We start from the raw sequence: 56,731 nt of genomic DNA on the forward strand, positions 1-56,731 counted from the left end.
ATCTTCTGGTCGGTACTTATGAAGCTGATCGAGAAGTCCACGACCTTGTCGCGTTCCTCGGTGATCGTGATGCCGCCACCGGCCATGTCGAACTGGCCCTCGCCTGTGGCGATGATCGTGCCGTCCCAGGCAAACTCCTGGAAGCTCGGAACGCAGTTGAGCCGGGCACAGACCTCGTCCATGGCGTCGTAGTCCCAACCCATAGCCACACCGGTGTCAGCCGGGATGTAGGCGAATGGCAGGTAGGCGTTGTCAACTGCGATCGTGACGACGCGGCCACCCAGGTCGGGTAGCACCACTGCACGCTCGCCGGGCTCCGTCGGGACGGCGATCGACTTGTTGACGATCTTGGCCTTGAAGTCCTCGAGTTCGCCGACGATGTCGTCGATGAACCCACCGGTTGTGGCGTAACCGACACCGTCTACTGACAGGTCGAATGTCTGGCCACCGCCCTGGAAAGTGCCCTCGCCCACGGCCCTGATGGTGTTGAACACCGCTACTTCAACATGCTTGAGCATCGAGGTGAGGATGTATTCACGCACAGCCTCGTCGGCGGTCGTGTACTGGTCCTGGTCGACACCGATTGCCCAGACCTTCGAGCCCGAGTCCTCGGAGAACGACTTGGCTGCCTCGAAGAGACCGGCCCCCGAACCACCAGCGGCGTGGTACACGATGTCGGCACCCTTTTCGAACATGGACAGGGCGATCTCACGGCCCCGGTCGGGCGCGTTGAAGCCCGAGAAGTCCGGCGGCGCGCTGATGTATTCCACCATCACCGTCGCATCCGGGTTGACGATATTGACACCAGCGATGAACCCCGCCTCGAACTTGCCGATCAGGCCGATGTCGACGCCACCGATGAAGCCGATGGTGTCCACCGCGGTCTTGAGCCCAGCGGCTACGCCTACGAGGAATGAACCCTCGTGCTCGGCAAAGCCCAGGGAGGCCACATTGGGTGCCTCAACCCATCCGTCGATGATGCCAAAGCTGGTGTCCGGGTACTCGGCGGCCACCTCGGTCATCGTGTCGGCGAACAGGAAGCCAACGCCGATTACGAGGTCGTTGACGTCAGCCGACAGGCGCAGCAACTCTGCCCGGTTGGAGCCATCGCTGTTGGGGGAAGCATCAGAAATGATTGAACCCAACTCGTTCTGGGCTCGTTCGAGACCAACGTACGCGGAGTCGTTGAAGCCCCCGTCGCCACGTCCACCGATATCGAACACCAGGCCGACCGATACCGGCTCAGCCGGAGGCTCGGGGGCCTCCGTGGCTGTCGGGGCCTCTGTGGCTGCAGGTGCCGCTGCGGTCGTAGCCGCTGGCGCCGCCCCGTCATCGTCGTCAGATCCGCACGCCGAGACGACCAGGGCGAACCCCAGTATCACGGCGAGTAGGCGGGTGAATCGCTTGCTCATGAACCCCTCCGGTCCGTAGTCGCATCGTTGCGTCCGCGGAACGACCCCAGGCCGCCCGCGGGACCTCTGACCGTAGCGCGCCCTGTGACAGAAAGCACATGTGAGGCGGGCGGGTGGTCGTCCTGCCGGGCTCCTCGACTGCTCCAAGGGCTGTGTGCTCAGCCCGTGGATAGGCCCGGTGGCCGTTACCGAGGTGATTGTTCCGTCGCGACCCTGGTGGGTGAGGCGCACGGTGACGGGACAGGAGGCGGTCGACTTCGACGAGCGGAAGTGGATCAGGTCAGGAGGCTGTCGACTCCGAAGGTGTAGATCTGCTCGCTCGGGGTTGCATCGGACCGGCCGAGCACGGGATCGGTCTTGGCTGGCCTCCCTCGGGTCGCCGGGGCGCGGGACCGGGGGAGTGGCTCAGCTGTTGCGGCCCAGGTTGGGCTTGCGACCGTGGTTTGCCTTCTTGCGACGGGCCGAGGCCTTCTGCCGACTGGTGTGCTTGGACATGCCGATCAGGGTAACTGCCCCGACCGGGGATCCATCGGACGGTAGGCGGGCGCCGGTCACATCGCCGTGGACGGGTCGGCCTCCGCTCCTAGCCTTGTACATCGGTCCGGACGCCGTGGGCGGCTCTGGAGATCCTCGGTCGACGGGAGCTGTCAGGTGGAGCGATTCGGATTCGTGGGCCTGCCCAACGCGGGCAAGTCCTCGCTCTACAACGCCCTGGCTGGTGGTGGAGCGCTGGCCGCTCCATACGCCTTCGCCACCACCGAGCCGAACATCGGGGTCGCCAGGGTCCCCGACGACCGGCTGGGCCGACTGGCCGAGATGAGCGCCTCCCTCAGGGTCGTGCCGGCCAGCGTGGAGTTCGCCGACATAGGCGGCCTGGTCGAGGGCGCATCCCAGGGCGAGGGCCTGGGCAACAAGTTCCTTGCCGGCATCCGCGAGGTCGACGCCATCGTGTTCGTACTGCGGGCCTTCCGGGACGACGACGTTCCCGGCCCGAGGGATCCGCTGGAGCACCTGCGGGTGGTGGAGGTGGAGTTGGCGCTGGCCGACCTGGACACCGGCGAGAGGCAGCTCGACAAGCTGCGGCGGGCATCCAAGGGCGACAGGTCCCTGGGCGCGACCGTGGAGTCCCTCGACCGGGCTGTGGACCAGCTGGCCGAAGGTGTACCGCTCTACCGGAGCGACCTGTCGGCAGACGACCGTGCCGAGCTGAGGCCGTTCTTCCTGCTCACCGACAAGCCGGTGCTGGCCGTCGTCAACCTCGACGAGGAACAGGTCGTGGACCCCGGGCCGGTACTTGACCCGGTGGTGGCCGAGTTGGACGGTGCCGAGGTGATCGGCATGTGCATACAACTCGAGGCCGAGGCGGCCCTACTGCCCGAGGCCGACCGGGCCGAGATGCTCGAGGGCCTGGGCCTGGGGGAAGGCGCCCTGCCACGGTTCGTGCGCGGTGCCAATCACCTGCTCGGCCTGCGCACCTACTTCACCACCGGTGAGAAGGAGAGCCGGGCCTGGACATTCCGCGCCGGCTCGTCGGCTCCGGAGTGCGCCGGCCGCATCCACACCGACTTCCAGCGGGGTTTCATCCGGGCCGAGACCATCCGTTGGGACGTCCTGCTGGCAGAGGGATCCTGGGCTAGGGCACGCGAATCGGGTCTGGTCCGGAGCGAGGGCAAGGACTACCGGCCGCAGGACGGCGACGTCATGGAGTTCCGGTTCAACGTCTGAGCCCTACGATCACCACCATGCCGTGGTTGGTCCGTGGGGATCGGGTGCTGGCCAGCCTCGAGGTGGCCGATACGCCATCGACGCGGGCACGCGGCCTGCTGAGACGTGACGGCTTCGATGGTGCGCTCCTGTTGCGGCCCGCCCGATCGGTCCACACGCTCGGCATGCGGTTCGCCATCGACGTCGCCCACCTCGACATGGAGCTCCGCGTCCTTCGGATCACCCGCATGGCCGGCCAGAGGGTCGGCCGGCCGGTGCGGGGCGCACAGGCCGTGCTGGAGGCCGACGCCGGTTGCTTCGAACGATGGGGCCTGCGTGTTGGCGACGAGCTGGAGGTGCGGTCGTGAGCCGGACCGACGGGGGGTCTGCCCGGCTCATGCTGGTGGCCACGCCGATCGGCAACCTGGGCGACCTGTCGCCCAGGGCCGTCGAGACGCTCTCGACCGCCGACCTGGTGGCCTGCGAGGACACCCGCCGGACCGGCCGACTACTGCAGCACGCCGGGATCGTCGGATCCGAGTTGCTGCGCCTCGACGCCCACACGGAGGAGCGGGCGGCCGAGACGGTTGTGCGGCGCCTGGACGCCGGCGCGATCGTGGCGCTGGTTTCCGATGCCGGGATGCCGGGGATTTCCGATCCGGGCGAGCGGGTGGTACGGCGGGTGGTGGAGGCCGGCCACCGCGTGGAGGTGGTACCGGGTCCGTCGGCACCGGTGGCCGCGGTGGCTGCGAGCGGCCTGGCAGGCGACCGGTGGTGCATGGAGGGGTTCTTGCCGCGGAAGGGGAGCGCCCGGGCCGGGCGGCTGGCCGAACTGTCCGTAGAGGAGCGCACCATGGTGATCTTCGAGTCGCCACACCGCCTGGCAGCCACGCTGGTGGACCTCTCGACCGCAATGGGGGGCGGTCGCCGATTAGTTGTGGCCAGGGAGATGACGAAGCTCCACGAGGAGTTCTGGCGGGGAACCCTCGACGAGGCGGTCGGCTTCGCCTCCCAGGGCCTGAAGGGAGAGCTGGTGCTGGTGGTGGAGGGGTCGCCTCCGGTGGCCGAGGCAGACGACGACCGGATCCGGGCGGTGCTGGCCGAGGCCCTGGATGCAGGTGCCTCGACGCGCGATGCCGCTGACGAGGTGTCCCGCCGCCTCGGGGTGTCCCGGCGCCGCGCCTACCGCCTGGCACTGGAATGACCGCCCCCACAAGGGCCACGTTCCACGTCCGCGCCCACCGGTAGCCTCGTGTTCATGGCCGATGAGCACCCGACGGACCAGCGCGCCGGGACACCGGTGCTGGTCGCCGTGGCCTGGCCCTATGCGTCCGGGTCCCGCCACCTGGGCCACCTGGCCGGCGCCTACCTGCCGGCCGACATCTATGCCCGCCACCAGCGCCTGGTCGGCAACCGGGTGCTGATGGTGAGCGGTTCTGACATCCACGGCACCCCCATCACCGTCCGGGCCGACGCCGAGGGCGTGACCCCACGGGACATCGTGGACCGGTACCACGCCGAGTTCGTGGCCGACTGGGAGCGGCTGGGAATCAGTTGGGACCTGTACACGTCGACCGGGACCGAGAACCATGCGGCGGTCACCCACGACCTGTTCCTGCGGCTGCTGGAGAACGGGCACATAGACCGGCGCTTCAGCGAGCAGTACTTCGACGCCGAGGCCGGGCGCTTCCTTCCAGACCGCTACATCGAGGGGACTTGTCCCCACTGCGGCTACGTGGAGGCACGGGGCGACCAGTGCGAGGACTGCGGCCGGACTCTGGACCCCGAAGAGTTGCTGGATCCACGATCCAAGATCACCGGGAGCAGGCCGGAGGTCCGCGGGACCGAGCACTTCTACCTCCGGCTCTCCGATTTCTCCGACGAGCTGGGGGCGTGGCTGGATACCCGCGAGGGCTGGCGTCGACACGTCCTGAACTTCTCGAAGGGCTGGGTGGCCGAGGGCCTCCAGGATCGGGCCATCACCCGCGACCTGGACTGGGGAATCGACCTGCCGGTGGACGACCTGGGGCCTGGCAAGCGCATCTACGTCTGGTTCGAGGCCGTGATCGGTTACCTGTCGGCATCCAAGGAGTGGGCGCAGCTCCGGGGCGAGCCCGAGGCGTGGCGCCGGTGGTGGGAGGACGAGGATGCCCGATCCGTCTACTTCATCGGGAAGGACAACATCCCGTTCCACACCATCATCTGGCCGGGGATGCTGCTCGGCTACGGCGGGCTGAACCTGCCCACCGACGTGCCCGCCAACCAGTACGTGACCTTCAAGGGCGGCAAGGCGTCGGCCAGCCGCGGCGTGGGCCTCACCATCGGCGAGGGCCTGGACCTGTTCCAGGCCGACGCGCTCCGCTACGCCCTGGCCGCCTCCCTGCCCGAGCAGAGCGATACGGACCTCTCGGTCGAAGAGATCGGCCGGCGGATCAACGAGGAGCTTGTCGCCACCTGGGGAAACCTGGTCAACCGGGTGCTCTCGATGGTCCACAGAACCTGTGACGGCGCCGTCCCCACGGCCGACGGCCGAACGGTGGACGACCTGGCGCTGCTGGAAGCGGTGGACGAGGCCCTGGCCACGGTTACGACGCAGATCCAACGGGTGGAGCTCCGGGCCGCGCTGCGGACCGGGATGGGGGCGGCGGCGGCGGTCAACGCCTACCTCAACGCCATGGAACCGTGGAAGCTGGCCAAGGCCGATACCGACCGGGCCCGCGTGGTGCTGGGCACTGCGCTGGCCGCCGTGTCCGGCGTCCGCGTCGCCCTGGCGCCGTACCTGCCCTTCAGCACCGTGGCCCTGGACGACGTGCTGGGACCGGTCGAGGGATGGGAGCGTCGGGAGCCGCAGCCGGGTTCGCCCGTCGGGAAGCCGACGCCGCTCTTCGCCAAGGTGGACCTCGACATGCTGCTCTCCGATCGGGACGACGGGTGACCGACGCCTGGTTCGACAACCACTGCCACCTGGGTGTCGACGCGCCCGAGGTGGTGGCCCGGGCCCGCTCTGCCGGCGTGGTCGGCATGGTGACGGTGGGGTGCGACCTGGCTGACAGCCGGGCCGCGCTGGCCACGGCGGAGGCCTTCGACGACGTATGGGCGACCGCCGGTGTCCACCCCCACGAGGCCCGCGACGGTGTCGCCGGCCTGGCCGATCTCCTGGACGAGGCAGTGGCCGTGGGCGAGGCCGGCCTGGACTTCCACTACGACCACTCTCCCCGGGGCGCCCAGCGCGACGCCTTCGCAGCGCAGGTGTCGTTGGCCAACCAGTGGGGCCTTCCGCTGGTCGTGCACACCCGGGAGGCGTGGGAGGAGACCTTCGACCTGCTGGACCGCGAGGGGGTTCCGAAACGCACGGTGTTCCACTGCTTCACCGGAGGTCCGGACGAAGCCCGCGAGGGGCTGGCCAGGGGGGCGTTCCTTTCGTTCAGCGGGATCGTGACCTTCGGATCGGCAGACGACCTGCGGGCCGCCGCCGCCCTGTGCCCCCTGGAGCGGGCGCTGGTGGAGACCGATTCGCCCTATCTGGCGCCGGTTCCGCACCGTGGGAAGCCCAACGAGCCCGCCTTCGTCGGCCTGGTCGGTACCGCGGTTTCCGAGGCCATGGGGCTACCGGTCGGCGACGTGGCCATAGCCACCACGGCCAATGCCCGGGCCTTCTACGGGCTGGACGCGCAGACCTGAGCGACCCCACCCGGTCGTCCTCCGGTAGGGGTGACAGACGACCACCACCCGTCATCGGCGCCGGACCTTGCGCTGGTTGGTGGACCTCTCTAAGTTCGCGGCGGCGATTCGGTCGGAAACGGCCGTGTCTGGAGGGGAAAGGGACGGAGCTCTGGACGCCGAACCCACCGTGGAACGGTGGCGTGTGGTCGTCGTGGCCCTGGCCACGATCGCCGCGCTGCCCCTGTTCGTTCTGGAGAACCCGTCGTCGCCCGGTTCGTTGACCGGGACGGCGGACGCCTCTGGCGCGCCCGTGGTCCAGCCGGAGAAGGCGCAGCGGGCCGAGGTCGTGGATCTGGTCCTGTCTTCGGCGCCCTGGTTCGAACCGGACGTGGCCGGCCTCAGCGACCGGGCGCAGGCATGGCACGTGGCCCGTTCGTCGCGTGCCACGTTGGCCCGCCTCGCCGAGGTGGCCCGCCACCATGAGGCCGACGCCCTGGCGGTCGCCCGCCTGGTGGCCGCAGACGAGTTCGCCGATCAGGCGCGCCTGGAGGCACTGCTGGCCGCCAGGCAGGTCGAGATCGACCGGGAGGCCGAGCGGGTCCGACTCCGGGAGGCGGAGCTGCGTCGCCGCGAGGAGGCCATGACCACCCCGGGGCCGACCACGACCATTCCGTGGGACACGGCTCCCGACGCGGACGGGCCCACCGACATCCAGTGGGAGGCGCTGCGCTTCTGCGAGGCGACCGGGGACTACGGCGCCGTCAACCCGACGGGCAAGTACCGCGGGGCATACCAGTTCAGCCGCACGACCTGGGACTGGATCGCCGGGCTCCACCACGACCACCTGGTCGGCGTGGATCCCGCCGTTGCCGCCCCCCGCGACCAGGACCGCATGGCCAGGGCCCTCTACGACCTGCGGGGCCGGGGTCAGTGGCCGGTGTGCGGTCGCTACCTGCCCTGACGACGGCCGACGGTCACCGGCAGTGACCCTCACACGGACCGAGGTACGCGCGCTGCTGGACCGCTACGGGATCAGCCCCAAGCGTTCGCTGGGCCAGAACTTCGTCGTCGAGCCCAACACCGTCCGTCGGATCGCCGAGTTGGCGGCCGTGGGTGCCGGAGATCGGGTGGTCGAGATCGGCCCGGGGGTCGGATCGCTCACCCTCGCCCTGGCCGAGACCGGGGCGTCGGTCACCGCCGTGGAGATCGACGACGTCCTGGTCGAGGTGCTGGCCGAGACCACGGCCGGTCGGGACGTGGTCGTGCTGCACGCCGATGCGATGTCCGTTGACTGGGACTCGCTGCTGGGTGACGGACCCTGGACACTCGTGGCCAACCTTCCGTACAACATCTCGGTGCCCCTCGTGTGCGACCTGCTGGACGGGGTGCCGGGCATCGTACGCATGCTGGTGATGGTGCAGAAGGAGGTGGCCGAACGCCTCGTCGCCGTGCCCGGCGATGCCGCGTACGGCCTGCCGTCGGTGAAGGTGGCGTACCACTCCCGGGCTCGGATCGTCAGCAGGGTGCCACCCTCGGCCTTCCTGCCCCGTCCCCGGGTGGACTCGGCGCTGGTGGAGCTGGAGCGCCTGGCTGCTCCTGCTGTGGCGGCCGATCCCGAAGCCCTGTTCGGCCTCGTGCGTGCCGGGTTCGGACAGAGGCGCAAGATGCTGCGACGCTCCCTGTCCGGCCTGGCCGGTGCGGCGGCGTTCGAGGTGGCCGGAGTGGCGCCCACGGCGCGGGCCGAGGAGCTGGGGCTGGACGAGTGGGCATCGCTGGCCGATGCCACAGCGGTGGTCGGATGACGGGCGTCCGGTTGTCGGCGCCAGCCAAGCTGACGCTTTCGCTCCGGGTGGTCGGCCTCCGTGGCGACGGTTACCACCTGGTGGACGCCGAGATGGTGGCCATCGACCTGTCCGATCGCCTCGTCATCTCCAACGGCGACGGCCTGCAGGTCGTGGCAGCCGATGGGGGGCTGGAAGTCGTCGGTGGCGGCGACAACCTGGTGGCGGCGGCACTACGGCTGGCCGGTCGATCGGCCCACGTGGTGGTCCACAAGGCCGTTCCGGCCGGAGCGGGCCTGGGCGGCGGCTCCGCCGACGCCGCGGCGATCCTGCGATGGGCCGGCTGGACCGACGTTGTGGGAGCGGCTGCCATCGGTGCCGACGTGTCCTTCTGCCTCGTCGGGGGTCGGGCCCGGGTGACGGGCATAGGAGAGGTGGTCGAGCCCATGGCGTTCCGCGAGATGGCCTTCACCCTGCTGACGCCACCGGTGGGGTGTCCGACTGTGGACGTCTACCGTCGCTGGGATGAGATGGGGGGGCCTACCGGGGACAATGGCAACGACCTCGAACCGGCGGCGTTGGACCTCGTCCCGGACCTGGCGCGTTGTCGTGACGAGTTGGGTGATGCGACGGGTGTGCGTCCGCGGCTGGCCGGGAGCGGAAGTACCTGGTTCGTCGAAGGGGAGTATCCGGGAGGGGGGCGGCGGGTGGTGAGGACCCTGCCCCCGGCCTGAGACCGGCCTACTTGCCCCGCATCCGCTGGGCGCGGGTGCGCTTGAGCATCTTGCGGTGCTTCTTCTTGCGCATGCGCTTGCGGCGCTTCTTGATCAGAGATCCCATGACGGGCGGCAATCTAACGCCACGCCTGCCGCTTGCGGTCCGAGCGGGCAGAGGTTCTCGCCATGCCGGGTGCCGCACCCGACGGCGCTCTCAGGTTTCGGTAGGTGGGATGGAGACGGCTACTACGCTCAGCGGGTCTCGCCCAGTGGCCGGTAGTTCAACTGGCAGAACGCCTGATTTTGGATCAGGAGGATGCAGGTTCGAATCCTGCCCGGCCAGCGAGACGGCCCAGTTCGATCAGCGGATGCCCTCGTAGACGGGTGAGGCACGCCCGGTCCGACTGAACACGATCTGGAAGAGCTGCAGGTTCCGGACCCTGAACGACGCCGCCGACGAGAGCAGGTAGTAGCGCCAGGTCCGGCGAAACCGTTCGTCATAGCCGGGGACCTCCTCCCAGCGCGCCTCGATGTTGGCGTGCCATGCCAGCAGCGTCCGGTCGTAGTCGGGTCCCAGGTTCTGGACGTCCTCGACGGCCCACCGCGGCTGGGCCGCACCGGCGATCTGGTGCAGCGACGGCACCACGCCCCCGGGGAAGATGTAGCGGTCGAACCAGGCGTCGACCGACTGCGTCGACTCGTTGGATCCGATGGTGTGGTGCAGCATCAGGCCGTCGGGTTCCAGCAGGTCGTCGCACCGGTCGAAGAACTCCGCGTAGTTCCTGGGCCCCACGTGCTCCATCATCCCGATGCTCACGATCCGGTCGTAGCTGCCCGTCACCTCCCGGTAGTCCTGCTGCTGGAACTCCACCGGCAGGCCACCGGCGCGTCGGCGGGCCTCGGTCACCTGCTCGCTGGCCGGGCTGATGCCGACCACCGTGGCGCCGTGGTGGGTCGCCGCGTGGCGGGCGAAGCCGCCCCAGCCGCACCCGATGTCGAGCACCCGCATCCCGGGCTCGAGGTGGAGCTTCCGGCAGATCAGCTCCATCTTGGCCATCTGGGCGGCGTCCAGGTCGTTGGCCCCGTCCCACCGTGCGCAGCTGTAGACCATTTCCGGCCCCAGCATCCGGAGGTACAGGTCGTTGCCGATGTCGTAGTGGGCCCGGGCGTTGCGGCCAGCCCGACCTGTGGTCTGGCGGTTCGTGAGTCGGGACCGCGCCATGTGGAAGAGCAGCGTCGGACTGGGCCGGATCGTGGACCGCACGTCGGCGGTCAGGACCCTGACCAGGAACTCGTCGACCCGTAGGGCATCCCACCAGCCCTCCTGGTAGGCCTCGCCGAGGCCCAACTCGCGATCCCGGAGGACACGCGCCCAGAACCGGTCGTCGTGTACCTGGATGTCGTGGGGCCTATCGCCACCGACGGCTATCCCGGCGCCGTCCAGCAGCGCCACGCCCTGCTCCCTGATGCTGGTCACGGGTCCCCAGTCGTGGTCTGCGCGGTGGACCGGATGGTAGCCGGGCCGATTCGTGGGAGAGTCCGTCTACGAAAGCGGGGTTTGCGAGGCCCCGGGGGGAGCACGGTATGACACCGGATGAACTGAAGGCGCGAATCGCCGAGGACGGCGTGGAGTTCGTCTACGCCATGTTCGTAGAGATGCACGGCAAGCCGTGCGCCAAGCTGGTTCCGGTCAGCGCCATCGACGACCTGCTGGAGGTGGGTGCCGGGTTCGCGGGGTTCGCTGCCGGGCCGCTCAGCCAGACGCCGGCCGACCCGGACATCCTGGCCATCCCGGACCCGGCCTCCTACACCCGGCTGCCGTGGCAGCCCAACGTGGCCGCCATGCAGTGCGACGCCACCGTCGAGGGCGAGCCGTGGCCCTACGCCCCCCGGGTGATCCTCCAGCGGGCCATGGAACGGGCCGCCGAGCAGAACCTGGTGCTGAAGGCGGGCGCCGAGGTCGAGTACTCCCTGCTCCACCGCAACGAGGACGGTTCGCTACGGCCGGCCGACGAGCGGGACACGTCGGCCCTGCCCTGCTACGACGCCCGGGGCCTGACCACCGCGCTCGACCACCTCACGACTGTGTCGAGGCACATGGATGCCATGGGGTGGGGCAACTACGCAAACGACCACGAGGACGCAAACGGGCAGTTCGAGCAGAACTTCCAGTACGCGGATGCCCTCACCACGTCGGACCGCCTCATCCTGCTGCGCCTCATGCTGCACACCCTGGCCCGCCGCCAGGGCCTCTACGCCACCGTCATGCCCAAGCCGTTCGCCGACAAGACCGGCAACGGGCTCCACACCCACCTCAGCCTCTGGACGGCCGACACCGACGAACCCCTGTTCCACGACGACGACGACCCCCGGGGGCTCGGCCTCAGCGGGCTGGCATACCGCTTCGTCGCCGGCATCCTGGACCACGCCCAGGGCCTGACGGCCATCGTCTGCCCGACCGTGAACTCGTTCAAGCGGATAGGCGTCGGGCCTCCCGACTCGGGCGCAACCTGGGCTCCGGCCTACGTGGCCTACGGCGGCAACAACCGGACCCAGATGATCCGCGTGCCGGAGGGCGGTCGGATCGAGGTCCGGGTCCCCGACGGGTCGGCCAACCCGTACCTGGCCTTCACGGCCCTGCTCGGCGCCGGCCTGGACGGCGTGGCCCGCGAGGCCGACCCGGGCGAGCCGAACGGCGACAACCTGTTCGCACTGGGCCTTGACGAGATCGCGGCCCGGGGCATCACCGCCCTGCCGCCGACCCTCCTCCACGCCTGCGACGAGCTGGTGGCCGACGACGTGCTGCGAGCCGAGTTCGGCACCGGTCGCGATGGCGACTACGTGGACTACTTCGCCGCCGTCAAGCGGGCCGAGTTCCGGGCCATCACCGACCAGGTGACGGCCGCAGAGGTCGACGCCTACCTGACGTTGGTGTAGACGGGGTGGCCGCTCAGGCCAGCTCGGTCCACTGGCCGTCCACCCACTGGTCGCGCAGCACGAACTTCTGGATCTTGCCGCTCCCCGTCAACGGGAACTCGTCGACCTGGAACCAGTGCCGGGGCGTCTTGTGGGGCGCCAGGTGCTCGCGCAGGTATGCGAAGAGCTCGCCCCTGTCGATCACCTCGCCCGGTGCGGGTCGGAGGAAGGCGGAGATCACCTCGCCCCACCTGTCGTCCGGTAGGCCGACCACGGCCACCTCGGCGACCGTCGAGTGGGCGAACAGCAGTTCCTCCAGCTCCCGCGGGTAGATGTTCTCGCCGCCCCGGATGATCATGTCCTTGAGACGGCCCTCGATGGACAGGTAGCCCCGCTCGTCCATGGAGGCAAGGTCGCCGGTGTGGAGCCATCCGTCGGCGTCGATGGTCTCGGCGGTGGCGTCGGGCATCTCGTAGTAGCCGTGCATCACCAGGTAGCCGCGGGCGCAGTACTCGCCGATGGTGCCCACCGGGACGGTCTCGCCGGTCTCGGGGTCGACGATCTTGACCTCCACGTGCGGCATGGCCGGCCCGATCGTGTTGGCCTTGTCGATGATCGTGTCGAAGGTCTGCGTCATCGACGAGACCGGCGAGAGCTCGGTCTGGCCGAACACGATGGTGAACGGTGCGCCCAGCTCCTTCTCGAACCGCTCGACCAGCGGGGCAGGGACGGTCGAGCCTCCCGAACAGACGGCCTCCACGTTGGACAGGTCGCTGGTGGCGAAGTCGGGGTGCTCCAGCATGGCCACCAGCATCGTGGGGACGCCCAGCATGGTCGCCCCGCCGTAGGTGTCGAACAGCTCCAGGACCAGACCCGGGTCGAAGGCCTCCACCAGGACCAGCGTCACCCGCTTGGAGACGCCGCTGAGCACGCCCAGCACGCAGCCCCCGGTGTGGAACAACGGCATGGTGCAGATCCACACGACCCCGTCGCTGACCCCCATCCGGTCCGCCGTGTGGGCTCCGTTGTTCACGAGCCCCCTGTGGAACAGGAGGGCGCCCTTCGGGAAGCCGGTGGTGCCCGACGTGTACTGAATCATGCACGCATCCATCGGGTCCGGGTCGACGAGTTCGCCGTCCCAGTCGTCGCCGTCGGCCAGGAAGGCCTCCCACTCGTCCAGGCGGATGATCTCCCGCAGGTCCGGGCACCCGGGCTGCACGTCGGTGGCCGTGGCCAGCATCGGGTTGCCCCGGAACTCGGGGAGCACGATGAGTCCGGCGGACCTCGACTGGGTGAGCACGTACTGCAGTTCGCGGGCCTGGAAGGCCGGGTTGACGGTCACCAGGATCACGCCGGCCATGGCGCAGCCGAACTCCAGAATCATCCATTCGGGGACGTTGGGCGCCCAGACGGCCACCCGCTCTCCGACCTGGAAGTGGGCCCGGATGGCCCGCGCCGCCCGTTCGGCGTCGACGAGCAGCTCGGCGTAGGTCCACTCCCGCCGGTTGTCCCGGTCCGGGGTCCCGGCGACCAGGGCCACCCGGTCGGGGACGTCGCTCGCCACCTCCCGCAGCAGCCCGCCGATCGTCAGGTCGCGGAGCGGCGGTTCGGTCGGGCCACTGGTCTGGGACATGGTGAGGGACATGGGCCCGAACCGTACATCCACGGTCCCGGACGGTTGTGCGGTCCGTAGGGCACTACGTTTCGCGGCGTAGCGGCAACGACCGGGTCGACGAGGGGAGGTGGCCGTGGGAACGCTCGACGGGAGGTCGGTAGTGGTCACCGGCGCCAGCAGCGGTATCGGCGAGGCCGTTGCCCGACGGCTGGTAGCCGAGGGGGCGCTCGTGACCATCGGAAGCCGGTCGGAGCCGGTCGTGGCCGGTGCCACCTGGGTACCGACCGACGTGGCCGACCCGTCGGCGGCAGATGCGCTGATCGATGCTGCGGTCGACGCCAATGGCGGGTTGAATGTGCTGGTCAACAACGCCGGCGTGCAGGTCGTGAGGACGCTGGCGGACACCACCGACGGGGAGTTCGACCACGTCATGGACGTGAACGTGCGGGGCGTCTTCAACTGCTGCCGTGCCGCCATCCGCTGGATGAGCGACAACGGGGGTGGTTCGATCATCAACGTCGGTTCGGTGGCCGCCGACGCGGCCGACCACTCGATGGCGGTCTACAACGCCTCGAAGGGGGCCGTTCACTCGCTCACCCGGTCGATCGCCATCGACCACGGACGGGACGGCGTGCGCTGCAACGCCATCTGCCCGGGCTGGATCGCCACCGCTATGGCCGAGGTGGCCTTCGAGCAGTCCGACGATCCGACGGCCGCAAGGGCCGGAGCCGTGGACCGGCATCCGGTGGGTCGTCTGGGCTCGCCCGAGGACGTGGCCAACCTGGCGGCCTGGCTGGCCTCCGACGAGGCGACCTTCGTCTCGGGGAGCCTGTTCACGATCGACGGCGGCCTCACCGCGCAGAGCCCCATAGGGGGCTGAGCCGACCTTGGCCGGATCGCTGACCCCCGAGCAGGTCGAGTCGTACGAACGGGACGGCTACCTGTTTCCCGTGGGCGTGTTCGACGCCACGGAGGCAGCGGAGTTCCGGGTGGACCTCGAGGCGTTCGAAGACCGCTGGCGCGACTCCCCGGGCCTGGCCCACCCGTTCGTCCAGTACCTGCGCGACGGCATGCAGGTCGTCAGCCCGGCGGCCGACCGCATCGCCCGACACCCGGTGGTCCTGGATGTCGTCGAATCGGTGGTCGGCCCCGACCTCATGGTCTGGAACTGCGAGTTGCTCGTCAAGGAGCCCCACAGCCCGAAGATGCTCACCATGCACCAGGACCACAGATACTGGGGCTTCGGATCCTCAGGGGACCAGATCACAGCGTGGATCGCCCTTTCCGAGGTGACCGACGCCAACGGGGCCATGCACTTCGTCCGGGGCAGCCACCTGCTCGGCGACGTCGACCACCACGACACCTTCGGCGCCGACAACATCCTCAGCCGCGGCCAGGAGATCACGGTCGGCCATGACGCCGAGGACGAGGTGGTCGTTGCGCTGCATCCCGGCGAGATGTCGCTGCACCACGGCCTGATGTTCCACGGGTCGGGACCCAACAGGTCGGACGTGCGACGGATGGGGGTCGCCATCCGGTACGTGACACCTTCGGTCCGCCAGGAGGTCGGCGGCGTCGACTACGCCACCCCGGTCCGCGGTGACTGCTCCGGCGCCGAGTTCCTGCCGTTGCCCGTCCCCACCTCGGACTTCGATCCCGACACGCTCCCGTTCCACGAGCGGATGCTGGTGGTCCATGACACCACCCTCGGGGCCGGCGCCGAGCAACCCATGGCCTACGACGGCATCCGGCCCATCCGACCGTAGAGACCCGGGCGGGTGGCGACCCGCTGAGGGGAGAGTCGGTTCAGTCGGACCCGGTGGGGTAGCCGGGGTAGGAGTCCTTGAAGACGCCCTGGTGGAGCAGCACCTCGGCGGTTGCGACGTCGGTCGCCACGTCGGTGAGCGTGGACCTGGTCCAGTACGACTCCGTACGTCGGCTCTCGCTGAGGGCGACGATCCCGCGGTCGATCCGGTAGGTGTGGCCCACCAGCACCGGGCTGCCCAGGAGCCGGACCTCCAGGTCGATGAACAACCCGACCGACGGCTGGCGGGCGGCGAACCCCGAGTGCTTGGAGGCGGCGTTGGTGAGCACGCTCAGCATCTCGATGGGGACGATCGGCGCCCCCCAGGGGGTGTCGGCACCCGGCAGGTACCAGTCCAGCGGCTCGGTGATCAGGTCCAGCTTCTCGGCCAGCGAGAACGGGTAGAGCTCGCCGAAGTCGTCCTCGAAGGTCACGGCGATCGTCTCGTCACCGGGTCCGGTCTGGCCGACCGACAGCAGGTCGATCACGTGGAGGCGTTCAGGTGGCGAACCCTGGGCCCTGGCCAGGCGGGGCGCCAGCTCGGTCTCCGGGTGGTCGGGGCCCAGCGACGCGGTGCCGGCCAGCACCGGGGTGCCGTCGGCCTTGGCGGCGTCGATCCGGACGATCCCCGCGGCCGGACCGTCGGCCGAGATCGTGGCCCGCACCTCCTCGCCGCCGACGACCATCGTCTGGAAGTGGGCGCTCACGCACCCGTGGCTGAACCAACGGTCGCCCCAGAGGGCGGCCAGCAACGGGTCCAGCTGGCTGAAGTGGGTAGGACCCTCGATCGGTCCGGCGGCGAGGCCGAGGGCCGCCGCGGTGGCGTCGTCGTGGACGCTGGCGTGTCCACCGTACGACTGGTCGGCCAGCATCTGGGCTGGGGCCCGCAGGGGTCCGATGAGGGTGAACGGGGTGTCGGAGGTGGGTCGGGCCATCGTCGTGACCGTACCGGCCGGCCCGTATTGCACAGGGATCAGGCGAGGGGGAAGGCTGGGGCAATGGCCGAGCTGACCACCCTGGACTCCGATGCACCGATCGACGATGTGCTGGCCGCCCTGCACCGCGATGGCGGGGTGATCGTGCGCGACATGCTCACCGACGACGGACGCCGGGCGATCGTCGACGAGTTGGCCTCGGGCCTCGAAGCCGTGGCGCCCGGTTCCCGGAGCGGCATGGAACTCTGGGAGGCCTTCCACGGTGCCAACACAATCCGCTTCTGCGGCCTGGCGGCCCGCAGTCGTGCCTTCGTCGACCACGCCCTGCTGAATCCGGTGCTGGCCGCGGTCGCCGACCGGGAGCTGCTGCCGGGTTGTGCGGACTACTGGCTGAACACCGGTCAGGTCATGGCCGTAGGGCCCGACGAGGCGGCCCAGTACCTGCACCGCGACGAGAACAACTGGCCCGAGGCCGTCAGCCCGGAGCGGGAGGTGACCATCAGCTGCATGTTTGCCCTCTCGGACTTCACCCGGGAGAACGGTGCCACGGTGGTTGTACCGGGGAGCCAGTTACTTCCGCCGGGCCTGGTGCGGGGCCACGACGTGACCGAGGTCGAGGTGGCCCATGCCGAGATGTCGGCCGGCAGCGGGATGATCTACTCCGGCAAGGTCATCCACGGTGCCGGGGCCAACGCCACCGACGGCTGGCGCTACGGCATGCACGTGAGCTTCGTGGCCGGGTGGCTGCGTCCGGAGGAGGCCAGCCCCATCCAGGTAGACCGGGACCGGGTAGCGACGCTTCCCGAGAGGGCCCGACAACTCCTGGGTTGGTCGTCCTACCACTCCGACGGCGGCGGTCGGATCTGGCTGGTCGACTTCGAGGACGCATCCCGACTCTTCGACTGAGTCGCTACTCCAGGGTGGCGTAGTCGGTCGCCGTACCCGGCGCCGCGGCACGGGCCTCGACGACCGCTCCGGCGAGGTCCTCCAGCCACTCGGCGACGATCGGCGCGTTTCCCGCGCTGACCGTCAGGTGGAGTCCGTCCGGCGGGCCCTGTCGGTCGTGGTGCCAGCCCCGGGCCGCCATGGCGTCACCCAGGGCGAACACGTCGATCGACTCCCCGTAGGACGGGTCGGAGGTGATCGACAGCAGGTGGTGCCGGGGATCGCCCGGCACCGTGAGGCCGTCGACCGCACGAACCCCGACCCGGATCCGGTCGGCGGCTTCGATCGTCGACCGGACGAGTCGCCGGTAGCCGTCCATGCCGAGGTGGCGGACCACCGCCCATGCGGCCGCCATCGGCAGGCCCGAACGGGTGCCCTGCAGGTTCGGCGTCACGTAGCGACCTCCCAGCCAGCCGTCGAAGTCGAACGTCTGGTAGCGCCGGAGCTGGCGTGACCTGTGGAGGATGACCGACGCTCCCTTCGGGGCGTAGCCCAGCTTGTGGAGGTCGGCGGAGATGGTAGTGACCCCCTCGACCGCCAGGTCCCAGGGCGGAGAGCCCCAGGCGTCGGGATCCTCGATGGCGGCGAACGGGAGGACGAAGCCGCCCATGCAGGCGTCCACGTGGCAGCTCGCCCCCACGCTGGCCGCCAGCTCGGCGATCTCGGCCACCGGGTCGACGACCCCCTGCGGGTACTGGGGGGCCGATGCCACGACCAGGGCGGTCTTCGGGCCGATGGCGTCGGCCATGGCATCCAGGTCGACCGTCCAGGCGTCGGTCACGGGCACGACCCGGGTCCGCAGGCCGAAGAGGTGGGCGCCCTTGTGGAACGCAGCGTGGGCGCTCTCGGCCAGGACGATCTCGGGGTCCACCACGGACCGTTCGGACCTGGCCCGCTCCCTGGCGGCCTCCACGGCACACAGGATGCTCTCGGTGCCCCCGCTGGTCAGGAAGCCGGCGGTCCCTGCCGGGCCGTGGAGGAGCTCCGCGGTCCATCCGCAGAGCTCGGACTGGATCTCGCCCAGGGACGGGAAGGCGGAGGTGTTGAGGGCGTTCTCGTGGAGGAAGAGCCGGGCCGCCCGTTCTGCGACCTCGCGGACCTCGTCACCGCCGTCGAACACGAGGCCGAAGGTGCGCCCCTCGGCCCACCGGACGTCCCCGTCCTTCTTGGAGCCAAGTTCCCGGACCACCTCGTCGACCGGGGAGCCGGTGGGCGGGAACGGCCGGATCGTGGATGACGCCATCGCCCGACAATAGGGTTCGACCCGTGGACGGCCGAAACGCAGCGACCGATGCGCCGGGCCTGTTCTCGTTCCCGCATCCGGTGGACGAGGTCTCGGCACGGCTCGTGGCCACCGGCGTGGTCGTTCAGTGCGTGGCGGTCCTGATGACCGGCTGGACGGTCCTGGTCGTCATCCTGGCCTGGGGGTTCGTGGCCCGCGTGGCCACCGGCCCGACGCTCAGCCCGCTGGGGACGCTGGTCACCCGGGTGGTGCGGCCCCGCCTCGCATGGACCGTTCGCGACACCCCCGGTCCACCGAAGCGCTTCGCCCAGGGCATCGGGGCAACGCTCTCGGTGGGTGCGCTGGTCGCCGTGGTCTTCGGCGCCGGGGCGTTGGCCACCGCTCTGGTGGGGGCGATCCTGGTGGCGGCGTCGTTGGAGGCGTTCGTCGGGTTCTGCCTGGGGTGCTGGCTGTTCCGGCTGCTGATGCGGGTCGGGATGGTTCCCGAGGAGACCTGTGAGGCCTGCCGGGACATCTGGGGGACACGCTGACCCGGGCCCGGCGACTCCTGGCCCTGGCGGCTGGCACCGCGACGGCAGCCCTGCTCGTGCTCGGGGTGGAGGTGGTGTCGGCCCAGTCGGACGTGGTTCCCGGAACGCCCACCTCAGTGGCCACCACTTCGTCGAATGCCGAGGCCACCGTTACGTGGTCGGCCCCGATCGCGAACGGGGGTACGGCGGTCACCGGGTATTCCGTGGCGTGGACCAGCAACGCCGTGCAGGGCATGACCTCCGGGTCGGCCATGGTGGCGGCGGCCACCACGTCCTATCGCCTGACCGGGCTCGTGAACGGGGTCACCTACACGTTCACCGTCACTGCGACCAACGCCGCCGGCAACGGTGCGGCGTCCACCTCGGTGGCTGCTGTCCCGTACACCCGGGCAGGGTCGCCGTCGAACCTGGTGGCCAACGCGTTGGCCGGCGGACAGGTCAACCTCACATGGTCGCCACCGGGCGACAACGGGGGGGCGGGTTTGACCGGCTACCGGATCGAGCGACGGGTGGAAGGGGGAGAGTGGGCCGTCCTCGTCTCCAACACGTCGTCGACATGGACCTCCCATCTGGCGATCGGGCTGGATCCCACCATCTCGTATGAGTTCCAGGTGTCGGCTTGGAACGCTGCGGGCATGGGTGCCATGTCGGCACCGTCCACGGCCGTAAGCCCGGTCGCACCGACCACCACCACCACGACAGTTGCGCCTACCACCGCAACCACGACGACCACGACCATCGCCCCGTCGACAACGAGTCCGCCGGCCACGACCGTCGCCCCGTCGACAACGAGTCCGCCGGCCACGACCGTCGCCCCGTCGACGACCACCACGGTTGCCCTACCGCCCACGACAACCCAGAGCCCCGCCCGGGGGATGGTTCCGCCGAGGCCCGTCTATATCGGCTGATCCGCGCGCCGGGGTGCCGCCCTATGCTCCAATCCCGGAACGCCCGCCGCCGACGAGAGCACCCACCACACCCATGGAACTGGTCACCCACAAGAAGCTCTACCTCGTTTCGGGCCGCATCAGCCGTCCGCTGGCCGAGTCGATCGCCGCCGAGATGGGTGAGTCCCTAGGTGAGCCCAACCTCGCCGAGTTCTCCAACGGCGAGATCCACTGCCGATTCTCGGAATCGATCCGGGGATGTGACGTCTTCATCATCCAGACCCACTGCCATGGGCCGGGGACGTCCATCAACGATGCCCTGATGGAGCAGCTGATCATGGTCGACGCTGCCCGCCGGGCTTCGGCGAAGCGGATCACCGTCGTCTGCCCCCACTACGGCTACGCCCGCCAGGACCGCAAGTCATCCGGCCGCGAGCCGATAACCGCCAAGTTGGTGGCCAACCTGTTCAAGGAGGCAGGGGCCAGCCGCCTGGTCAGCGTCGATCTCCACTCCGGCCAGATCCAGGGCTTCTTCGACGGACCGGTCGACCACCTCACCGCCATGCCGGTCCTGGTCGACCGCCTGCGGACCCTCCAGGGTGACCTGGCGATCGTCTCACCGGACGCCGGTCGGGTGAAGGTCGCCGAGCGCTACGCCATTCAGCTGGGTGCCGACCTCGCCATCGTCCACAAACGACGTAGCCACTCGGCGTTCAACTCCGTCGAGGCCAAGGAGGTGGTCGGCGACGTGGACGGCAAGGTCTGCGTGATCGTCGACGACATGATCGACACCGCCGGGACTATCTGCGCAGCGGCCGAACAGTTGACCGAGCGCGGTGCCACCCAGGTCCTGGCGGCGACCACCCACGGCGTGTTCTCCGGGGCGGCACTTGAGAGGCTCGCCGCATCCTCGATCGAGAAGGTGATCGTCACCGACACTCTGCCGCTGCCCGCCGGCGCCGACCGCGACCTGATCGAGGTCCTGTCGGTTGCACCGCTTATCGCCAGAGCCATCGATGCCGTGTTCGGGGACACGTCGGTCAGCGAGATCTTCGGGGGCAACAACCTGGCCTGACCGGGGACCGGGTCGCCCACCAGGCGGCCCGAAGGTTGCAGGGGTCACCCGACCGGCCCGCTGGATCCACCGGTAGACTCGCCCGTCGGTTCCACCGGAGCCGCACATTCGCCTCTCTCCGCTTCTCAAAGGTCATCCCATGAGCGAGATCGTTCTCTCCGCCGACACAGACCGTGTGACCGGTACCCGGTCCAGCAGGCGACTCCGTCGTGCCAGCCGCGTCCCCGGGGTGGTCTACGGGCTCTCCCAGGATCCGGTCAGCATCGACGTGGCCTGGGCCGACCTGCGTGAGGCGCTCACCACCGATGCCGGCGTCAACGCGGTAATCCACCTCGAGATCGGTGGCGAGAAGCAGATGTCGATCGTCAAGGAGATCCAGCGCCATCCGGTGGGTCGTGACGTCACCCACGTCGACTTCCTCCGCATCGACCCGGACCAGGACGTGACCGTGGACGTGCCGCTCGTGATGGTCGGCGATGCCAAGGCCGTCACCGACGCCGACGGCATGGTCGACCAGAACCTGTTCAGCCTGACCGTCAACGCGGCACCGGACAGCATCCCGAACGAGCTCGAGGTCGACATCTCCGACCTGACCGTCGGTGACTCACTGCGCGTCGCCGACATCGCCCTCCCTGCAGGCGTCACCACCGACGTCGATCCCGAGGAGACGGTCGCCGTCGGCATGATCACCCGTTCGACGCTGGAGGCCATGGCAGCCGATGAGGCGGCCGAGGCCGAGGCCGAGGCCGAGGCCCTGGCCATTGAGCTCGAGGGCGCCGAGGACGGCGAGGGTGCTGCCGACGAGGCCCCCGACGACACGGGCGACGACTCCGACGACGCGTAGCGGTCAGGGCCGACCCTTGCTGCGGCGGTCCCGAACCGAGCGAACCGGCGAGCCGGCGGCCTGGATGGTCGTCGGCCTGGGAAACCCGGGCGAGGAGTACGCCGGCACGCGCCACAACCTGGGTGCGGTGGTGGTCACCATGCTCGCCGACAGGCTCGGCGGGTCGCTCCGACGATCCAGGGAGTTGGCGCTCTCCTGCGAGGTCCACATCGGGGGCCAGCGGGTGGCTCTGGCCCTTCCGCAGACCTTCATGAACGAGTCCGGCCAGTCGGTGGGCAGGCTGGTGCGTCGGCACGGCATGGACGACCCGTCCCGGATCGTCGTCGTGCATGACGAGCTGGACCTCCCGGTCGGGAGCCTCCGGGTCAAGGCCGGTGGGGGCCTGGCTGGCCACAACGGCCTGAAGTCGATCACCGCCCACCTGAAGACGCAGGACTACGTACGCGTCCGCATCGGGGTGGGTCGGCCGCCGGGCCGCCGGTCTGGCGCCGACCACGTGCTGCGTCGGCCACCGAAGGCCGAGGCCGCAGAGCTCGCGGTGGTGGTGGGCGAGGCGGTCGACGCCGTCGAGGCCATCCTCACCGAGGGCGTCGACGCCACCATGGGCCGCTTCAACGCGGGTCCGTGATCCGTACGACCCCGGCCATCGACCGATGAGTCCCTACCTGGAGCGGCTTTCAACCCTCCTTGACGACGAGCCGGCAATGACAGCGGTCCTGGGCCGTCGGACCGCCTCGCTGGCCGTCGCCGAGCCGGCCAGGGCGGTTGTGCTGGCTGCCCTGGTACGCCGGACCGGCCGGCTGCCGCTGGTCGTGGCCGTCCCCACCGGGACCGAGGCCGAACGCCTCGCCAACGACCTGCGCCTCTACCTGGGCGACGCCGCAGTCGAGTTGTTCCCGGCCTGGGAGACCCTGCCATTCGAGAGGATCAGCCCCGGGGTGGAGACCATGGGTCGGCGCCTCCGGGTGCTGCACAGGCTCGGTGACCTGGCCGACCGGCCAGCGGTGCTGGTGGCCTCGGGTCGGGCGCTGGTCCAGCGGCTCGGCCCAGGGGCCGGACGGACGCCGCCACTCCGACTGGGGCCCGGAGACGTCGTCGACCAGACGAGCCTCGTCGCCGACCTGGTCGCCATCGGCTACCGCCGCGGCTACCAGGTGGAACACCGAGGCGAGTTGGCGGTCAGGGGGTCCATCGTCGACGTCTGGCCGTCCACCGCCGAGGCTCCGGTCCGCATCGACCTGTGGGGCGACGAGGTCGACCGGCTCACCGAGTTCGGGGTGGCCGACCAACGGGCCACGGTGTCCCGTGCAGAGGTGGAGATCCACCCCTGTCGGGAACTGATTCCAGACGACGAGGTCCGGGAGCGGGCCGCCGCCCTGGTGGCCGAGCAGCCGTGGGGCAGGGAGCACTGGGACCGGCTGGCCGACGGCGAGCTGTTCGACGGAATGGAGTCGTGGCTGCCGTGGCTGTCCGGCGAGGAGCGGGTGCTATTCGACCTGGTCGACGACGACGCCCTGGTCATCGCCGTGGAGCCCCGGCGACTCAGGGACCGCATAGCCGACCTGCAGGCCGAGGAGGCCGACCTGGCGTCCACGCTGGCTACCACCTGGGGAGCCGACGGGGTGGAGTTCCCCCGGTTGCACACCGACTGGGAGCGCCTCCTGGCCCACACGGGCGCCCCGGTCTGGACGGTCGACGCCGTGCCCGACGGTCCCGGCGTGGACACAATCGCCGCCTCCGGGTGGGGTCGGGACGTGGTCGTCGACGATGTCGATGGCGTGCCCGGGCGGCTCCGGCGGCTGCTGGCCGAGGGCCACAGGGTGGTGGTGGCCGCCGACGGGGCGGGATCGGCCGACCATCTGGTCCGCCGGCTGAGCGGTGCCGGCATCGAGGTCACCCCGGTCGATGGCGATGCCGCCGTACACGGCCCTGGGGCATCGCTGGTGGTGGCCCCCGTGGAGCGGGGATTCGTCCTGCCGGGTTCCCGACTGGCGGTGGTCACCGAGGCCGAGCTGACCGGTCGCCGCCGGACCCGACGGCGGACCCGGCCACGGCGCAGGGCCGCCGTACGCGTCTTCGAGGACCTCTCGCCGGGGGACCACGTCGTCCACGAGCAGCACGGCGTGGCCCGCTTCGCCGGTCTGGTCACACGCACCCTGGGCGGCATCGAGCGCGACTACCTGCTCCTCGAGTACCGGGGCGATGATCGCCTCTACCTGCCGACCGACCAGATCGATGCCATCCGACCCCACACGGGTGGAACGACACCGAGCCTCAGCCGGATGGGCGGGGCCGAGTGGCAGAAGACCAGGGCCCGGGTGCGTTCCGAGGTGGCCGAGATCGCCCAGGAACTGGTCGTCCTGTACCAGACCCGGATCACCACGATCGGCCACGCCTTCGCCGCCGACACGCCCTGGCAGCGGGAGTTGGAGCAGGCCTTTCCGTTCCAGGAGACCCCCGACCAGCTCCAGGCCATCGAGGACGTCAAGGCGGACATGGAGCGTCCTGTGCCCATGGACCGCCTGGTGTGCGGTGACGTGGGCTTCGGCAAGACGGAGGTGGCGGTCCGGGCCGTGTTCAAGGCCGTGCAGGACGGACGCCAGGCAGCCGTCCTGGTGCCGACCACCCTCCTGGCACAGCAGCACGGCCAGACCTTCCGGGACCGGTTCGCCCCCTATCCGATCCGGGTGGAGGTGCTCAGCCGCTTCCTTTCCGCTCGGGATTCGCGACGGGTGGCCGATGGCCTGGCCGATGGATCGGTCGACGTGGTGATCGGCACGCACCGCCTGCTCTCCGAGGACGTCAGGTTCAGGCGGCTGGGCCTCCTGGTCATAGACGAGGAGCAGCGGTTCGGGGTCAGCCACAAGGAGTCGATCAAGAAGCTCCGGGCAGACGTGGACGTGCTGACCCTGACCGCCACGCCCATTCCCCGCACGTTGGAGATGTCGCTCACCGGCATCCGCGACCTGAGCCTTCTGAACACGCCGCCCGCCGACCGGCAGCCAATCCTCACCTACGTGGGGGACTACGACGAGCGGCCGGTGGCCGAGGCCATCCGCCGTGAGCTGCTCCGGGAGGGCCAGGTCTTCTTCGTGCACAACCGGGTCCAGGACATAGACCGCGTTGCCTCAGGCATCCGGGAGCTGGTTCCCGAGGCCCGGGTGGTTGTGGCGCACGGCCAGATGGACGAGGCCTCGCTGGAGGCGACGGTGATGGACTTCTGGGACGGCATGCACGACGTCCTGGTCTGCACCACGATCATCGAGTCCGGGATCGACATGCCCACCGTCAACACGATGGTCGTGGACCGGGCCGACCTGTTGGGCCTGGGACAGTTGCACCAGCTGCGGGGCCGGGTCGGCCGGGCCGGCCAACGGGCCTACGCCTACCTCTTCACCCCTCCCGACCGGGCGCTCAGCGAGCAGGCGTACGAACGGCTCCGCACCATCGGTGAGACCACCGAGCTGGGGTCGGGCTTCCGCATCGCCATGCGCGACCTCGAGATCCGCGGGGCGGGCAACCTCCTGGGCACCGGCCAGAGCGGCCACATGGCGGCTGTGGGCTACGACCTCTACTGCCAGATGGTCACCGAGGCGGTAGCCGAGTTGGCCGGCACCGTGGTCGCCGACGTGGCGGAGATCCGCGTGGAGCTCCCGATCGACGCCCACCTGCCCGAGGACTACGTGTCCCGGAACGACCTGCGGCTGGAGGCCTACCGGAAGCTGGCAGCCGCCGGGGTGACCGCGGATGGCGACGGCGTGGAGGCCGTGCGGGCCGAGTGGGAGGACCGGTACGGGCCCGTGCCGGCACCGGTGGAGGCCCTGCTCGCCGTGGCCGGTCTGCGGACCACCTGCGTGGCCCGGGGCATCACCGAGGTGGTGGTCACCAAGGGACCGGGCCTGGGTGGCCCGGAGTTCTTGGCCCGCTGCTCGCCGGTGGTCCTGCCGTTGAGCCGCCAGACCCGGCTGGGGCGCCTGCACCGTGGCGCCCGCTACAAAGAGGGTCCGCGCCAACTGCTGCTGCCCCTCGGGAAGGGTGACATGGCAGGTGTCCTGAGCCGGATGCTCGAGGACCTTGTCCCGACGGCTGAAGCCGTCGACCCACCCACAGGAAGCGACGTCAGCGCCTGAGCGGCGGCGTAGCATCGACTCCTCGTGAGACGCTCTTCCCGATTCCAGCTCGCCGTGCACACGGCTCCGCTGGTCGTCCTGCTGGCGATCGCCGTGGTGGCATCCGCCTGCGGATCATCGATCACGGCCGTACGTGTGGGCAACTCCACCCTCGACCGGGACGGTGTGGCCGACCTCGTCGCCGAGGTCACCGGGAGGCCGGCCGACGCGACCATCGACGCCGCGGCCACCGCCGGAGTGGTCGATCGCTTCGTCCGCTACGAGGCGCTCGTCGACCTCCTGGCCGAGTACGGCGTGGTGTCCACGCCCGAGGACCGGTCCACGGCGCGGGATCGCCTCATCGCAGCCGGCCTGGACGCCGGCGACCCCTCCCTTCCCCGCCTGATTGCCTGGCAGGCCGCCCTGGACCTGGTAGAGGCCGGCGGTGCGGGGGTCCAGGCCGCCTACGAGGCACACGCCTCGCTGCTGGCCCACGAACTGTGCACCAGCCACATCCTGGTGTCCGACGAGGACGACGCCCATGCCGTCCTGTACCTGTTGGAGTCCGGCGGGGACTTCGCAGCGCTCGCCGCCTCGGTGTCCCAGGACCCGGGTTCCGGACAGTCTGGTGGTTCGCTGGGTTGTGTTCCCCTCGGCGCCTTCGTGCCGACCTTCGAGCGGGCCGCCCTCGGGGCCCTGGCCGAGGGTCGCACGCTCGTCGGGCCGGTGCCCAGCCAGTTCGGCTTCCACGTGATCCGCGTCGACGAGGTGCGCAACCTCGAACCGGTGCCCTTCGCCGAGGTCGGCCCCAGGGCCTCGGCCGCACTTCTGCAGGTGGCCGGGCTGAGCCGTGAAATCCTGGTGGATGCCCGCTACGGCACGTGGGACCGTGCCGTGGGTCGGGTGGCTCCGCCTGCCGGGCCGTTGGCACCCGCCCTGGCCCGGTTGGGGTCGTGACCGCATCCCTGCCCGGCGTCACCGTGGTCGGCCTGGGGCCCGCCGGACCCGAGCTCTGCAACACCGCCACCTTGGACGCGATAGCCGCACATCGCCACCGGTTCGTCCGTACGGCCCGCCACCCGGCGGTCGGCGTGCTGGGTGGGAGCGTGGTGGCCCTCGACCACCACTACGAGACGGCCGGGACCTTCGCCGAGGTCTACGCCGGGGTGGTCGCCGAGGTGGTGGCCGCCGCCGAGGCCCACGGGAGCGTCCTGTACGCCGTGCCGGGTTCGCCGATGGTGGCCGAGCACACGGTCGAGATGCTGCTGGCCGACGACCGCGTCGACGTGGAGCTGGTTGCGGCCCTCTCCTTCGTGGACCTGGCCTGGGTACGCCTGGGCGTCGATCCCCTTGCCGAGGGGGTCCGGATCGTGGACGGCAGGCGTTTCCCGGTGGAGGCCGCCGGCGAGCGGGGCCCGTTGCTCGTCGCCCAGGTGGACACGGCCGAGGTGCTGGCCGACCTGGTGGCCGCCGTCCCCGACCCGCCGGAGGAACCGGTGATCGTGCTGCAGGCGCTGGGCACCCCCGACGAGCGGATCTTCTCCGTGGCCTGGGACGACATGGCGTCCAGCGTCGTCGTCGACCACCTCACCTCGATCTTCGTTCCACGGCTGGCCGCGCCGATCGCCGTCGAGATCCAGCGGTTCGCCGAGTTGGTGGCCGTCCTTCGCCGGGAATGTCCGTGGGACGCCGACCAGACGCACACGTCTCTGCGGCCGCACCTCCTGGAGGAGGCCCACGAGGTGCTTGAGGCCCTCGACGGTTTCGACGAGGCGACCGGAGAGGGGTCCGGGGCCCTCGAGGAGGAGTTGGGAGACCTGCTCTTCCAGGTGGTGTTCCACGCCCGGATAGCAGCCGACGACGGTCGCTTCGACCTTGCCGACGTGGCCCGGGGCATCCACGACAAGCTCCGCCACCGCCACCCCCACGTCTTCGGCGACGTGGTGGCCTCCGATGCCGGAGCTGTGCTGGCCAACTGGGACCGGATCAAGCAGGCGGAGAAGGGTCGGGCTTCGAGCCTCGACGGGATACCGACCACGCTCCCGGCCCTCGCCACCGCCCAGAAGGTGGTCCGCCGCGCCGCCGGCGTGGGCCTGGTGCCGGAGGTTCCGAGCACCGCGGCACCGACGGATGCCGACTCCCTGGGTGACATGCTCCTCGGGTTGGCAGCGGCCGCCCGGGAGGCCGGCCTGGACGCGGAAGACGCCCTGCGGGGTGCCGTGGCCCGGTTCTCGACTTCGGTCCGGGCCGTGGAGGCCATGGCCGTCGCCGACGGCCTGGACCTCCGGAACGCTGCGCCCGACGTGGTCGCCGACTACCGCAGCCGCACCCCCGGGACCTCCGGGCACGGCTAGCGTCGTCATCGTCGACCGCCGCCGGCCGGGACGCCCCGGATGGCCCGACCAGCGCGGTAGCCGGGACGTGACGCCGAGGAGGCAGTCGTGAGCAGCATCGAGGTCGTCTACGGGCGACAGGTCCTGGACAGTCGGGGCAATCCCACCGTCGAGGTGGACGTGGTCCTGGACACCGGAGCCTCGGGGCGGGCCATCGTGCCCAGCGGTGCCTCCACCGGCATGTTCGAGGCCGTCGAGCTCCGCGATGGGGGGGACGCCTGGGGCGGCAAGGGCGTGGCGACGGCCGTGGCCAACGTGAACGGCGAGCTGGCAGCCGCCGTGAGGGGCCTGGACGCCTACGACCAGCGGGACGTCGACCGAGCGCTGTGCGACGCGGACGGCACCGACGACAAGGGTCGGCTAGGTGCCAACGCCATCCTGGGCGTGTCGCTGGCCACCGCCCGGGCGGCGGCGGCCGACGCCGAGGCCCCGCTGTTCCGCTATGTCGGTGGGGCCAACGCCCACGTCCTCCCCGTGCCGATGCTCAACGTGTTGAACGGCGGCGAGCACGCCGACAACAACGTCGACCTGCAGGAGTTCATGCTCATGCCGGTGGGAGCAGCCTCGTTCTCCGAGGGCCTCCGCTGGGGGGTCGAGTGCTACCACGTCCTGAAGGGCGTGCTGTCCGAACGGGGCCTGTCCACCTCGGTCGGAGACGAGGGTGGCTTCGCACCCGACCTCGGATCCAACGAGGAGGCGGTGCAGCTCCTGGTCGAGGCCATCGGGAAGGCCGGCCTGGTCCCCGGCGAGGACATGGCCCTGGCGCTAGACACGGCCTCGACCGAGTTCTTCCGCGATGGCGCATACCACCTGGCGGGGGAGGGCCGGACCCTCCAGCCGGACGAGATGGCCGCCTACCTTTCCGACCTGGTCGACCGCTATCCGATCGTTTCGATCGAGGACGGCATGGCCGAGGAGGACTGGGACGGCTGGGCCGCCCTGCACGGCCTGGTGGGCGACCGGATCCAGCTGGTCGGCGATGACCTCTTCGTCACCAACGTCGAGCGCCTCCAGCGGGGCATAGACCTCGGGGTTGCCAACTCGATACTGGTGAAGGTGAACCAGATCGGGACCCTCACCGAGACCCTTGAGGCCGTCGAGCTGGCCAACGCCAACGGCTGGACGGCGGTCATGTCGCACCGTTCCGGCGAGACCGAGGACACGACGATCGCCGACCTGGCGGTGGCCACCAACTGTGGCCAGATCAAGACCGGTGCTCCGGCCCGCAGCGACCGGGTTGCCAAGTACAACCAGCTGCTGCGGATCGAGGAGATGCTGGGCGAGGCGGCCGCCTTCCGGGGTCGGGCTGCGCTCGCCGGCCACTGAGTCGGTGCGTTCCGGTACCACGCGTCGCCTCTCGCTCCTGGGTGTCACGTTGGCAGCTGTTGCCGCAGCCCTGGCGCTCGGGGTGGTGCCGTTCCGGGACTGGCTGGAGCAGCGGGAGCGCACGGCTGACCTGCAGGCGCAGGTCGACGAGGTCGACGCGGTCAACCGGGAGTACGAGGACCGCATCGACGCGCTGAACACCGACGAGGAGATCGAGCGTCGGGCCCGGTCGGACTACAACCTCATCCGACCGGACGAGGAGGCGTACGCGGTCCTGCCGCCTCCCCGGACCGAGCATCAGGTTCCCGGCATCTGGCCGTTCGGTAACTGATGCATCTGGCCGTTCGGTAACCGAACCGGGGTCCTCCCTCGGCGCCACCCCGGCAGGGGTTCCGTGGGGGTCCCGGGCTACGGTCCCGGCCCAACCTCGTCGCCGGCGGCCGTCCGGAGGAGATCCGACCATGAGAAGCATTCCCCATGAACGGGGCGTGAGGTGACGAGGGTGGTGCCGGCCGTAGAGGCCGAGGGCCTGGCCCGCACCTTCGGGGAGGTGAGGGCCGTTGACGGGATCGACCTGTCCGTCGCTCGCGGCGAGGTATTCGGCTTCCTCGGCCCGAACGGTGCCGGCAAGTCGACGGTCGTCCGGATGCTCACGACCCTGCTCCGACCGACCGCCGGCACGGCCCGGGTGGGTGGGCACGACGTCGTCTCCGGGTCGGCGGCCGTACGCAGGACCATCGGCGTGGCGCTCCAGGATGCGGCGATCGATCCGCTCATGACGGGCCACGAGCTGATCCGCCTGCAGTCCGTCCTGCACGGGATCCCAAGGGCGGCGGCACGGGCCCGTGGTGGCGAGTTGCTGGAGAGGGTCGGGCTGACCGCTGCGGCCGGGCGGCGGGTCGGCACCTACTCGGGAGGGATGCGGCGGCGCCTGGACCTCGCCATGTCGCTGGTGCACCAGCCGGAGATCCTCTTCCTGGACGAGCCGACCACCGGGCTGGATCCGACCAGCCGCCAGGCACTCTGGGAGGAGGTGCGACGGCTGAACACCGAGTACGGGACCACCGTTTTCCTCACCACGCAGTACCTCGAGGAGGCCGACCAGCTGGCCGACCGGATCGCCATCATCGACGCCGGACGGCTGGTGCGGGAGGGAACTCCGGAGGCGCTCAAGGGGTCAGTCGGCGCGCCCACGCTGCGAATCGACGTGGCCCAGGGGTCCGTGGAGACCGCCCGGGTCGTCCTGCGTGCCTTCGGCCCGGACCGGCCTGCACGAGAAGGTCGGGTGGCCATCGGCCTGGACGGTGGTGCCGCCAGGGTGGCCGACGTCGTCAGGGCCCTCGACGGGGCCGGTGTCGTCGTTGACCACCTGGAGCTGGATGCCCCGAGCCTCGACGACGTCTTCGCCGAGGCGACCGGCCGTCGCCTGGAGGGCGCCGGGGAGGAGTTGTGATGTCGGCCGGGGTGGTCGGCGCATCCGGCCGGTTGCCGGCCATCCGGCAGACAGCGGCGTTGGCGCGTCGGTCGGTGGTGGCCGAGCGGCGACAGCTGCTCAACATCCTGCCGGGGCTCGTCTTCCCCCTCCTGCTGGCAGCCGTCTACTCGAGGCAGTTCTCCCGGGCGCTCGCCATGCCCGGCTTTCCCGAAGTGGATTCCTTCCTCGACTTCATCCTCCCGGCGTGCGTGGTCCAGGCCGTGTCCTTCGGTGCCACGGCCGCCGGGACCGAGTTGGCCCTGGACATCGAGAACGGCTTCTTCGATCGGCTGGTGGCCTCGCCGGTGGCCCGGTTCCCGATCCTGCTGGGCCGCCTGGCCGGCGCCTCGCTGGTCGCCGCCATCAAGGCTGCGATCCTCGTGGCGGTGTTCCTGGCCTTCGGAGCCGAGGTGAAGGGCGGGCCAGCGGCCGTGCTGGTCATCATGGTCGTTGCTGCCCTGCTGGTGCTGGCCATCGGTGGGGTGGGGCAGGTGCTGGCCATCCGGACCGGCTCACAGGAGGCGGTGGCGGCCACCTTCCCGCTGGTCTTCGTGGGGATCTTCATGAGCTCGGCGTTCTTCCCGACGGCGCTCATGTCGGGCTGGTTCCGGGTGGTGGCCGAAAGCAACCCGGTCACCTGGGTCATCGACCCGACCCGCCGGCTGGTGATCTCCGGGTGGTCGGCCGGCGATGCACTCCAGGCCATGGCGGTGCCTGCGATGGTCGGGCTCGTCACGGTGTCCCTGGCGGTCCGGGCGCTCCACCGGAAGCTGGGTAGGCCATGACCACCACGCTGGCCACCCGTCCGGTTCCCCTTGCCGGCGACGGCCTCGGCCATTCGGCGGCCGTGGTGGTGGCGCTGGCCCGCAGGGGCATGGCGCGGATGGTGGCCCGGCCGTCCCTGGTGATCCCGACGTTCGTGATGCCACTGTTCTTCATCGTCAGCTTCACCGGAGCCTTCAGCTCCCTGGCCCGCCTGGAGGGCTACGGCACGTCGAACGTGCACGACTGGATGGCGCCCTACGCCGCCCTGCAGGGTTCGGTGTTCGCCGGGATAGGGGGCGCCTCGTCGGCGGCCGACGACCTGGAGACCGGCTTCTTCGACCGACTGCTCCTCGCTCCGGGCAGCCGCCTTCCCATCCTCATCGGCACGGCCACCTACTCCGGTCTCCGATCGTTCATACCGACGACGGCGGTGCTGCTGGCCTCGTCGCTGGGCGGCCTGTCGCTCAGGGGCGGTCCGCTCGGCCTGGTGTGCCTGTACGCGGCGACCGTCGGTATGGCCGTCGTCTTCTGCCTCCTGGGCCTGACCGTCGCCTACCGGATGCGGACCATGCGCTCCATGATGCTGGTCCAGGTCGTGGGCTTCAGCTCGATGTTCATGTCCACCGGCCAGGTGCCGCTCCACTTCATGGAGGGCTGGCTGAGGGTCGTCGCCGGGTTCAACCCGATGACCGACGTCCTGCAGTTCGCGCGCCAGGGCTTCCTGGGTCCGCTCTCCTGGTCGACGACCTGGCCGGGTGCGTCGGCCCTGCTGCTCCTGGTCTTGGCAACCGGCCTGGCCGCCCGTCGATCGTTGGGAAAGATGGCTTCGTGAGTGCCGGGGCCATCGGGGGTCGGCACTAGGGTCCACGGCCTCGGCCGGGTGGGCACCAGGGCCACTGGACCCGGGAAGGGAAACGATGCAGGTTTCGATGACCATCAACGGGACTGCGGTCTCGCACGACGTAGAGCCCCGCACGCTGCTCGTGCACTTCATCCGTGAGGACGCCGGTCTGACCGGTACGAACATCGGCTGCGACTCGTCGTCATGCGGGGCGTGCACCATCCATGTGAATGGCGAGGCGGTGAAGTCCTGCACGATGCTGGCCGTCCAGGCGGACGGTCAGGACATCACCACCATCGAGGGCCTCGCCGACGGCGACGACCTTCATCCGATGCAGCAGGCCTTCCACGAGTGCCACGCCCTGCAGTGCGGATACTGCACGCCTGGCATGGTGATGGCCGCCGTGTCGCTACTGGACGAGGTTCCCGACCCGACCGAGGCCGAGGTGCGCGAGGGGTTGGAGGGAAACCTCTGTCGTTGCACCGGCTACCACAACATTGTGGCCGCCGTGCTCCAGGCTGCGGGGGGCGCCCGATGATCCCCGTCGCCTTCGACTACGAGTTGGCCACCTCGGCCGAGCACGCCCTGTCCCTCCTGGCGGAGCACGGCGACGACGCCAAGCTCCTGGCCGGCGGGCACTCCCTGCTGCCCCTCATGAAGTACCGGCTGGCGGCCCCTGCGGTGGTGGTCGACATCGGCCGCCTGTCAGACCTCTCCTACGTGCGCGACGACGGCGACGTGCTGGCCATCGGCGCCCTGACCCGGCACCGCGACGTGGAGGTCAGCGACCTGGTCCGCAGCCAGGCCGGCCTGCTGGCGGCCGCCACGTCCAAGGTGGGCGACCCCCAGGTCCGCCACCGGGGGACCCTCGGGGGTGCACTGGCCCACGGGGACCCGGCCTCGGACCTGCCTGCCGCCATCATCGCCCTGGGGGGGTCGATGGTCGTCCAGGGGCCGTCCGGCACCCGGGAGGTGCCCGTCGACGACTTCTTCACCGGCTTCCTCGAGACGGCCATCGGTGAGGAGGAGCTCCTCACCGAGGTACGGATCCCCAAGGCGCCCGATGCCCGCTGGTCGTTCCAGAAGTTCAACCGAAGGGCCCAGGACTGGGCGATCGTCGGCGCCGCCGTGATCGTCGATGGTGACACCTGTGGTGTGGGCCTGGTGAACATGGACTCCCGTCCGGTTCGGGCTGGCGCCGTCGAGGCGGCGGTCGCCTCGGGTGCATCGGCGGCCGAGGCCGCCGCATCGGCCGCAGACGGCCTGGAGCCGCCGAGTGACCTGAACGCGGGGGTGGACTACCGCTGCCACCTGGCCCGGGTGCTGACCCGCAGGGGGCTGGAGGAGTCGGGCTGCTGAGGCGTGCCTGAACGGTCGGGCCGCCGACCGGAGATGGCCACGCCGTAGCCTTGGGGGATGGTCGAGCCCAGCGACATCCGCGACGTCGCCTCGGTGGATGCCGTGGCCTCGGCGCTAGCCGGCCAGGACTACCTGGCCGACGAGGGGCTGGCCACCGCCGTCTACCTGGCCCTGCGCCTCCGCCGGCCGCTGCTCCTGGAGGGCGAGGCCGGCGTGGGCAAGACCGAGGTCGCCCGGGCCCTGGCAGCCTGGTCGGGTGGCGAGCTGATCCGCCTGCAGTGCTACGAGGGGATCGACGCCTCCCAGGCCGTCTACGAATGGGACTACTCCCGCCAGCTGCTGCACCTCCGGGCGGTCGAGGCCTCGGGCGCGGCCACCGGATCCGACGTGGCCGAGATCACCGACGAGCTCTACGACGAGCGGTTCCTGGTCCGTCGCCCCCTGCTCCGGTCGCTCTCGGCAGTCGACGGCGTGCCCCCTGTGCTGCTCATCGACGAGGTGGATCGGGCCGACGACGAGTTCGAGGCCTTCCTCCTGGAGATCCTCTCCGACTACGCCATCTCGGTGCCCGAGCTGGGCACCTTCCGGGCCGAGGTTCCCCCGGTGGTGGTCATCACGTCGAACCGCACCCGGGACGTGCACGACGCCCTGAAGCGTCGCTGCCTCTACCACTGGGTGCAGCACCCGGACGTGGACCGGGAGGTGGAGATCCTCAGGGTCAGGGCACCGCACGTGCCAGCAGCGCTGGCGCGCGACGTCGCCGTGTTGGCCGCCGAGCTCCGAGACATGGGGCTCTACAAGCCTCCCGGGGTGGCCGAGACCCTGGACTGGGCCGAGGCGCTGGTGCTGGTCGGCGTCGACGACCTTGACGAGACGGCCATCGAGACGACCATCGGTGCCCTGCTGAAGTACCGCGAGGACCAGGATCGCCTGCGGTCCCGGGGCTTCGGCGAGTTGGTCGGCCTACTCCGCGGGGCCTGACCCGTGCCGGCTCCCGTCGAGCAGACCCTGGACCGCCACCTCGTCGGCTTCGTCGACGTCCTGCGCCGGTCGGGTCTCGACGTTCCGCTGGGGAGCACCCTGGAGTTCGGACGGGCGGTGGCTGCCGTCGGCGCCGGGACCCGGTCCGGCGTCTACTGGGCGGGTCGGGCCACGCTGGTCAGACGCCCCGAGGACGTGGGCACCTACGACGAGGCCTTCCAGCGTCACTGGATGGGTGCTGTTCCCGGCACGCGGGTGACCACCGAGCAACCCACCATCACCCTGCTCCTGGACGTCGCCGACGATGCCGACGGGGACCCGGACCCAGCCGGCGAGTCGGATCGCCACGACGACCACCTGAGCGTCCGGTGGTCCCGGACCGAGGTACTGGGGTCTAGGGACTTCGCCGATTGCACCGACGAGGAGCTAGCCGAGCTGCACGACCTGATGGCCGGGCTCCGGCTCTTCGGGGCCACCCGACGGTGTCGGCGTCTCCGTCCGGCGGCCCATCGAGGTCGCCCCGACCTCCGGCGGACTGTCCGGGCAGCCCTGCGGACCGGGGGCGAGCCCATGAAGCGGGCCTTCTCCGAGCCGGGGACGCGTCCCAGGCGCCTGGTCCTCCTGCTGGACGTGAGCGGTTCCATGGAGCCCTATGCGCGGGCCCTGATCCGGTTCCTGCACGCTGCGATGGTCGGGCGCCGCGACGTGGAGGCCTTCGCCCTGGGAACCCGCCTGACCCGCCTGACCCGTGAGCTGTCCACACGTGATCCGGATGCCGCCCTCTCCCGGGCCGCCGGGGCCGTCACGGACTGGTCGGGGGGGACCCGCCTGGGGGACGGGTTGAGGGCCTTCAACGACACCTGGGGTGTCCCCGGAATGGCCCGTGGGGCCACCGTAGTGGTGCTCTCGGACGGCTGGGACCGGGGCGAACCGGCCGTCATGGAGGAGCAGATGGCCCGCCTGCACCGGGTGGCCCACGAGGTGATCTGGGTGAATCCGCTGAAGGCCTCGCCGGGCTATGCGCCGATCGCCCGGGGTATGGCCGCGGCCCTGCCCCATGTGGACCGATTCCTGGAGGGGCACTCGTTGGACTCCCTCCGGGACCTGGCAGACCTCCTGGCAGGCTGAGTCGTCGGGGCCGGGTCAGCCGGTGTTGCGCATCCCGGCGGCGATGCCGTTGATGGTGAGCAGCAGGCCCCGCTGGAGCTCCTCGTTCGACAACCCGCTACGCGACCGGTGGAGCATCTCCACCTGGAGCACGTTGAGCGGATCCAGGTAGGCGTCCCGCACGGCCAGCGTCCGGCGCAGCATGGGCTTCTCGGCCAGGAGTTCGGTGCCGGTGATGGCCCGGATCTCGGCCTCGGTCCGGTGGTACTCGTCCACCACGGCGTCGAACAGGTGGTGCATCGACGGGTCGACGAGCCGTTCCACGTAGTGCCGTGCAATGGACAGGTCGGTCTTGGTCAGGGTCATCTCGACGTTCGACACGAACGTCCTGAAGAAGTGCCAGTCCTGGTACATGAGCCGCAGCTCGTCGCCGTGGCCGGCGGCCCGGCAGGCGGCCAGGCCGCTACCGGCTCCGTACCAGCCGGGGATGATCTGTCGGGACTGGGTCCACCCGAAGACCCACGGGATGGCCCGCAGGTCGGCGATGCCGGTGGTCGCCCCGCGTCGCCTGGCCGGACGTGAGCCGATGTTCATCTCGCTCAGTTCCTCCACCGGCGTGGACCTGGTGAAGTAGTCGACCAACCCGGGAGTCTCGACGAACCGTCTGTATGCCGCGTAGGCGTCGTCGGCCATGCCGTCCATGATCGAGTACCACCGGGTGATGGTGTCGGCGTCGTGTCGGGGCGCCTTGTGGGCCAGCGAGGCCTCCAGGAGGGCGGTGAAGGCCAGGTCCAGGTTTCGGCGCGCGATTTCCGGATGGCCGTACTTGTCTGCGATCACCTCGCCCTGCTCGGTGAACTTCACCTCGCCGTCCAGCACGCCGTTGGGTTGGCTGAGGATCGAGGCGTGGGTCGGGCCGCCGCCCCTGCCGATGGTCCCGCCCCGACCGTGGAATACGCGGATCGGGATGCCCGTCTCGTCGGAGACCTCCCGGATGGCCCGGAGGGCCTTGTGGATCTCCCACTGCGACGTGGTGATCCCACCGTCCTTGTTCGAGTCCGAGTAGCCGACCATGACCTCCTGGGTGCCTCCCCGCAGGTCCACAATCCGCCGGTAGGGGTCGATGGCGAACAGCGCCCGGAGAGTCGGCCCGATTGAGCGCAGGTCGTCGATCGTCTCGAACAGGGGGACGAACCCGATGCGGGCCGTGTCGTGGGCCAGGTCGATGAGGCCGACCTCCCGCGCCAGCACGACCGGCGCAAGGACGTCCTGGACGCCCTGGGTCATCGAGATGACGTAGCTCTCGATGACCTGGTCGCCGTCGCGGTCCATGATCGTCCGGAGGGTGCGGAACAGTGCCAGGGCGCCGGTGTCGTCCGGGGTGCTGGGCGGGGCCAGCGGCCGCCGGCTCTCCAACTCGGCGGCCAGCAGGGTCGCCCGCTCAGCCGCCGAGGTGCTGGCGTAGTCGACGTCGTTGGCGGCGAACAGGGTGGTCAGGGTGTCGTGGTGTCGGTCCGAATGCTCGCGAACGTCCATCGTGGCGATGTGGAAGCCGATCATCTGCAGGATCCGACGGAACCGGGACACGCAACCGTCGGCCAGTAGGCCGCCACCGTTGTCGCGCAGCGACTGCTCGATGACCGCAAGGTCGGTGTCCAGGTCGTCCGGCGACCGGTAGCCGCGCTGGCTGGTATCGCCATCGGCGGTGGCGAGGAGGCGCCTCCGGATGGCCTCGCACCGGATCCGATAGGGCTCCGACCAGTCGAGCCGATCGCGGAGGTCCTTGAGGGGGTTGCGGTCGGCCTCGACCGCCGCCCGGAGCTCGTCGGACACCTCGTGCACCCGTGTGCTGACGCTCAGCTCGTGGCCCAGGGCGATGACCTCGGTGACGAGGATCTCGAGGGCGTGTCGGCGTTGCAGTCTCAGGACCCGGTCGGTGGTGTCGGGCAGGACGTTGGGGTTGCCGTCCCGGTCGCCACCCACCCAGGTCCCGAACCTGATCGGAGCGCGGTCGCTGTGGAGATCCTGGCCTATGGATCGCAGGACGGCCTGGATCTCGTCGAGGAGGTCGGGGACGGCGTCACGGACGGTCTGGCCGAGGTAGTAGAGGACCGAGCGGGCCTCGTCGAGCGGCTCCGGCCGGACGTGGCGGAGTTCGTCGGTCTGCCATATGGCTTCGATGAGCTCCTCGACGCGGCGGTCGATGCGGCGCCGGTCGGCATCCGTCCGACGGTCCTCGGTGCGCTGCTCGATGAGGCGGCTGACCTGGGCCAGCTTGTCCAGGATGGCCCGGCGGGAGGCCTCGGTGGGATGGGCGGTGAACACCGGACGGAGTTCGGCGCGTCCGACCAGCTGGGCGATCTCGGCGGGGGGGATGCCGGAGTCGACCAGGGAATGGACCGTTTCGTCGAACTGGTTGGCCGGGTTCGGCGAGCCGCTGTTGAGGTCCTCGATGCGGTGGACCTGCTCGGCGACGTTGGCCAGGTGGAAGTACACCGTGAACGCCCTGACCAGGAGGATGGCGTCGGAGACGTCGGTGTCGTCGAAGAGGTCGCGGAGTTCTGCGCTGACGTCCCGGTTCGAACCCAGTTCCCGGAGGTGCCTGGTCAGGGTTCTGGTCCGTTCCACCGCCTCGAGGAGTCCCTCGCCATGCTGGCGGACGAGCGTGTTGCCCAGTTGGTGTCCGAGACGCCGGATGTCGGCCCTCAGGGCGGCGTCGCTGGGCTCAGGTCCGCGATCGGGGGTGACGGAGGTCACGGGGGACATGAAAGAAACCTACCGGAAATCATCCTTCTCGTTCCATCTACTTGAATCTCAGGAAAGATTCGTGCACAATGGCCTCTACCGCAGGGGGGTGCCCGGCCGCAGGGTGGCGTTCGGACCATATCCGTGGACCGATGCATCTCTCCGACCGATCGCTGCCATCTCTCCACCGGAGCAACTATGAGCCACACCCGTTACGCCCCCGCCCGCCAGCGCCTCCAGCGCAGCGAGCTCGCCGTCCCCGGGTCCAACCCGGCCCTCTTCGAGAAGGCCGCGGCCAGCGACGTCGACTACGTGTTCCTCGACCTGGAGGATGCCGTCGCCCCCGGCGACAAGGTTCAGGCCCGACGCAACGTCATCGAGGGGCTCCGCGACATCGACTGGCGGGGCCTGGGCAAGACCATCTCGGTGCGGATCAACAGTATCGACACCCACTACATGTACAGGGACGTCGTCGACGTGGTGGAGCAGGCCGGCGAGCACCTCGACACCATCCTGATCCCCAAGGTCGGCGTGCCGGCCGACGTCTACATGGTCGATGCCATGGTCAGCCAGATCGAGGAGGCCACGGGCCTCACCGGGAAGATCGGCATCGAGGCCCTCATCGAGACCACGCTGGGGATGGCGAACGTCGAGGCCATCGCCACGTCCAGCCCCCGCCTGGAGGCAATGCACTTCGGCGTGGCCGACTATGCCGCGAGCTGCCGGGCCCGCACCACCAACATCGGCGGCCTGAACCCGGACTATCCGGGCGACCAGTGGCACGACGGCCTCTCCCGGATGCTGGTGGCCTGTCGGGCCTACGGCATCCGGCCCATCGACGGCCCGTTCGGCGACTTCAACGACCCCGACGGCTTCCTGGACGGCGCCCGTCGGGCCGCCGCCCTCGGCTACGAGGGCAAGTGGGCCATCCACCCCTCGCAGATCGAGTTGGCCAATAGGGTCTTCTCGCCGCCGCCCGAGGAGGTCGACCGGGCCCATCGGATCATCGCCGCCCTGGCCGAGGCCGCCGCCGAAGGTCGCGGGGCCGCCCAGTTGGATGGCCGGATGATCGACGCCGCGTCGGCCCGCATGGCCGAGAACGTCGTGGCCCAGGCCGCGGCAATCCAGGACAAGTAGTCGAGAAAGAAGGGGGCGGAGACCAGCGCCCATGGACATTCACGAGTACCAGGCAAAGGCCCTGCTCAAGGGGTACGGCGTGCCGATCGCCACCGGTGGCCTTGCCTACAGCCCCGAGCAGGCCGCATACCGGGCCAGGGAGATCGGCGGCGAGAAGTGGGTGGTGAAGGCCCAGATCCACTCAGGTACCCGCGGCAAGGCCGGTGGCATAAGGGTGTGCGACGACGAGAACGAGGTCTGGGAGGCCGCCGACGATCTGTTGGGACGCCGCCTGGTCACAGACCAGACCGGCCCGGCCGGCAAGGGCGTCTACCGCCTCTACATCGAGCCCGTGGTCTCCTTCGAGCGAGAGCTCTACATGAGCATGGTCCTGGACCGGCAGACCGAGCGCATAGTGCTGGTCATGTCGGGCGCAGGTGGCATAGAGATCGAGGAACTGGCCGAGACGGATCCGGGCGCAATCATCCGGATCATGATCGAGCCGGCCGTCGGCCTCCAGGGATTCCAGGCCCGCGGGGCGGCCTTCGCCTGCGGCCTGGATGCGTCCCTCATCTCCCAGGCCGAGAACCTGCTGCTCGGGGCCTACAGGGCCTTTCGCGACCTGGACGCCACGCTGCTGGAGATCAACCCACTGGTGGTCACCGAGGAGGGTCGCCTCCTGGCCCTCGACGCCAAGATGAGCTTCGACGACAACGCCCTGTTCCGACACCAGAACGTCTCCGAACTCCGGGACAAGTCCCAGGAGGACCCCCGGGAGATGAACGCAGCGGACCGCGGGCTGAACTACGTCGGCCTGGACGGCAACATCGGCTGCATCATCAACGGCGCCGGCCTCGCCATGGCCACCATGGACATGATCCAGCACGCTGGCGGCGAACCGGCAAACTTCCTGGACATCGGCGGCGGTGCGTCACCCGACCGGGTGTCCAAGGCCTTCAAGCTGGTTCTCTCCGACGAGAGGGTCGAGGCGATCCTCGTCAACATCTTCGCGGGCATCAACCGCTGCGACTGGGTCGCCGAGGGGGTCGTCAAGGCGATGACCGAACTGGACGTGAAGGTGCCGGTAGTGGTCCGACTGTCTGGGACCAACGTCGACGAGGGGCGTCGCATCCTCGCAGAGAGCGACGTCGAGTTGATCACGGCCGAGACCCTGGCGGAGGCCGCGGAGCGAGCCGTGTCCGTCGTTTCATGGGAGGCCAACTAGTCATGAGCATCGTCGTCAATGAGAAGACCCCGGTCATCGTCCAGGGGTTCACCGGGCGCATGGGCACGTTCCACGCCGAGGAGATGCTCGAGTACGGCACGAACCTGGTTGGTGGCACGGCTCCGGGCAAGAGCAGCAGCGACCACCTGGGGCTACCGGTGTTCGACACCGTGAAGGACGCCGTGAACGAGACGGGCGCCGAGGCGAGCATCGTGTTCGTACCGCCGCCCTTCGCCGCCGACGCCATCATGGAGGCCGCCGATGCTGGCCTCCGGCACTGCGTGTGCATCACCGATGGCATCCCGGCCCAGGACATGATGAAGGTCAAGCGCTACATGCGGACCAAGCGGGTCGAGAAGCGCATGACCCTCATGGGACCGAACTGCGCTGGCGTCATCAGCCCCGGCAAGGCCCTCCTGGGCATCATGCCCGGCCACATCTACGCCCAGGGCCCGGTGGGCATCATCGGCCGCTCGGGAACGCTCGGCTACGAGGCCGCCTCCCAGCTCAAGGCGGTGGGGATCGGGATCAGCACCAGCGTCGGCATCGGTGGCGACCCGATCAACGGCAGTTCCTTCACCGACCACCTGAAGGCCTTCGAGCAGGACCCCGACACCAGCCTGGTCATCGTCATCGGCGAGATCGGTGGCCCACAGGAGGCCGAGGCGGCGGCGTACGCCCGCGACCACATGCACAAGAGGGTCGTGGCCTACATCGCCGGGCTCTCGGCGCCCAAGGGCCGGACCATGGGCCACGCCGGGGCCATCGTGATCGGGCCCGGCGAGTCGGCTGCCGAGAAGATCCAGATCATGAAGGACTGCGGGGTGACCGTGGTCGAGCGACCGTCCGACTTCGGCGACGTCATCTCCAAGATCCTCTAGCCCCGCGGTGGGCCTCTAGCCTGAGGCCGATGCGGGAGATCCTGAACGACCTGGAGCGTTGGCGCCGTCAGGGCTGCCGGGTGGCCGTTGCACGCGTCGTCGACCTGGAGGGCTCGGGGCCACGCCTGCCGGGCGCTTCGATGGCCGTCGCTGAGGACGGCCAGGTGGCCGGATCCGTTTCGGGAGGCTGCGTCGAGGGTGCCGTCGTGGTCGAGGCGCTGGACGTGCTCGACACCGGCGACCGGAGGATGGTCGCCTTCGGCTACAGCGACGACGAGGCGTTCGCCGTCGGCCTGACCTGCGGCGGCACCATCCACCTCTTCATCGAACCGCTCGACTGGTAGGCGGGAATCGACCACGTGCCCGGGACCCCGATCTTCGACCGGTTGGCGGCGCTGCTGCGCGATGAGGTCCCGGTTGCGCTGGCCACCGTGCTGGATGGCCCCCGTGCCGGCGCCAAACTCCTGGTGCATCGTCTCGGTGCCGGCGAGGTCGAGGTCCAGGGAACGCTTGGCGACGACGACCTGGACAGGGTCGTGGCACGCGACTCGCTCGGCGAGCTGGCCGCCGGACGGAGCGGCGTCCGGCACTACGGGGAGCACGGCGAAGCCCGCGAGGAGGCCGTGCGGGTGTTCATCGAGGCCTTCGCCGCACCTCCCCGGATGCTGCTCTTCGGTGCCGTCGACTTCACCCTCGCCCTCGTGCGAGTGGCCAAGGTGCTGGGCTACCGGGTCACCGTCTGCGACGCACGCGAGGTGTTCGCCACCAGCCAGCGCTTCCCCCTGGCCGACGAGGTTGTCGTGGGCTGGCCGGACCGTCTGCTGGCCGACGTCGGGCCGGAACTACGGCGCCGCGATGCCATCTGCGTGCTGACCCACGACGTCAAGTTCGACGTGCCGGCCATCGTGGCGGCGCTGCGGACGTCGGTCGGCTACATAGGCGTCATGGGATCCCGTCGGACCCACGAGGACCGCCTCGAGCGCCTGGTCGAGGTCGGGGTCACCGACGAGGAGATGGCCCGCCTGCGCTCGCCGATCGGACTGGACATTGGGGCGCGTACGCCGGAGGAGACGGCCATCTCCATCGTGTCGGAGATCATCGCCCTGCGGACCGGCCGCTCGGCCCGGGCGTTGTCGGACACCGACGGCCCGATCCACGGCTGAGGTACCGGCGGACCATGTCCCTGGACAGGACCATCGCCGCGGTGGTGCTGGCGGCAGGTGGTGGCACCCGGTGGGCGGGCCCCGGCCACAAACTGTTGGCAGACTTGGACGGTCGGCCCCTGGCCTCCCATGCCATCGGGGCAGCAGCGGCCGCCGGGCTGGACGAGCTGGTGGTGGTGACTGGGTCGGCGGACCTCTCGGCGGTCGTTCCCGATGGAGCGACCGTCCTGCACAACGAGCTCTGGTCTGACGGGCAGGCCGGCTCCATCCGGCTGGCCGTGGAGCATGCCCGGCGGGTCGGGCACGAGGCGATCGTGGTGGGCCTGGCCGACATGCCCGGCATTCCGGCCGAGGCCTGGCGGGCGGTGGCCGACGCTCCCGGATCCCTTGTCGTGGCCACCTTCGACGGGCAGCGCAGGCCACCCACCAAGGTCGGTCGCAGGTACTGGTCCGAACTGCCGGAGGCCGGGGACACCGGCGCCAGGTTCCTCCTGGCAGCGAGGCCGTTCGACGTGCTGGAAGTAGCGTGTCCGGGCGATCCGGCAGACGTCGACACCGTGGAGGACCTCGGGCAGTGGAACTGAACAACGACTTCGAGGTGGCCGCACCCGTCGACCTGGTGTGGGCCGTGTTGACCGATGTCGAGCGCATCGCTCCCTGCCTGCCCGGGGCCCAACTCCTGGAGATCGAGGGCGACGAGTTCCGGGGAGTGGTCAAGATCAAGGTCGGACCGATCACCGCCCAGTACAAGGGAGCCGCCTCCTTCTCGGAGCGTGATGACGTGGGGCACCGGGCGGTGCTGCGTGCTGAGGGGCGCGACACCAGGGGGGCCGGCAACGCCGCGGCGGACATCACCGCCGAGTTGGAGGCGACCGACATCGGTACGAAGGTCACCGTCACCACCGACCTGACGGTGACCGGCAAGGTGGCCCAGTTCGGGCGCGGTGTGATGGCCGACGTCTCGAAGAAGCTGATGGGCCAGTTCGCCGACAACCTGAGTGACCTGATTGCCGCCTCCGGCGACGAGGCTGTAGTCGAATCCCCGGCCAGTGAGGTCACCGCCGATGCCCCGGCCGATGAGGTCACCGTCGATGCCCCGGTCGACGAGACACCTGCGGTCCGGGTGGTGGATGCCCCGGAGGTCGAGGCCATCGACCTGCTGGGTGCCGCCGGAGCCCCGATCCTGAAGCGGCTGGTCCCCACGCTGCTCGCCGTTGTGGCGGTCGTGGTGATCATCCTGATCCTGGTCTAGGACCCTGACCGGCCCATCCCCACGGGCCCATCCATGGACGCACCTCTCCCGCCCCGCACCGGGGCCGATGACGACGACCGCGAGTTGGTCGCCGGGCTCCTGGGTCGATGGCCGGAGGGGCTGTTCGACGTGGTGGTCCGCGACGACGCCGGAGTTCCGGTGGTGATCCGGAACCACCCGTTGCTGGACGACGGTCGTCCTATGCCCACCCGCTTCTGGCTGGTGGCCGACGAGCTGCGGTCCCGGATCGGGACCCTGGAGTCGACCGGTGGGGTCCGGGCCGCCGAGGCGGACTGTGATCCGGCCGAGCTGGCCGAGGCCCACGACCGCTACGCGGCGGAACGGGACGCCGCCATCCCCGAGGACCATGAGGGCCACCGGCCGTCAGGTGGCGTGGGCGGAACGAGACAGGGCGTCAAGTGTCTGCACGCCCACTACGCCTGGTTCCTGGCCGGCGGGGACGATCCGGTGGGCCGGTGGGTCCACGCCCGACTGCAGGGCCGACCTGCGTCGACGGAGGAGTCCGGTGGCTGAGCTGGTGGCCGCCGTCGACTGCGGGACCAACTCCACCCGTCTCCTGATCGGCGATGGCCGGCGCTCGGTGGAGCGACTGATGCGCATCACCCGGATGGGGGAAGGGGTGGATGCCACCGGGCGGCTGGCCCCACAGGCCATCGACCGCGTGGTCGGCGTGCTCCGGGAGTTCCGCTCGTCGATGGACCGCCACGGGGTGATCCGGTGCCGGGTGACCGCCACGTCGGCTGCCCGGGATGCCGCCAACCGGGACGAGTTCTTCGATCTCGCCGAGGCGGTGCTCGGCCACCGACCGGAGCTGCTGTCTGGCATCGAGGAGGGTCGGCTTTCTTTCGCGGGTGCCACGGCCGACCTCGACCCGGTCGACGGGCCGTTCCTGATTTTGGACATCGGGGGTGGGTCCACCGAGTTCGTGGTCGGCACTACCGAGGTCGAGGGGACGTTGTCGTGCGACATCGGCTGCGTGCGGTTGACCGAGCAGTGGATCGAGCACGATCCCCCGTTGCCCGAGGAGCTGGTGGCCTGCCTGTCGATAGCCGAGGGGCACGTGGACGACGTCCTGCGGGTGGTTCCGGCGGCGGCCGGCGCCCGGACCCTGGTCGGCTTGGCCGGCACGGTGTCATGCGTTGCGGCGGTCGAGATCGGCCTAGCCACCTACGACCGGGATCGGATCCACCACTTCCGGCTCTCCAGGGAGGCCGTCGAGGACGTCTTTCGGACCCTGGCCACCGAGACTCGGGCCGAGCGTCTGGAGAACCCGGGCATGGAGGAGGACCGGGCGGACGTCATAGTTGGCGGCCTGGCCATCCTGGTGAAGGTCATGCGCCAGATGGGCTTCGACGAGTGCCTGGTCTCGGAGTCGGACATCCTGGATGGCCTGGTGGCCTCGCAGCAGCGGTAGTCCTGCGCGACGAACGTGACTTCACTGAAGGGAAGAATCTTTCCCACGAGTAGTGATTCGTCACTTAGGATGGCCGCCATGTCGCACGCAGATCGCATCCTCATGGGCCCCGGTCCCTGCAACCCGTATCCGCAGGTCATCAAGGCCTTCGGCCGACCGGTCCTGGGCCATCTGGACCCTGACTTCATCACCCTCCTGGACGACACCAACGATCGGCTGAGGGAGGTGTTCCGCACCGCCAACCCGCTGACCTTCCCGGTCTCGGCCACCGGGTCGGCAGGCATGGAGGCCACCTTCGTCAACGTGCTGGGTCCCGGTGACCCGGTGGTTATCGGCGTCAATGGCGTGTTCGGCGAGCGCATGTGCGACGTGGCCTCCCGCTGTGGCGCCGAGGTCGTCCGGGTGGACGCCGAGTGGGGGCGGGCCATCGACCCACAGGCCCTGCTGGACGCCCACCCGAGCCCCAAGGTCATCGCCGTGGTGCACGCCGAGACCTCGACCGGCATCCGCAACGACGTAGAACCCATTGGAGCCGGCAAGGGCGACGCCCTGCTCCTGGTGGACTGCGTCACCTCCCTGGGCGGCATACCCCTGGAGATCGACGCCTGGGGTGTGGACCTCGCCTACAGCGGAACCCAGAAGTGCCTGGGCGTGCCTCCCGGGCTCTCCCCGGTGACCGTCTCACAGGCCGCCATCGACCGGTTCGTCGAGAAGTCACCGTCCTGGTACCTAGACCTCGCCATGATCGCCAAGTACATGACCAGCGGCGGCACCCGCGCATACCACCACACTGCACCCATCTCCATGATCTACGCCCTCCACGCCGGCCTGGGAGTGCTCCTCGACGAGGGCCTCGAGAACGTCCAGGCCCGCCATCAGGCCTGCGGTGACCAGCTCCAGAAGGGTCTGGTCGATCGGGGTTTCGAGCTCTTCGCCCAGGAGGGCCACCGTCTCCCCGAGCTCACCTCGGTGTTCGTCCCCGCCGACCGCCTGCCAGACGGGCTGGACGAGGCCGGCGTCCGTCGGCGCCTGCTACAGGAGTACGACATCGAGATCGGCGGCGGCCTCGGTCCGGTCGCCGGCAAGGTCTGGCGCATTGGTTGCATGGGCCACACGGCCCGTCTGCGCAACGTCACCCTGCTGCTGGCCGCCCTGGACGAGATCTTGGACTGACGACCGACGGTCGGGTGCCGGGCCGGGTTGCAAGCCGACCGTCGTACCTGCCAATGATGGAGCCGTGGCGATCGACCAGGTGACCGACTGTCCGGTCCTGCGTGGGTCCAGGGTGGCCATGCGGCCCCTCGAGGTGGACGACTTCTCGGAGTGGCAGGTCGTACGGCGTCGGAACGCCGACTGGCTGACCGCCTGGGAGCCCCGCCGCGGCTTCGGGCAGCCCGACCCGGCGGTGGACCGCCAGGCCTTCGCCATGCGATGTGCGGCACGTAGGCGGGAGCGCCAACTGGGAACCGGCTGGGGCTTCGGCGTGTTCGTGGGCGTGGACGGCACCGACCACTTCGCCGGGGAGGTGAACCTGTCAAACGTCGTGCGGGGGGCGTTCCGGAGTGCCCACATCGGCTACTGGATGGACGAGGACCGGGCGGGCAACGGTTACATTCCCGAGGCTCTGGTGATGGCGTGCAGGTTCGCCTTCGAGGAGATCGACCTGCACCGGGTCCAGGTGTCGATCGTGCCCAGGAACACCCGCTCCCGACGGGTGGTCGAGAAGCTGGAGTTCCGCTGCGAGGGCCTGGCCGAGCGCTACCTGGAGATCGACGGCGTGTGGGAGGACCACCTCCGGTTCGCCATCACCGCTGAGGAGTGGTGCCTACGGCGAACGGTGTTGGCCGCCACCTGGCTCAAGCCGTCTGGCAACTGACGCTCCGCGCGTCGGGGAGCCCCCGGTCGGAAACCGGACGGCTCAGTCCCCGGCTGCGATCCGGGCCTTGAGTCTGCCGACCATCTCCACGAATGCCGGCTGCTTCATCGACCAGGCCTGGGGCGGGATCTCCATCTGGACTGCCGGGACCGACTCGGTCACCCCTGCAGTGTCGTGCAGCGTCTTCTTGGTGACGGCGACCAGCTCGACGGGATGGGCGGCGGCCTTCGCCGCGTAGTCGACGGCCCGGTCGACCAGCTCGTCGTCGTCCACGCACTCCCACGCCACACCGTGGCGGACCGCCTGCTCACCGTCCAGTATCTGCTCGAACAGCACCATGGCCTTGGCCGTTTGCAGGTCGGTGATGTTGCGGAGGCGCCAGGTGTGGCCACCGCCGGGGTGGATGCCGATGGTCAGGAACCGGCTGTCGAAACGGGCGGAGCGGCCGGCGACAACCAGGTCGCATGCCAGGACCATGTTCATGCCGGCACCCACCGCCGCACCGTTCACGGCGGCGACCGTGGGCAGCGAGGTGTGGGCCACACGGAGGAACCCCCTGTAGATGTCGGGGAGCGAGCCTTCGGAATTCCCCTCTCCGGCTTCCAGCAGGTCGTCCAGGACGGCTCCGGCGCAGAAGGCCCTACCGGCGCCGGTGAGCACCACCGCTCCGATGCCGTCGTCGGCCTCCAGGTCGTCGAAGGCCGCCAGGAGCTCCTCGTTCATCTCGTCGGAGACCACGTTGCGGCGGTCGGGGTCGTCGAAGGTGAGGATGGCGACGCGGTCGCGGCGTTCGATTCGGAGCACGCTCATGCGGGGAGTCTCCCATGTCGAAGCCAGCGGTTCGGGACCGGGGGAGGGCCCCTCCGCACGTCGGTCAGCCGCTGGGAGGCCGGCCGGAGTCCGGGGTTAGGGTCGCCAGATGGCAATGGGGGAACCGGGTGGGACGGTTGCCCCGGGCCTGCCGCCGCCTGACCGGCGGCGGTTCCCGGCCATGGGCTTCCCGAACTACCGGCGGTTCTGGATAGGCGGGATGTTGACCAACAACGGCCGCTGGGTGCAGTACGTCACCACCTACTACATCGTTTACCGGATCACCGGTTCGGCGGCATGGGTCGGCATGGCCGGCTTCTTCACGTTCATCCCGATGCTGCTCACCAATCCGGTGGCCGGCTACGTGTCGGACCACTTCGACCGGCGCAAGGTGCTCCTGACCACCAACAGCCTCTGCAGCGCGCTGGCTGCCGGTATGGCCCTTACCTGGGCGTCCGGGATCCACGACGTCCGCCTTTGGATGATGTTGCTGCTGGTCGGCGGGTTCGTATACGGCGTACAGCTGCCCACCTGGCAGTCGTTCGTCGCCGAGTGCGTGCCACGTGAGCACCTCCGCAACGCCATCACCATGAACTCGACCCAGTTCAACGCGGCTCGCACCTTCGGACCGGCCCTGGGCGGCCTGCTGATCGGCACTCTCGGGCCAGGCTGGGCGCTCACCCTCACGGCGGTGCTCTACGGGCCGGTCCTGGTGGCCCTCGCACGGATCGATCCGTCGACCCTGTTCCGTGCGGGGTCCTCCGCCCGGGTCGGAGGGCATCGGGGTTCGTCGGTGGTCGCCGACTACCGCGAGTCGATCCGGTATGTGCTGGACGCTCCGGGGATCCGGGCGGCCATCATCACCGTCACCCTCATCTCCACGGCCGGTCAGCCCATCGTGCAGCAGATCGTCGTGTTCGCCGAGGAGGTCTTCGAGGTCTCGCCGTTCTGGTTCGGGATACTCGGCTCGGCGCAGGGGATCGGCGCCCTGTTGGCCGCCCCCGTGGTGGCCGGGGAGTTGAGCCGCCTGAAGCGGTCCAGGATCCAACTCCTGGCGACATCCGGGTACGGGGCGGCCATGGTGGTGTTCGCCCTGGCGCCCTCCTTCTGGGTGGGCTTCGGTGCTCTCGCCCTGATCGGTGTGATGCACTTGGCGTCGGCCTCGAACCTCAACTCCACCGTGCAGCTGCAGGTCGCCGACGAGCTGCGTGGCCGGGTGATGGCCATCTACCTGATGGGCGTCCTGGGCCTGTCGCCCTTCGCCAACCTGCTCATGGGCTGGTTGATATCGGTCCTCGGCCCCCGGCCGGTGGTGGCGGCCAGCGGCCTGGTAGTCGTCGTAGGAGGGCTGCTCCTGCAGGTGACCGGGCAGTACGGCCGCCTGGACGGGGGCTGATCGGCGCCGACCCGGGTCAGGTCGGGTCGTCGAACTCGGCCCGGTGGGCCCGCCCCTCGTCACAGGTGTCGTACACGGGGCACCAATGGCATGGGGGGCCGGGGATCCGGTTCGGAGTACGGCCGCCGTGGAGCAGCTCGACGAGTCGGCCGACGCCGTCGGTTAGGCGGGCCACGCTGGCCATGAGGGTGTCCTCGGTGACCGCCTCGGGCACGAAGTGGGCCTGGTCCAGGTAGTAGGACGCCAGGAGCCTGGGCGGGACACCGATGCGGAGGGTCTCGATCAGGGCGTAGAAGCGGAGGTCCTCGCGGTGCACGGGAAGCGACCCCCCGGTCTTGAGGTCGACTATCACCTTGCCGGCCCGTTGGCCACTGGCGCTGCCAAGGGTCAGGTCCACCTTGCCGGCCAGGATCAGGCGGCCGCCGCACAACTCGGCCCGCATGCGGCTCTCGGTGACGGGGCGCCATGCGGGCTTCAGTGGGGGCCAGCACTCCAGGTACTTGGTGAAGGCATCCAACGACTCGGACCTCAGCTCGGCCCGCTCGACTTCGCTGCAACCCCGCAGCCAGTGCCCGAGGCTGCCCCGGTCCGCCTCGTAGCGGGCCAGGGCCTCGTCCACCAGCACGGGCGGCTCTACCTCCCGACGCCAGTTGACGGCCAATTCGACGGCCTTATGGACGATGGTGCCGCGGGCGGTGGGGACCCGCCACTCGAATTCCTCGGCCTCGTCGGCGAGGAATTTCGCCTCGCAGCCGTGTACCTGGGCGAGCCGGTGCTTGTGGACGAATAGATCCTCACCGGTCGGGAGCCCGTCGAGGTGGGGTTCCACGGCCGTCTCGAGGGCTGACCGGAGATGGTGGCGGAGGTCCTCGGCGAACTCGGGTCGTTCGTCGACCGTGGCCCCGAGCTGGTCGAGGACGGCCTGCTGTGCCGGGTTGAGGTCGGGTGCGGCGGTGCCGTCGTCGATCGGGTCCACGCCGGGAGTATGGCCCAGCCCGGTGACACGGGGCCGGAGGCTCGGCGCGTTGTCACACCCCTCCTCGATAATGGAACCCATGGATACCCGGTACCACGAGAGCTACGCCGTGCGGTTCGCCGAGACCGCCCGCTCGCTGGGCCGCGCCGCGCGCCTCCGAGGGCTCGAGGTGCCGACGTTCCGGTGCCCACCCGGCCTGCGTGGCGTGCAGCGTTCCATCCGCTGGCGGGGCGGCTCGGCCACGATCGCCGTCGTGGTTCGGGGTCGACCCTGGGGAGCGGTGGTGGCCGACATGGCCGAGGGGATCGTCGTGGCCAACGGCCTGGACCGCGCCAGGGCCGACACCGTGAGGGCTGCACTTTGGCTGGCCGTCGCGGAGCCGGCCATGGCGGCCTGACCGTTGACCGCCATGCGCGGTCCAACGGCCGGCCCACGTGCCGGCCCTTCGCCGCTGGCTAGCGTGGCCTGACGCCCGGGTGGCGGAACTGGTAGACGCAGCGGGCTTAAACCCCGCGGCCCCCCAGGGGGCGTACAGGTTCGATCCCTGTCCCGGGCACCGGTGGTGGTCCGGGCCAGCCCGTGCGACGAGGATGGGGAAATGGCGTCGGATCGGGACCATCCCAGCGAGCTCCGGTACGAGTATCCCTACCCGGCGCCCGACCTCGAGTCCCGGTACCCGTTCGTCGTCCTGGAGCCCCGTCGGTTCCCGGCCCACGAGATGGCCGACAGGGCCAGGGCCTTCCACGAGGTGGCCGAGGCGCGACGCAGCGTCCGGGTCTTCAGCCCGGAACCCGTCCCCAGGGAGCTCATCGAGTTGGCGGTCCTGGCTGCGTCCACGGCCCCCTCCGGGGCCAACAAGCAGCCTTGGACCTTCGTGGCCGTCCGTGACCCCGACCTGAAGGCCAGGATCAGGGAGGCTGCCGAAGCCGAGGAGAGGATCAACTACCTCGAGAACCGCATGAACGCGGAGTGGCTGGAGGCCCTGGCCCCCCTCGGCACCGACCACCACAAGGAGTTCCTCGAGGTGGCACCATGGATAGTGGTGCTGTTCGAGCAGCGCTACGAGATCCGGCCAGACGGGACCACACGTAGGAACTACTACGTGAAGGAGAGCGTCGGGATCGCCGCCGGGCTGTTCATCGCAGCCCTGAACGAGATGGGCCTGGCGACCCTGCCCCACACCCCGTCACCCATGGCGTTCCTGCGGACGGTCCTGGGTCGCCCGGAGAACGAGCGACCGTTCGTGATGTTCCCGGTCGGCCACCCCATGGATGGGGTCAAGGTGCCCGACCTCCGCCGCAAGCCGCTCGAGGAGGTCTTCGTCGAGCCCGACGGGCAGCTTGACGGTGCCGGCTGAACAGAACCGGCACGGCCGGCCCGGAGCGTGACCGGGAGCCCGGCGCGCGAGGATGCCCGCATGGACGACGGGAGACGGGGTTCCGGTACCCGGGCCAGCGGTGGGTGCGACTGCGGTGGGGTGCGCTACCGGGTGGACGGAGAACTGCGCGACGTCGTGCACTGCCACTGCGAACCGTGCCGCCGGATCACCGGCCACCACATGGCGGCCACCGCGGCGAAGGTCGACGACGTCCACTTCGAGAGCGATGCCACCCTCACCTGGCACTATCGGACGTCGACCACCCGTTACGGGTTCTGCTCGGCGTGTGGTTCAACGCTCTTCTGGTCGGCGACCGACAAGGCGGACATGCTCTCCATCGCCGCCGGGACGATCGACCAGCCGTCCGGGCTGTCCACCGTGCTGGCCATCTACGCGGACGAGGCGTCCGACTTCCACCGACTCGACGACACGATCCAGACCTTCGGCCGGGATCGGCCCGTTGACCACCCGTCGAGGCCCTGACTCGGCGGCGATGCCTGATCAGCCCGGGGAAACGGCGGCTGTCGGACCCGGTCAGGGGTACCCGGCCCGCAGGTCCGCCGGACCTATGCTCCGGCCATGCGCCTTGTCATGGTTCCGCTGCTCGCTCTGGCCGTTCTGGCGGCCGCCTGTGGGGGGTCCGAGGATGAGCCGATCGTCGTGCAGACAACCACGACCGGGATGTTCGTGACGACCACAGTCGCGCCTTCCTCGGACTCTGCGCCGGCCACCACATCTCCGACCGTTGCTACCGCCGCCGCGGTGGCCACCACGACCACCCCGGTAGCCGCCAGCACCGCCGCGGTGACCACGACCACAGAGCCAGTGGTCGACGTTCCGCAGTCTGTGACCGTGGAGAAGGGCGATTCGCTGTCCAAGATCGCCAAGCGGTACGGCACCACCGTCGACGCCCTGGTCAGGATCAACGAGCTCTGCGACGCCAACCAGATCTTCGTGGGCCAGGTGATCGTCCTCGAGGACGCGGATGCCGAGGCGGACGACGCTGGCGAGCAGGTCGAGACGGCCATCGTCACGGTCCAGGCCGGTGACTCCCTCTCCAAGATCGCCAAGCGCCACGACACCACCGTCGAGGAGATGATGGCGCTCAACGACATCGACGACCCCAACCTCCTCTTCGTGGGCCAGGAGCTACTGATCGATGAGGTGGTGTCGGCCGACGAGGAGCCCGAGGAGAACCCCAACTGCTGACGTCCCGTCCGCCGGCGGGGCCTCCTGTTGCCTGACCTCGCCGGTCGTCCCGGTTCGGCGGGTCTACGATCCGCGGCGTGACCCTCCGGCTTGAGACACGCGACGAGGCCAGGCTGGCAGGTGCCGAGGGCCCGGCCCAGCGGTTGGCCACCCGGGTGGTCACCCGGCTGGCCACCGCAATGGGGGCCGACGGGCTACTCGACATAACCGGCGCACACATCGATTCGTGCCTCTACCACGGGCAGGCGGTCCTCGACTTCGCCCATCGCCTGGCTGACGACGGCGCACGTGTACTCGTGCCGACCACGTTGAACGTGTCGTCGCTGGACCTGCTGCATCCGGAACACGCCCGGGGCGATCCCGAGGAGGCCAGGCTCTCCCGGCGGCTCATGGAGCGCTTCGAGGAGATGGGCTGTCGGCCGACCTGGACCTGTGCGCCCTACCAGCTCGAGGTCCGGCCGGGGTTCGGCGAGCAGATCGCCTGGGCGGAGTCCAACGCCATCGTGTTCGCCAACTCGGTACTTGGCGCCCGTACCAACCGGTACGGAGACTTCGCCGACATCTGCTGCGCCATCACCGGACGGGCACCTGCCGCCGGGCTCCACCTCGACGAGCACCGCCGGGCCACCGTGGTCATCCGGCTGGATGGCGTGTCCGCCGACCTGCTGGCGCGCGACGTGTGCTATCCGGTGCTCGGTGGCCTGATCGGCCGACTGGTCGGTAAGGCGGTGCCGGTGGTCGACGGCCTGGAGCCCGGGGTGTCCGAGGATCGACTCAAGGCGTTGGGAGCGGCGTCGGCGTCGACCGGTTCGGTGGGGATGTTCCACATGGTCGGGAGCACGCCTGAGGCCCCGACGCTGGAGGAGGCGCTGGCCGGCCACGAACCAGTCGAGGAGATCACGGTCACCGCGGCCGACCTGCGGGCCGCCCGGGACCGACTCTCCACGACCTCCGACGACGACCTGCGGACGGTCAGCCTGGGCACACCGCACTATTCGGTCGCCGAGATCGGTCGGCTGGTCGAGCTGTTGGGCGACCGGCGGGTCGCCGACGGCGTGGCCTTCTACGTCTCCACCGGGCGCGACGTACTCCACGAGGTGAGCCTGCTGGGTTGGGCCAGCCGCCTGGTCGACGCCGGGGTGAGCATGGTGACCGACACCTGCACCTACTTCACGCCGATCATCGGGGACGTCACCGGTACGGCGATGACCGATTCTGCCAAGTGGGCCTACTACGCCCCGGGGAACCTCGGCCTGGAGGTCGTCTTCGGGAGCACCGAGGACTGCGTGGAATCGGCGGTGGTCGGCCGGGTGGTCAGGGACGAGGGGATCTGGGCCGGTGCCTGACCGGGGGGCGACGCCGGTACCACTGGTCGCCGGCACGGCCACAGGCGAGGTGTTGCGCCTCGACGAGCCCCTCAGCTTCTGGGGAGGGTTGGAGACCGTCGAGGGCCGGATCATCGACCAGCGCCACCCCCAGGTCGGCGAGATGGTGGCCGGCCGGGTACTGGTGATGCCGTTCGGTCGGGGATCCAGCTCCGGCAGCAGCGTGATCTGCGAGGCGGTCCGGGCGGGGACGGCGCCGGCGGCCATCCTGATGGCCGAGCGCGATGACATCATCGCCCTCGGGGCCATCGTGGCCGAGGAGGTCTACGGCCTGGTGATGCCGGTGGTGGTGGTGCCACCGGAGGCGTTCGAAGGCCTGGAGACCGGTGCGATGGTGGCCGTCGGGGTGGACGGCACGGTGACGGCGTCCCCGGACGCAGGCGGCCCGGCCTGACAGGTCAGTCCTCTGGGATCCAGTCCTCGGTGGTGATGCCCAGACCGTCGGCGATCCGGTTGGCATAGGCGTAGTAGGCGGTGACCTCCGCTATGTCCAGCACGTCGCGGTCGCTGAACCCGGCCGCCCGGAGGGCATCCACGTCGGCTCGTTCCATGTTGCCGGGGGTACGGGTGAGCTTCACGGCGTAGTCGAGCATGGTCCGACGGGATGGCGCGAGGGGAGCCGTCGTCCAGTCGGCCTCGATGGCGGCCAGCAGGTCGTCGTCCTTCAGCAGCTGGCGCAGACCGCGCCGATGGTGGGTTACTCAGTAGTGGCAGTGGTTCTCGAGGCTGACCACCAGAGCCACCAGCTCACGCTCGACCTTGCGGAGCGTTCCCGTGCCGGACATGGCCGAGCGGTAGAGCCCGTCGTGGGCGGCCAGCCCACGGGGGTTGAGCGAGTGGACGGCCATGATCCGGTCGACCCGGTCGAAGGTGGCGTCGACGACCCGGCCGTAGAGGTCGGCCAGGCCGTCATGGTCCTTCCATCTGTCGTCGGGGACGGTCTCGATCCATGCCATGGCGGCGAGTCTGGCACGGGCCGGCAGGGGCTGTCGCGGAGGTGGATCAGGCGTCGAGGGCGAACTCGCTGAGGCGCTCGTAGAGCGGCCGGGCCTCGGCGACCACCCCACGGAGGTGTTCCGGTGCCGGTTCGGTGCTCGGGTGGCCTGACTCGAACCCGGTCGACCGGTGGGTGCTGGCGTACCAGTGCTCGGCCCACACGCCGTCCTCGGGCTTTGGGCCGGCGGGCCACGACAGCATTCCGGGATCGAAGGCCAGTCCCAGGCGGCCGCACAAGGTGCGGAGGACGGCTTCCGGGGCGGCGAGCAGGGCAGTCGAGTCGATGACGATCGGATCGCCGCCGTCGGCCAGGATCGACTCCAGCAACTCCACCTGTATGGGCAGGCCGGTGTCGGTCACGTTCACGTCGGGCACGTTCTTCGCGAACGAGGTGATGACCCTCTCGGGGTCCCGGATCAGCAGGAGGTTCCGACAGCGACCCAGGAACGCCCGGTCCAGCTGG

The 56,731-nt window shown here is 69.9% G+C and carries 59 protein-coding genes, 2 tRNA genes and 1 pseudogene (1 of these 62 cut by a window edge); 48 read left to right on the forward strand and 14 right to left on the reverse strand.

What is annotated here, in order from left to right:
• Positions 1-1,412, reverse strand: a 1,412-nt coding sequence (locus MK177_05830) for a BMP family ABC transporter substrate-binding protein (protein ID MCH2426838.1), incomplete at its 3' end; no start/stop codon positions are given.
• 651 nt (positions 1,413-2,063) lie between these two features.
• On the opposite strand from MK177_05830, the gene ychF reads away from it, so the two are divergent.
• The 5 genes from ychF to MK177_05855 are packed head-to-tail and all read left to right on the forward strand — an operon-like array spanning position 2,064 to position 6,797.
• Positions 2,064-3,137, forward strand: a complete 1,074-nt coding sequence (gene ychF, locus MK177_05835; GenBank protein MCH2426839.1) for a redox-regulated ATPase YchF — start codon at positions 2,064-2,066, stop codon at positions 3,135-3,137.
• 17 nt (positions 3,138-3,154) lie between these two features.
• On the forward strand, positions 3,155-3,484 hold the full coding sequence (locus MK177_05840) for a DUF192 domain-containing protein (protein ID MCH2426840.1): 330 nt from the start codon (positions 3,155-3,157) through the stop codon (positions 3,482-3,484).
• A complete protein-coding gene (rsmI, locus tag MK177_05845) occupies positions 3,481-4,320 on the forward strand; it encodes a 16S rRNA (cytidine(1402)-2'-O)-methyltransferase (protein ID MCH2426841.1) in 840 nt (279 codons plus the stop codon). The genes MK177_05840 and rsmI overlap by 4 nt, the downstream gene beginning before the upstream one ends.
• A gap of 54 nt (positions 4,321-4,374) precedes the next feature.
• Positions 4,375-6,051, forward strand: a complete 1,677-nt coding sequence (gene metG, locus MK177_05850) for a methionine--tRNA ligase (GenBank protein ID MCH2426842.1) — start codon at positions 4,375-4,377, stop codon at positions 6,049-6,051.
• Positions 6,048-6,797, forward strand: a complete 750-nt coding sequence (locus MK177_05855; protein ID MCH2426843.1) for a TatD family hydrolase — start codon at positions 6,048-6,050, stop codon at positions 6,795-6,797. Before metG ends, MK177_05855 begins: the two co-directional genes overlap by 4 nt.
• Before the next feature lie 431 nt (positions 6,798-7,228).
• On the opposite strand, the pseudogene MK177_05860 reads toward MK177_05855, so the two are convergent.
• Positions 7,229-7,432 (reverse strand): annotated as a pseudogene (locus MK177_05860) (response regulator).
• Here MK177_05860 and MK177_05865 point away from each other — a divergent pair.
• Genes MK177_05865 through MK177_05875 form a run of 3 tightly spaced genes read left to right on the forward strand, consistent with a single transcriptional unit; the run spans position 7,420 to position 9,294 of the window.
• The gene (locus tag MK177_05865) at positions 7,420-7,740 is read left to right on the forward strand and encodes a transglycosylase family protein (protein MCH2426844.1); all 321 of its coding nucleotides are present in this window, start codon (positions 7,420-7,422) and stop codon (positions 7,738-7,740) included. The pseudogene MK177_05860 and the gene MK177_05865 sit on opposite strands and share 13 nt — an antisense overlap.
• 22 nt (positions 7,741-7,762) lie before the next feature.
• On the forward strand, positions 7,763-8,581 hold the full coding sequence (gene rsmA / locus MK177_05870; GenBank protein ID MCH2426845.1) for a 16S rRNA (adenine(1518)-N(6)/adenine(1519)-N(6))-dimethyltransferase RsmA: 819 nt from the start codon (positions 7,763-7,765) through the stop codon (positions 8,579-8,581).
• Positions 8,578-9,294 (forward strand): 4-(cytidine 5'-diphospho)-2-C-methyl-D-erythritol kinase, encoded by a 717-nt coding sequence (locus MK177_05875; GenBank protein MCH2426846.1) that lies wholly within the window; start codon positions 8,578-8,580, stop codon positions 9,292-9,294. The genes rsmA and MK177_05875 overlap by 4 nt, the downstream gene beginning before the upstream one ends.
• A 7-nt stretch (positions 9,295-9,301) precedes the next feature.
• Here MK177_05875 and MK177_05880 read toward each other — a convergent pair whose 3' ends face one another.
• Positions 9,302-9,400 carry an AURKAIP1/COX24 domain-containing protein gene (locus MK177_05880; protein ID MCH2426847.1) on the reverse strand — a complete coding sequence of 33 codons (99 nt, stop codon included), beginning with the start codon at positions 9,398-9,400 and terminating at the stop codon, positions 9,302-9,304.
• A gap of 146 nt (positions 9,401-9,546) precedes the next feature.
• Here MK177_05880 and MK177_05885 point away from each other — a divergent pair.
• A tRNA-Gln gene (locus tag MK177_05885) sits at positions 9,547-9,619 on the forward strand.
• Positions 9,620-9,637: 18 nt separating this feature from the next.
• On the opposite strand, the gene cfa is transcribed toward MK177_05885, so the two are convergent.
• Entirely contained in the window at positions 9,638-10,753 is a 1,116-nt protein-coding gene (cfa, locus tag MK177_05890) for a cyclopropane fatty acyl phospholipid synthase (GenBank protein MCH2426848.1), read from the reverse strand.
• A gap of 107 nt (positions 10,754-10,860) precedes the next feature.
• Here cfa and glnT point away from each other — a divergent pair, with 107 nt between their 5' ends.
• On the forward strand, positions 10,861-12,213 hold the full coding sequence (glnT, locus tag MK177_05895) for a type III glutamate--ammonia ligase (protein MCH2426849.1): 1,353 nt from the start codon (positions 10,861-10,863) through the stop codon (positions 12,211-12,213).
• A 13-nt stretch (positions 12,214-12,226) separates the two neighbouring features.
• On the opposite strand, the gene MK177_05900 is transcribed toward glnT, so the two are convergent.
• Positions 12,227-13,837: an AMP-binding protein gene (locus tag MK177_05900; protein MCH2426850.1), complete on the reverse strand. Its 1,611-nt coding sequence runs from the start codon at positions 13,835-13,837 to the stop codon at positions 12,227-12,229.
• 103 nt (positions 13,838-13,940) lie between these two features.
• Between MK177_05900 and MK177_05905 the strand changes: the two genes are divergently transcribed.
• Both MK177_05905 and MK177_05910 read left to right on the forward strand, forming a co-directional pair.
• Positions 13,941-14,687, forward strand: coding sequence for an SDR family oxidoreductase (locus MK177_05905; protein ID MCH2426851.1), 747 nt, complete (start codon positions 13,941-13,943; stop codon positions 14,685-14,687).
• A gap of 7 nt (positions 14,688-14,694) precedes the next feature.
• Complete coding sequence (locus tag MK177_05910; GenBank protein ID MCH2426852.1) at positions 14,695-15,573, forward strand: phytanoyl-CoA dioxygenase family protein; 879 nt, start codon at positions 14,695-14,697, stop codon at positions 15,571-15,573.
• A 40-nt stretch (positions 15,574-15,613) separates the two neighbouring features.
• On the opposite strand, the gene MK177_05915 is transcribed toward MK177_05910, so the two are convergent.
• Entirely contained in the window at positions 15,614-16,546 is a 933-nt protein-coding gene (locus MK177_05915; GenBank protein ID MCH2426853.1) for a hypothetical protein, read from the reverse strand.
• A gap of 63 nt (positions 16,547-16,609) precedes the next feature.
• On the opposite strand from MK177_05915, the gene MK177_05920 reads away from it, so the two are divergent.
• Positions 16,610-17,452: a phytanoyl-CoA dioxygenase family protein gene (locus MK177_05920; protein ID MCH2426854.1), complete on the forward strand. Its 843-nt coding sequence runs from the start codon at positions 16,610-16,612 to the stop codon at positions 17,450-17,452.
• Between the two features lie 4 nt (positions 17,453-17,456).
• Here the strand turns inward: MK177_05920 and MK177_05925 are convergent, their stop codons facing one another.
• Entirely contained in the window at positions 17,457-18,734 is a 1,278-nt protein-coding gene (locus MK177_05925; GenBank protein MCH2426855.1) for an aminotransferase class V-fold PLP-dependent enzyme, read from the reverse strand.
• Between the two features lie 23 nt (positions 18,735-18,757).
• On the opposite strand from MK177_05925, the gene MK177_05930 reads away from it, so the two are divergent.
• The gene (locus MK177_05930; GenBank protein ID MCH2426856.1) at positions 18,758-19,264 is read left to right on the forward strand and encodes a DUF4395 domain-containing protein; all 507 of its coding nucleotides are present in this window, start codon (positions 18,758-18,760) and stop codon (positions 19,262-19,264) included.
• 490 nt (positions 19,265-19,754) lie between these two features.
• Here the strand turns inward: MK177_05930 and MK177_05935 are convergent, their stop codons facing one another.
• Entirely contained in the window at positions 19,755-20,114 is a 360-nt protein-coding gene (locus tag MK177_05935) for a hypothetical protein (protein MCH2426857.1), read from the reverse strand.
• Positions 20,115-20,245: 131 nt separating this feature from the next.
• On the opposite strand from MK177_05935, the gene MK177_05940 reads away from it, so the two are divergent.
• From MK177_05940 to MK177_06010, 15 genes are all read left to right on the forward strand, one after another.
• On the forward strand, positions 20,246-21,226 hold the full coding sequence (locus MK177_05940; GenBank protein MCH2426858.1) for a ribose-phosphate diphosphokinase: 981 nt from the start codon (positions 20,246-20,248) through the stop codon (positions 21,224-21,226).
• A gap of 139 nt (positions 21,227-21,365) precedes the next feature.
• On the forward strand, positions 21,366-22,070 hold the full coding sequence (locus MK177_05945; GenBank protein ID MCH2426859.1) for a 50S ribosomal protein L25: 705 nt from the start codon (positions 21,366-21,368) through the stop codon (positions 22,068-22,070).
• 64 nt (positions 22,071-22,134) lie between these two features.
• The gene (pth, locus tag MK177_05950) at positions 22,135-22,698 is read left to right on the forward strand and encodes an aminoacyl-tRNA hydrolase (protein ID MCH2426860.1); all 564 of its coding nucleotides are present in this window, start codon (positions 22,135-22,137) and stop codon (positions 22,696-22,698) included.
• A gap of 25 nt (positions 22,699-22,723) precedes the next feature.
• The gene (mfd, locus tag MK177_05955; protein MCH2426861.1) at positions 22,724-26,200 is read left to right on the forward strand and encodes a transcription-repair coupling factor; all 3,477 of its coding nucleotides are present in this window, start codon (positions 22,724-22,726) and stop codon (positions 26,198-26,200) included.
• Positions 26,201-26,224: 24 nt separating this feature from the next.
• Positions 26,225-27,136: a peptidylprolyl isomerase gene (locus MK177_05960; GenBank protein MCH2426862.1), complete on the forward strand. Its 912-nt coding sequence runs from the start codon at positions 26,225-26,227 to the stop codon at positions 27,134-27,136.
• Positions 27,133-28,533, forward strand: a complete 1,401-nt coding sequence (locus MK177_05965; protein ID MCH2426863.1) for a MazG family protein — start codon at positions 27,133-27,135, stop codon at positions 28,531-28,533. Before MK177_05960 ends, MK177_05965 begins: the two co-directional genes overlap by 4 nt.
• 87 nt (positions 28,534-28,620) lie before the next feature.
• A complete protein-coding gene (gene eno / locus MK177_05970; GenBank protein MCH2426864.1) occupies positions 28,621-29,898 on the forward strand; it encodes a phosphopyruvate hydratase in 1,278 nt (425 codons plus the stop codon).
• A gap of 4 nt (positions 29,899-29,902) precedes the next feature.
• The gene (locus MK177_05975; protein ID MCH2426865.1) at positions 29,903-30,229 is read left to right on the forward strand and encodes a septum formation initiator family protein; all 327 of its coding nucleotides are present in this window, start codon (positions 29,903-29,905) and stop codon (positions 30,227-30,229) included.
• 162 nt (positions 30,230-30,391) lie between these two features.
• Positions 30,392-31,351 (forward strand): ATP-binding cassette domain-containing protein, encoded by a 960-nt coding sequence (locus tag MK177_05980; GenBank protein MCH2426866.1) that lies wholly within the window; start codon positions 30,392-30,394, stop codon positions 31,349-31,351.
• Positions 31,351-32,157, forward strand: coding sequence for an ABC transporter permease (locus tag MK177_05985; protein ID MCH2426867.1), 807 nt, complete (start codon positions 31,351-31,353; stop codon positions 32,155-32,157). The genes MK177_05980 and MK177_05985 overlap by 1 nt, the downstream gene beginning before the upstream one ends.
• Positions 32,154-32,969, forward strand: a complete 816-nt coding sequence (locus MK177_05990; protein MCH2426868.1) for an ABC transporter permease — start codon at positions 32,154-32,156, stop codon at positions 32,967-32,969. The genes MK177_05985 and MK177_05990 overlap by 4 nt, the downstream gene beginning before the upstream one ends.
• A gap of 85 nt (positions 32,970-33,054) precedes the next feature.
• Positions 33,055-33,516 carry a (2Fe-2S)-binding protein gene (locus MK177_05995; GenBank protein ID MCH2426869.1) on the forward strand — a complete coding sequence of 154 codons (462 nt, stop codon included), beginning with the start codon at positions 33,055-33,057 and terminating at the stop codon, positions 33,514-33,516.
• Complete coding sequence (locus MK177_06000; protein ID MCH2426870.1) at positions 33,513-34,337, forward strand: xanthine dehydrogenase family protein subunit M; 825 nt, start codon at positions 33,513-33,515, stop codon at positions 34,335-34,337. Before MK177_05995 ends, MK177_06000 begins: the two co-directional genes overlap by 4 nt.
• A gap of 57 nt (positions 34,338-34,394) precedes the next feature.
• A complete protein-coding gene (locus MK177_06005; protein MCH2426871.1) occupies positions 34,395-35,318 on the forward strand; it encodes a MoxR family ATPase in 924 nt (307 codons plus the stop codon).
• Positions 35,319-35,321: 3 nt separating this feature from the next.
• Positions 35,322-36,446: a VWA domain-containing protein gene (locus MK177_06010; protein MCH2426872.1), complete on the forward strand. Its 1,125-nt coding sequence runs from the start codon at positions 35,322-35,324 to the stop codon at positions 36,444-36,446.
• Between the two features lie 15 nt (positions 36,447-36,461).
• Here the strand turns inward: MK177_06010 and ppc are convergent, their stop codons facing one another.
• Positions 36,462-39,191 (reverse strand): phosphoenolpyruvate carboxylase, encoded by a 2,730-nt coding sequence (ppc, locus tag MK177_06015; protein ID MCH2426873.1) that lies wholly within the window; start codon positions 39,189-39,191, stop codon positions 36,462-36,464.
• 177 nt (positions 39,192-39,368) lie between these two features.
• Here ppc and MK177_06020 point away from each other — a divergent pair, with 177 nt between their 5' ends.
• From MK177_06020 to MK177_06070, 11 genes are all read left to right on the forward strand, one after another.
• Positions 39,369-40,307, forward strand: coding sequence for a CoA ester lyase (locus MK177_06020; protein ID MCH2426874.1), 939 nt, complete (start codon positions 39,369-39,371; stop codon positions 40,305-40,307).
• Positions 40,308-40,338: 31 nt separating this feature from the next.
• A complete protein-coding gene (locus MK177_06025; protein ID MCH2426875.1) occupies positions 40,339-41,511 on the forward strand; it encodes a malate--CoA ligase subunit beta in 1,173 nt (390 codons plus the stop codon).
• Positions 41,512-41,513: 2 nt separating this feature from the next.
• The gene (gene sucD / locus MK177_06030) at positions 41,514-42,392 is read left to right on the forward strand and encodes a succinate--CoA ligase subunit alpha (GenBank protein ID MCH2426876.1); all 879 of its coding nucleotides are present in this window, start codon (positions 41,514-41,516) and stop codon (positions 42,390-42,392) included.
• Between the two features lie 29 nt (positions 42,393-42,421).
• Positions 42,422-42,736, forward strand: a complete 315-nt coding sequence (locus tag MK177_06035) for an XdhC family protein (protein MCH2426877.1) — start codon at positions 42,422-42,424, stop codon at positions 42,734-42,736.
• A 15-nt stretch (positions 42,737-42,751) separates the two neighbouring features.
• A complete protein-coding gene (locus tag MK177_06040) occupies positions 42,752-43,555 on the forward strand; it encodes an XdhC/CoxI family protein (protein MCH2426878.1) in 804 nt (267 codons plus the stop codon).
• 14 nt (positions 43,556-43,569) lie between these two features.
• Positions 43,570-44,139, forward strand: coding sequence for a nucleotidyltransferase family protein (locus MK177_06045; protein MCH2426879.1), 570 nt, complete (start codon positions 43,570-43,572; stop codon positions 44,137-44,139).
• Entirely contained in the window at positions 44,130-44,807 is a 678-nt protein-coding gene (locus tag MK177_06050) for an SRPBCC family protein (protein ID MCH2426880.1), read from the forward strand. Before MK177_06045 ends, MK177_06050 begins: the two co-directional genes overlap by 10 nt.
• Before the next feature lie 33 nt (positions 44,808-44,840).
• Positions 44,841-45,341 (forward strand): DUF501 domain-containing protein, encoded by a 501-nt coding sequence (locus tag MK177_06055; GenBank protein MCH2426881.1) that lies wholly within the window; start codon positions 44,841-44,843, stop codon positions 45,339-45,341.
• The gene (locus MK177_06060; protein ID MCH2426882.1) at positions 45,334-46,242 is read left to right on the forward strand and encodes a Ppx/GppA family phosphatase; all 909 of its coding nucleotides are present in this window, start codon (positions 45,334-45,336) and stop codon (positions 46,240-46,242) included. The genes MK177_06055 and MK177_06060 overlap by 8 nt, the downstream gene beginning before the upstream one ends.
• Before the next feature lie 78 nt (positions 46,243-46,320).
• Positions 46,321-47,415, forward strand: coding sequence for an alanine--glyoxylate aminotransferase family protein (locus tag MK177_06065; protein MCH2426883.1), 1,095 nt, complete (start codon positions 46,321-46,323; stop codon positions 47,413-47,415).
• Between the two features lie 64 nt (positions 47,416-47,479).
• Complete coding sequence (locus MK177_06070; protein ID MCH2426884.1) at positions 47,480-48,118, forward strand: GNAT family N-acetyltransferase; 639 nt, start codon at positions 47,480-47,482, stop codon at positions 48,116-48,118.
• 42 nt (positions 48,119-48,160) lie between these two features.
• Here the strand turns inward: MK177_06070 and MK177_06075 are convergent, their stop codons facing one another.
• Positions 48,161-48,928, reverse strand: coding sequence for an enoyl-CoA hydratase (locus MK177_06075; GenBank protein MCH2426885.1), 768 nt, complete (start codon positions 48,926-48,928; stop codon positions 48,161-48,163).
• A gap of 109 nt (positions 48,929-49,037) precedes the next feature.
• On the opposite strand from MK177_06075, the gene MK177_06080 reads away from it, so the two are divergent.
• The gene (locus MK177_06080) at positions 49,038-50,324 is read left to right on the forward strand and encodes an MFS transporter (protein ID MCH2426886.1); all 1,287 of its coding nucleotides are present in this window, start codon (positions 49,038-49,040) and stop codon (positions 50,322-50,324) included.
• Positions 50,325-50,340: 16 nt separating this feature from the next.
• On the opposite strand, the gene MK177_06085 is transcribed toward MK177_06080, so the two are convergent.
• Positions 50,341-51,381 carry a PD-(D/E)XK nuclease family protein gene (locus MK177_06085; protein ID MCH2426887.1) on the reverse strand — a complete coding sequence of 347 codons (1,041 nt, stop codon included), beginning with the start codon at positions 51,379-51,381 and terminating at the stop codon, positions 50,341-50,343.
• Between MK177_06085 and MK177_06090 the strand changes: the two genes are divergently transcribed.
• From MK177_06090 to MK177_06120, 7 genes are all read left to right on the forward strand, one after another.
• A complete protein-coding gene (locus MK177_06090) occupies positions 51,380-51,697 on the forward strand; it encodes a hypothetical protein (GenBank protein ID MCH2426888.1) in 318 nt (105 codons plus the stop codon). The two genes, MK177_06085 and MK177_06090, sit on opposite strands and share 2 nt — an antisense overlap.
• Positions 51,698-51,770: 73 nt before the next feature.
• Positions 51,771-51,856, forward strand: a tRNA-Leu gene (locus tag MK177_06095).
• A gap of 42 nt (positions 51,857-51,898) precedes the next feature.
• Positions 51,899-52,657 (forward strand): nitroreductase family protein, encoded by a 759-nt coding sequence (locus MK177_06100; GenBank protein MCH2426889.1) that lies wholly within the window; start codon positions 51,899-51,901, stop codon positions 52,655-52,657.
• A gap of 60 nt (positions 52,658-52,717) precedes the next feature.
• Positions 52,718-53,161 (forward strand): GFA family protein, encoded by a 444-nt coding sequence (locus tag MK177_06105; GenBank protein MCH2426890.1) that lies wholly within the window; start codon positions 52,718-52,720, stop codon positions 53,159-53,161.
• Between the two features lie 96 nt (positions 53,162-53,257).
• Positions 53,258-53,887, forward strand: coding sequence for a LysM peptidoglycan-binding domain-containing protein (locus tag MK177_06110; GenBank protein MCH2426891.1), 630 nt, complete (start codon positions 53,258-53,260; stop codon positions 53,885-53,887).
• A 77-nt stretch (positions 53,888-53,964) separates the two neighbouring features.
• The gene (locus MK177_06115; protein ID MCH2426892.1) at positions 53,965-55,233 is read left to right on the forward strand and encodes an aconitase X catalytic domain-containing protein; all 1,269 of its coding nucleotides are present in this window, start codon (positions 53,965-53,967) and stop codon (positions 55,231-55,233) included.
• The gene (locus tag MK177_06120; GenBank protein MCH2426893.1) at positions 55,226-55,666 is read left to right on the forward strand and encodes a DUF126 domain-containing protein; all 441 of its coding nucleotides are present in this window, start codon (positions 55,226-55,228) and stop codon (positions 55,664-55,666) included. The genes MK177_06115 and MK177_06120 overlap by 8 nt, the downstream gene beginning before the upstream one ends.
• 4 nt (positions 55,667-55,670) lie before the next feature.
• Here MK177_06120 and MK177_06125 read toward each other — a convergent pair whose 3' ends face one another.
• The 3 genes in view from MK177_06125 to MK177_06135 are tightly spaced (at most 60 nt apart) and all read right to left on the reverse strand, a layout consistent with a single transcriptional unit that may run on beyond the window.
• Positions 55,671-55,913 (reverse strand): hypothetical protein, encoded by a 243-nt coding sequence (locus tag MK177_06125; GenBank protein MCH2426894.1) that lies wholly within the window; start codon positions 55,911-55,913, stop codon positions 55,671-55,673.
• 60 nt (positions 55,914-55,973) lie between these two features.
• Positions 55,974-56,228, reverse strand: coding sequence for a hypothetical protein (locus MK177_06130; protein MCH2426895.1), 255 nt, complete (start codon positions 56,226-56,228; stop codon positions 55,974-55,976).
• A gap of 46 nt (positions 56,229-56,274) precedes the next feature.
• A protein-coding gene (locus MK177_06135) for a hypothetical protein (protein MCH2426896.1) crosses the window boundary here: on the reverse strand, positions 56,275-56,731 show its 3' portion. 263 nt of this gene lie beyond the right edge of the window; 457 of the gene's 720 nt are visible here — the last part of the coding sequence; its start codon lies beyond the right edge, outside the window; its stop codon occupies positions 56,275-56,277.

The organism is Acidimicrobiales bacterium, assembly GCA_022452145.1.
In the GTDB taxonomy this organism is placed as follows: Bacteria; Actinomycetota; Acidimicrobiia; order Acidimicrobiales; family MedAcidi-G1; genus UBA9410.

Coding starts and splice junctions, on each gene's coding strand:
- MK177_05840 (MCH2426840.1), top strand. CDS start 3,155: ATGCCGTGGTTGGTCCGTGGGGATCGGGTGCTGGCCAGCCTCGAGGTG.
- metG (MCH2426842.1), top strand. CDS start 4,375: ATGGCCGATGAGCACCCGACGGACCAGCGCGCCGGGACACCGGTGCTG.
- MK177_05865 (MCH2426844.1), top strand. CDS start 7,420: ATGACCACCCCGGGGCCGACCACGACCATTCCGTGGGACACGGCTCCC.
- MK177_05875 (MCH2426846.1), top strand. CDS start 8,578: ATGACGGGCGTCCGGTTGTCGGCGCCAGCCAAGCTGACGCTTTCGCTC.
- MK177_05880 (MCH2426847.1), bottom strand. CDS start 9,400: ATGGGATCTCTGATCAAGAAGCGCCGCAAGCGCATGCGCAAGAAGAAG.
- glnT (MCH2426849.1), top strand. CDS start 10,861: ATGACACCGGATGAACTGAAGGCGCGAATCGCCGAGGACGGCGTGGAG.
- MK177_05900 (MCH2426850.1), bottom strand. CDS start 13,837: ATGTCCCTCACCATGTCCCAGACCAGTGGCCCGACCGAACCGCCGCTC.
- MK177_05915 (MCH2426853.1), bottom strand. CDS start 16,546: ATGGCCCGACCCACCTCCGACACCCCGTTCACCCTCATCGGACCCCTG.
- MK177_05920 (MCH2426854.1), top strand. CDS start 16,610: ATGGCCGAGCTGACCACCCTGGACTCCGATGCACCGATCGACGATGTG.
- MK177_05925 (MCH2426855.1), bottom strand. CDS start 18,734: ATGGCGTCATCCACGATCCGGCCGTTCCCGCCCACCGGCTCCCCGGTC.
- MK177_05940 (MCH2426858.1), top strand. CDS start 20,246: ATGGAACTGGTCACCCACAAGAAGCTCTACCTCGTTTCGGGCCGCATC.
- MK177_05945 (MCH2426859.1), top strand. CDS start 21,366: ATGAGCGAGATCGTTCTCTCCGCCGACACAGACCGTGTGACCGGTACC.
- pth (MCH2426860.1), top strand. CDS start 22,135: ATGGTCGTCGGCCTGGGAAACCCGGGCGAGGAGTACGCCGGCACGCGC.
- mfd (MCH2426861.1), top strand. CDS start 22,724: ATGAGTCCCTACCTGGAGCGGCTTTCAACCCTCCTTGACGACGAGCCG.
- MK177_05985 (MCH2426867.1), top strand. CDS start 31,351: ATGTCGGCCGGGGTGGTCGGCGCATCCGGCCGGTTGCCGGCCATCCGG.
- MK177_05990 (MCH2426868.1), top strand. CDS start 32,154: ATGACCACCACGCTGGCCACCCGTCCGGTTCCCCTTGCCGGCGACGGC.
- MK177_05995 (MCH2426869.1), top strand. CDS start 33,055: ATGCAGGTTTCGATGACCATCAACGGGACTGCGGTCTCGCACGACGTA.
- MK177_06000 (MCH2426870.1), top strand. CDS start 33,513: ATGATCCCCGTCGCCTTCGACTACGAGTTGGCCACCTCGGCCGAGCAC.
- MK177_06005 (MCH2426871.1), top strand. CDS start 34,395: ATGGTCGAGCCCAGCGACATCCGCGACGTCGCCTCGGTGGATGCCGTG.
- ppc (MCH2426873.1), bottom strand. CDS start 39,191: ATGTCCCCCGTGACCTCCGTCACCCCCGATCGCGGACCTGAGCCCAGC.
- MK177_06020 (MCH2426874.1), top strand. CDS start 39,369: ATGAGCCACACCCGTTACGCCCCCGCCCGCCAGCGCCTCCAGCGCAGC.
- MK177_06025 (MCH2426875.1), top strand. CDS start 40,339: ATGGACATTCACGAGTACCAGGCAAAGGCCCTGCTCAAGGGGTACGGC.
- sucD (MCH2426876.1), top strand. CDS start 41,514: ATGAGCATCGTCGTCAATGAGAAGACCCCGGTCATCGTCCAGGGGTTC.
- MK177_06035 (MCH2426877.1), top strand. CDS start 42,422: ATGCGGGAGATCCTGAACGACCTGGAGCGTTGGCGCCGTCAGGGCTGC.
- MK177_06045 (MCH2426879.1), top strand. CDS start 43,570: ATGTCCCTGGACAGGACCATCGCCGCGGTGGTGCTGGCGGCAGGTGGT.
- MK177_06055 (MCH2426881.1), top strand. CDS start 44,841: ATGGACGCACCTCTCCCGCCCCGCACCGGGGCCGATGACGACGACCGC.
- MK177_06065 (MCH2426883.1), top strand. CDS start 46,321: ATGTCGCACGCAGATCGCATCCTCATGGGCCCCGGTCCCTGCAACCCG.
- MK177_06075 (MCH2426885.1), bottom strand. CDS start 48,928: ATGAGCGTGCTCCGAATCGAACGCCGCGACCGCGTCGCCATCCTCACC.
- MK177_06080 (MCH2426886.1), top strand. CDS start 49,038: ATGGCAATGGGGGAACCGGGTGGGACGGTTGCCCCGGGCCTGCCGCCG.
- MK177_06090 (MCH2426888.1), top strand. CDS start 51,380: ATGGATACCCGGTACCACGAGAGCTACGCCGTGCGGTTCGCCGAGACC.
- MK177_06085 (MCH2426887.1), bottom strand. CDS start 51,381: ATGGGTTCCATTATCGAGGAGGGGTGTGACAACGCGCCGAGCCTCCGG.
- MK177_06100 (MCH2426889.1), top strand. CDS start 51,899: ATGGCGTCGGATCGGGACCATCCCAGCGAGCTCCGGTACGAGTATCCC.
- MK177_06105 (MCH2426890.1), top strand. CDS start 52,718: ATGGACGACGGGAGACGGGGTTCCGGTACCCGGGCCAGCGGTGGGTGC.
- MK177_06110 (MCH2426891.1), top strand. CDS start 53,258: ATGCGCCTTGTCATGGTTCCGCTGCTCGCTCTGGCCGTTCTGGCGGCC.
- MK177_06130 (MCH2426895.1), bottom strand. CDS start 56,228: ATGGCATGGATCGAGACCGTCCCCGACGACAGATGGAAGGACCATGAC.